The organism is Flavobacterium rarum (SeqCode) (assembly GCF_965234445.1).
GTDB classification, from domain to species: Bacteria; Bacteroidota; Bacteroidia; order Flavobacteriales; family Flavobacteriaceae; genus Flavobacterium; species Flavobacterium rarum.
In genome coordinates this window covers 115,343-173,013 of record NZ_OZ248479.1, presented here as the reverse complement: position 1 = coordinate 173,013, position 57,671 = coordinate 115,343, and the positions used below count along the sequence as shown (strand labels likewise).

The window sequence follows — 57,671 nt, the reverse complement described above, 5'->3', positions numbered from 1 at the left end:
CCAGCATTTTCATCGCAAAGGAGTTCAGCACCCCTAAATGTCCTGATTGATGAATAATTAAAACCGGTTCGGTAGTACTCACTTTGTCCAAATCAGTAGCTTTTGGATGATCTCCTTCTTTTAGTTGAGAATCATCGTAGCCATTGCCTAAAATCCAACCAAATTTTTTAATCATCGTTTTTCCATCAGCTGTATTTTTATATTGGTTCAAGGTATTGACAATGGAATTGAAATCCGCCCCAGGACCATCAGGTGGTGGAAGAATATTGGCAACTGCTGCGGTAAAACCCACATTGATAAAATGACTATGAGCATCTAAAAATGCAGGCAACATAGTTTTTCCTTTCAGGTCAATCATAGCGTGACCAACTCCTGCTTGCTTCATGGCTTCGTCTTCCTTGCCTACAAACAGTATTTTTCCGTCTTTAACGACAACCGCCTCGGCATAAGTAGGCGTTTTCCCCTCCATGGTGATGATGTCTCCGTTATAATAAACGGTAGCAGCCGCTGAAGCAGTTGAAGCAGCTTCACTTTTCTCTTCTTTTTTGCACCCTAGCATAAGCATCGCTATGGCAAAAACACTTACAATTGACTTTTTCATAGATTAAAATATTTATTTGTTTTCCGTTTTTTGTTTTCAATTTCGAAATGATTATTTTACTTGTTTCAAACTTAGAATGCCATTTTATTTATTGATTTTTTATTGGAAATGATTTACCTTCAAAGACCGTTTCAAGAATTTTAATATCCTTTATTTTCATTGGGTCTATCTTTAAAGGATTCTCGGCAAGGATTACGAAATCCGCTTTTTTACCCACTTTTATAGATCCCGTAATTTTATCCAATTGCATTAAATCAGCGGCATTGATAGTTATACCTTTTAATGCATCATAAGCCGATACTCTTTCTTGTGGTGCCATCAAAGTACCATCGGCCGTTACACGATTGGTGGCAATCCAAGCCAATAAAAGAGGTTGAATAGGAGCCATCGTAAAATCGGAATGTAGCGCAAACTTCACTTTGTTTTTAACCAATGAACCCAAACGAACCATTTCCGAACCTCTTTCTTGACCAAGAACGGTTTCGGCTACATATTTATCGCCCATAGAATAGAGATAATAGGGATTAGCTGACACAACCGCTCCTAATTTTGCAATACGAGCAGATTGCTCTGGTTTAGATTCCCCAAAATGCTCGATGGTGAGTCTTTGTTTTAATTTTGGCAATTCTTTTTGCAATTTTTCTAATTCATCTAAGATGGTTTCTAATCCCAAACTACCATTGCAATGAATATGAATAGGATAACCTTTGTTCCACCAAAATCTCATGGCTTCATTCAAATTTTTAGGGGTCATAATCCATTCACCACTGTGTCCGTCCAAATATCCTGGTGCTAAAACTTGAAAATTTTGACCAAAAAATGCCCCATCGGCATAAAGTTTTATGGCATGGTCTATTATAATATGTGGTGAATATTTCTTGCCAAATTCTTTTACGTCGGCAAACGTTTTTTCAAAATTACCGCCATTTACTAAGTTCAAAGTGTTTACATCGGGGGTAAATTGCATACGGAAAGGTGTTTTATCGTTTTCCAAATTATTCTTCATGTATTTAAGATCGCCCCAAAGTTCTCCCGATGAACCAGTACCCATATCGCCAATGGTAGTAAGTCCACCCATATGTACAAGGTCACGAAGTTTTAACATATTGGTTTTCATTACTTCATCATTTCTGATGGTAGGAGCCCATTTCGGAACTACAACATTGAAAAATCCTGCTTCCACAAATTTTCCGGCGGCATAATCTATCTGACTGTTTCCTTTGGTTTCTTTCTCGGTTATTTTCAAATATTTCAAACCAGCTGTATTTAACCACATAACATGTGCTGAATATTGCCATATCATAATAGGTCTAGTAGATGAAATTCCGTCAAGCTCTTTACGAGAGATATCGCCATGAAAAGGCTCCATAAATCCCCAAACCACAAGGGGTTCTATAGGGTCTTTTAATTCCGCTTCATACTCTTTTACTTTGGCTATAAATGCTTCATGTCCTCTCACGGCTTTTACATTTCCCCATGGAAAACTCCAATCAAAAGGTGTAGCAAACTTGGTATTCAAAATCATTGCCCCAAGATTGGGATGCAAATGCGGATCAATTAAACCAGGCATCAAAGTTTTGCCTTCTAAATCAACCATATTGTGACCTTCACCCGCTTGTTGCATCGCTTCGTCTTCCTTACCTACAAATAGTATTTTGCCATTTTTAACTACTACTGCATCTGCATAAGCGGGTTCGTTACCTTCCATAGTAATAATGTCTCCGTTATAATAAACGGTAGCAGCACCTGAATCAGTTGGAGCAGCTTCACTTTTCCCTTCTTTTTTGCACCCTAGCAAAAGCAGTGCTATGGCAAAAAAACTTACAATTGATTTTTTCATAAACTAATTAATGTTACACTTAAAATTATTTTTTAACTTCTACCAATTCTGGGCATTTCCAAGTGCCATTCAAAATTTCTTTGTGTGTCTCTATTATAGAATCATGTAATTTTAATTTTCAAAAAAAATTTAGAGATCGTATTTCAATACGGTACTTATAAACTCGTTTAAAAATTTCATGAAAACGAACCTTTTACTTTGTAATTATTTACCCGCATTGGTTTGTTCATTTATTTCTTCTTGAATAGCGGATATTTTATTTTTTAATTCGGAAGATATTTTATCTGGAAAATCTTTTATTTTTTTTAAATTAAAAGATAATATGACAGAAGAAATACCTACAGAAAGGAAGGTTAATGCAGTTACAATTACGATAGAAAAGCCTGCAAACAGTGGGTTAGATATTAAAATAAATGCAAATATTATCCCTAATACACTTATTATGGCTAGATTTCCCCATTTCAATATTTTTAGATTTCTTAAATCAAACGAATAGCCTAATAATTGAAATGACCTGAAAAGCATTGTAAACCCTACAAAGAAAGGAAGCACTGTAAGTGAAGTCAAGGGATTACTTATTAAATAAACACCTATCACTAAAGTTAATAGGCCGCTTACAAGATACCAACCCCAACCGGGTAAAGAATCTTTGTTCTGTATAGAAAAATAAATATCAAAAATGCCAGAAACAATAAAAGAAAAACTGAAAAATACGGAAAGCGTAACGTAAGTTTCTAATGGTGTGGTAAATATGTATATACCAAATAAAACAAATAAAATACCAATAATCATTGGGATATACCAATGTTTGATGGTTTTTGATAGCTGATTAATAAGTGTTGTCATTGTTTAAGTTTTTTAAAATTGCCTACTTTGTAATTCGTTGCTCGACTTGTCCGTTTGTTTTAATTTAAAAAAATTCGTTTAAACCCAAATAAATACCGGATGAATTATATTTCCCAACGGAATAATCCAAGCACAGAGTGGTTCTGGATTTAGGGTTTACCATAAATCGAATGCCTGCGCCACCAGCTGGGTCAATATTTTCAAATAATGTTATACCGGCATCCTTGTTGGTTGCCGTAGTTAGGTTTCCAAAAATTGCTATTCCCCATTGATCGGGATTTTTTTCGGTACCGAATAATTTTCTACGATACTCCAATTCGGTATAAAACAACTCTTGCCCTCTTATTTTCCCTTGTGTATATCCTCTACCGGAACTGCTATATTGATCGTAACCGATACCCGGTAAATTCATATAGGGCAGACTCCCTGAAGTTTGAAAGCTACCATATGCCCAAAAAGCCAACATGTTTTTATGGTTTTTCGTTAAGTCAAAGTAATCTCTATATTCTGCCCATAAGGAAGTGGAATTTTTATCGCTCCCCAAAAAAGTAGGATTCACTCTAAAAGTTAATTGAGCATATTTCCCTTTATAAGTCGAATTTATATTGTCTCGGGTATCATAAATTCCATTTAAAGAAATTCCAGAAAGGGTGTTTTTATCATTTGAAAAGCCATATTTGGAATTGTAAGCGTAAAAACTAGTAATAACAGGCGGTGTAGCTGATAAATCTAAAAGATTGTCTTTAAAATTACTTAAAATATCTAAATGATAGCCTAGTCCAACATACGTTCCTTTAGCAATTTTTTTGGTTAGGGTTTGATAAAATCGAATCCATTGAAATTCCAGCATTTGAACTTCGTCTATTGGTGCTGAAAATGCCCCCAAATCATCATACTCAAATCCGGTAGATGTCAATTTATTGGAAGAAGGGCCAGAGCCTAAGCCATAAGAACCTTGGGAACTATTTAAAAAACGCCAATCCAAATCCAATTTAAAGTCATTGTCTTCCGAGAAAGCAGTGGCTTTTGCGGTTATCAGGGTTTGCCCTTTGGTGGTTAATGTGACTCCGGCAAATAAAGAAGAAATGTTGGTTGTCTTTGGGTCTCCCATAAACCAGCTTGTAGAGGAAGCAACGCCATACATAAACCCAAAAGAAGGGTTTGAACTAAGTACAGGAAGCGGCGTGAAATAAACAGAACCTTTTTGTGGTGGTGCTTCTTTTTTGGCTTTCCTTTTTTCTTTTTTGGTTAGTTCTTGGGCACTGCCAATAGAAAAAAACAATAAAAAAAACAATAAAATACTAAAATTGATTTTCATAGTTAAAATATTAGTTAATTAATTACTCTTTGGGTTGGTATTCAGTTTTCAACTACTGTACCGATGTTACATTCATTTTTTTTACTTTACGAGCTTCAAACTTACATTGCCATCAAACTTTTTGTCAACGACCACCAGTAAAAAAGGTCGGCTGGTGTAGGATTGTTTGTCTCCCAATTCTATTTTGTATTGAAACACTACTGAATCATCGCTTCCTTTTTTTAGGGAAACCGGTACGATGGTAGTGGCAACGTCAGTTTTGGGAAGCACTAGGGCAATAGCAAATTCTTTTGCAAAATCTACAGCAGTGGGTTTCCCGTTTTTGCCCATTGTGGTGGCGAAACCAAAATAGGTTTTGAATGCTTCTTCGGTTTCAATTTTTGGATTTGCAATGGAATCGACCGTATTTTTCACAAAATAATTTTGGGCTACAGTGTACGGAATCATATCTTGTATCGCAGCTGTTTTTATGTCGGCAATTGGAGTTTTTTTATCTTCGGATTTTTTACTCTGGCAGGCTATGAAAAAGGCCGGAAAAAGTATTGAAATTACAATCAATTTTAGCTTCATTATTCTACTATTTTAACATTAGAATTCAAATTTTTGACTCTTTTGGAATTAAATAAAAATAAACTTGGGCAAAGTTACATTTGCCCAAGCTTTAGTATAGTTCCTAATTTATTGTTTAGGATTATCAAATCGTTTGCCGTGAAAAACGGTTGCAAGGACTTTAATGTCTTTGATTTTTAAAGGATCAATTTTCAAAGGATTTTCGGCAAGAATCGTGAAATCGGCAGTTTTTCCCGTTTTTATGGAACCTATTTCATTTTCTAAATTCAAGGTTCTAGCTGCGGTAATCGTAATTCCTTTCAAAGCCAGGTACGCATCAATCCGTTGGTCTTGCGAAAATTTACTGTTTTGTGATGTTACCCTGTTGATGGCGGTCCAAGCCAGTGTTAATGGTTCAATAGGCGCCATCGCAAAATCCGAGTGGAAAGATACCGGAACTCCTCGGCTGGTCAATGATTTGATTCGAACTAAATTTTCGCCTCTCTCTTTACCCAATCCTTTCTCGGAATATTTATCGGCCAAAGCCCACAAATAATAAGGGTTAACAGAAGCTTCAATACCCAAGCCTTGTATTTGCTGTGCTTGTTTATCGGAGAAGTAACCCATGTGATGCAGGGTAAATCGATGGTCTTTTCTAGGATTGGCTTTCTCGTTTTCGACTAAATAATCCAGCACTTGTTGAATGCCTTGGTCGCCATTGGAGTGAACGTGAATTTTATAACCGGCATCCCAGTAAAACTTCACTTGCGCTTTCAACAAATCCAAAGGGGTCATCCATTCGCCTTGGTGTCCATCGGTATAACCGCCTTCCATACGCATCAATTGAGAATAGATTGCCCCGTCCGAAAACAGTTTTACCTGTTTGGGTAAAAACATAATATTCGTTGTATTGTATTTTGCAGGCAATTCTTCCATAAACGCTTCTGCTTTTTCATTGCTATTCCCTTTCATGCCATACAATTGTGTACCGCTAGGAATAAGATAAACCGAGTAGGGAGGGTTTTTATCCATTTCTTTTTTAAGTAAACTATACTCCATATCAAAATCAGAACTTGGAAAACCTGGTTCGGCTACTGTTGTTATTCCATTTTTCTGGATCAGTTGGCTCATTAATTCCAAACCTTTGGAATATCGGGTAGGTACAATAAACCATTGCGCAATTTTTGGAACCAATCCTAACCATCCTCCTTCAAAAAAGTGGCCTCTTTTCCATTCTACCTGTGGATTTCCTTTAAAATCTGCCTCTTTTATTTGCATTAATTCTATGGCTTTGTCGTTCAAAAAGACTTCGTGAAAGGAACGATGCAATACGGCAATGGGTTTGTCGGGAGAAATTTTGTTCAACATGTCTCGATTCAAATCGCCGTGCCATAATTGATGGTATCCCCATACCCAATACACCTCACCTGCTTTGGCATTTTTTTGAACCGATTCTGTCAATGCCTTGATGTATGCATCGTGCCCAATAACCCCTTTTTTGGTTTCTGTCGGCAATACCCAATCGTAAGGGGCAATAATTTCGTTTGGCAAAATAGAAGCCGCAATGGATGGGTGTACATGAGGTTCCACAAATCCCGGCATCATCGTTTTTCCTTCCAGATCAACCATGGAATGTCCTTCTCCGGCTTGTTTCATCGCTTCGTCTTTGCTACCCGTGAAAGTAATTTTTCCGTCTTTTACGACTACCGCTTCGGCATAATTGGCCTTTTCGCCTTCCATCGTAAGTATATCACCATTGTAATATACGGTTGCACCGTTTTCAGTAGTTGTTGTGGTGCTTGCTTCATTTTTTTTACAGGAAACCAACAATAGGGTTGCCGCAAAGAGTGTTAAAAGAACTTTTTTCATAATTAAAAAATTTTGAATTAATTAAAGTTTTTACCGTGATCAAAATTGTATCGAAACCCGAGAGCCAATACATTATAATTGTCCTTGACTTGGGCGTAATCGGAATGGCTATAACGCCCCATTAAGTACAACCGTGTTTTGGGCGTAATAAAATAATTGGTTCCCAAAATATAATGCATTAATTGATACTTGTTGTTGTTTAATATGACATCCTCTTTGGAATCTATAATGTTGAGACCTCCTTCAAAAGACCATTTCGTATTGGGAATATAACCCAAAGAAACTTCATACCCGTTAGTAGGAGCGGAAATCACACTGGTATCCTCTTTTTTTGGCAATGGCATCATCATTAATCGAAAAAGTGGCCGCACCATAATATTTGCCGTTATTGTATTTAATCCCCGCCAAGAAATTACTTGAATTGGATGCGATTCCTTCAACAAATTCCTGTATTTTGGGTGGAATTTTAACCGTGTTGTAAGCTGTTCCGATGGTTAAATTTTTATTGATACCGTATTGTCCCGAAACACCAAAGGATTCCGTGTCTCCAAATAATTGGGTTTGGATACCAACTTGAAAAGCACCCCATCGATTGCGATATTGTATGGCATTATCGGCTCTACCTGTTCCTTTCCAACCACCGTCCGTCCCGCCGGCATAGATACCGTGCGCAGAACCTCCAAAGAGCGAAAAATTATCGGTATAAAAACCAATGTCATAATAAACACCCCACTGCTTTCCGATAGACAAACTTCCCCATTTTTGGTGCTGGACGCCAACATAAGCCAAACGCGAACTTAAAACATCCGCTTTCGAAAAAGGATTTGAAGCAAATTCAACGGTCGAATTGGCGTCGTTATTGAAATCCACACCATCAATAAAATGAAGTCCGATTTCAATTTTCCCATTTACAGACCATTGGTCATCTATTTTTCTGTTTAAGAAAGTACCTATTCTGGGGGAGTTCTCTTGAAGTTGTATTTTATTGTCAAAAAAACCCAGTTGCACGCGAATCATTCCATAAAACGAAATGGAATCTAATATTTTGGTGTTTTGGGCTTTAAGTTGTAAACTTAAAATAACAAGCAGAAATGAAAGCCATTTTTTCATATATGTAAAATTTATTTGTCATAGGTCATATATGGTATCGCCTTTTTATTTATTGGTGTTTATCTCACAATATTTTATTTTCATCGGAATTCGATGATTATTCAATTGCTGCGCAAACTTGTTACTAATGGCGATTTCATAATCGAACATTTTGTTTATACATTTATTTTGGAAACAGAAGCACTACAGATGCTCTTAGTCCAAATTTGCTCTGCGTTGCTTCAGGTGATGCGACATTAATTCTTGGGCCAACGGCGAAACTCACTTTTTGAGTCCCAAATGAAGTAAGTCCAGAAAACATAGGCTCAAAATAAAGTGTGGTACTGTTTTGTACCCAATTTTCGGTCCATTCTAATTGAGCTGTAATTCCTGCACCCGATTTCCAATTGAAACTTACAAATGGATTCATATACATCTGACTAATATCTGGACGTTTTTCATCTCCCGACACACTCCAAATTTGATTGATTAAAGAACCATAAGTCCAGCCTCCTGTTTGTTCAAGTACCACCACTGTTGGGCCAGCCCCGAATTTTTTGGCAGTCAAAAAATCATTGGTTCCTGTTGGCAACAGTAATACAGGTCCAGCTCCCCAAGTAAACCCGTTTTTGGATTCTTTTGGCGATAAAAATGCACTGGCAACGATATCCGACATTCCTGATTGGTGCTCGCCAATTCCCGTAATATTGTATTGGGAAACTATAGGAACGATTATTCTTGTAATTAGATTCAAATCCTTTGAGATACCCATAGGAATTACAGGTTGAATATTCAAAGTATATCGAGAACCTTTCAAAGGGCCAATGCCGTAATCAATATTATTTTGCAAAGGGAGTGAAATTAAGGAAGCTACTGGATTGGCCAGTTTTTTGGCTAAATCTTCAGTATTGGTTTGACCAAAGCTAAATTGAAAGCCTAAAATACATATTAAAAGAATTACGATTTTTTTCATTTTTTAATGTTTTTTAATGTTTTTCGATTGCGGTTGTTTGTCATTCGTCTTACTGTTTTGACTTTAACTGTTAGAAAAAGAATAAATAAGTAATGACCATTATTGGCATGGCTATGTGGTAGGTCAAATGTTAAAAAGTGGGGTCTTTTTAAGTTGTTTTAATAAGATAAAACAGCACTGTCAAATGTAGTATTATTCTACTTAGTTTGCAAATTTAAATTTACAAATAATTAAATTAAAAGTGTTAAATATTTGTTTTTTAATTGTAACTTATTTTATCAGTTAAAGTAATAAAATAAGTTTGTTGCAAAAAAGAGATTAAACAAAATTACCATTAAGTCTATTAATATTAATGCTTTAATGGTAAAAATAACATAGTTTATATCGGTGATTTTAAATGGAACTAATCCGAATCATAACAGACTCTGTGACAATTCCACACCCCGAACAAAACATGTAATACCGGTACTATTTATAAAATAGCCCAATTCATCAGTTCGAGCGGAGTCAAGAACCCATGTTGCATCTTGACTTCGCTCGATGTGACAAAAATATGATTGGACTATATTATGTAACCCGTTGGGTGTAATTCCGTTCAAATAAAAAATAAACCGCATAGATACATAGATTTACAACTCGTAATTAAAGAAAGAATAGAAAATAGCACTATTTTTCACATAGATTGACTATGTGAAAAGTAAAACATCTATCAAACTCTTTTCAAAAGCTATAAATTCTATGCTTCTATGTGGTAAAAAAACAATTACACCCAACGGGTTATTATGTAGGCATTTGGTATAATTTTTATAAAATAAAACACGAATTTCACGAATTTACACGAATTAATAACCGCATTCCAATGGATTCGTGTAATTTTTGTGAAAATCAAATTAAGAATTAATGCTAATTAGTGAAATTCGTGCTGAGATTTCTGATACTGAGCAGTTTCCAGATTTTTTTTAATTATTTCAACTTCAAACTATCCTTGACCACCGTCAAACTATCCTTCAAAATTGATTGTATTAACCTAGGATTCACAACAGCCGCAACGATTTTTGGAGTTGGTTTTATTTTTTGTCGAATGACCACCGCATCGTTCAAAACAAAAGGTGTTGGCATCATCCAGCTTTCTCTTGGGTTCATGGCAAATAGTGGATTGGTCATCAAATCAAAAGAACTTTCCATCACATCCATATTCAGTACAGTGGCTCTGTTTAGTGTAAATTGCAAAACTAGCGGTTCGTTATTAACGACATAATAACTCAAAAGTTTTTTGCCATTTCTTTCTAATTCTGTTCCTTTTTGCCCCAAAGTAGTCACGCCATTGGCTTTGAAATTGAAAAACGTCATAATTTCATCGGCAAAAATATCATAGCGATTGACTTTTCGGTTTGGGGTAATTTTTATCTTCAAAAATCTTTTAAAGCCTACCACACTGTCTTGCAAAAAAGTAATGGTTGGTTTTGCGATCCCTTTGTTTGGCGCTTCGGCAGCATACGTGAATTCGGACTGGTATTTACTAAACAACTTTAGATCATTCCATGTTTTTGCTTGTTTTGGATTTTCGCCCAAATAACCTTTTGTCCAAGAATCCAGATTGGTGTCATAAGTGACCCAATTGGCTTTGTTGGTATCGGCATTATACAGATACACCAAACTGTTTGATTTGGCTTTGCCATGCTCATATCCTGAATTATACTGTGCTTTTACCAAAAAGACTATCGCAATTATAAACAGCATCAAAGACCAAGTTCCTTTTTTTGTGAAAGCCCCAAAAATTGGCAAGAGTAAAGTAAATGCCAAAACAGTCAAAATAGCGCTACCAAACAACACTTTCAATCCTAAACCTACAGGGAACATTTGAATAAACGGAGCAATAATCAACAAGGCGGGAATTGCACAAATGAGGTTTACAATCCAATTGGATCTTTGGCTAAACACAAAAAACGCAAAAGCAACCAGTCCAAAATACACTGGAATAATCAAGAATCCTGCGCCTTGCAAACTGTTGGCAAGAAACCCATTCAGCACAATCCAAAACAATAGCGGAATCACATAATGGTTCATCGTCACTTTTGGCTTGGAGACTATCTGGTAAAAGAAAAAACAAATCGAAAGGCTTAAGAATACAAAGGCAGCAATATAATCGTGTCCATTATAGGTAAACCCATTAAGTAAATCATTGTATTGCGGATTCAATAACAGTAACCCTTTCCAGCCGTAAAAGGTAATCAATCCCGTAAAAATCAAAGCACCCAAAAACGGAAAGAAACCTTTCATAATATCATTGCCTTTGAGCATTCTTTTGGCTTTGCCCAAAAAAACTAAAATGATTAGTAAAGCAGCAGCGATAAGCGTCATCGGTAGCACCCAGTCAAAAGGATAACTGATAAACGTAAACGGAATTGTAAAATACACATCATCGGTTGTCGAAGTTGTAGCATTTAAATCAGCGTTGGAGAAATAATTCAGCAACGGCATCAAATACGAACCTTGGTGTTTCAAGGTGCTTTTGTCCAAATGTGCCACATCATCTTGAGCAGTATGATAATTAAAATGGTCGTCGATAAAAGCAAAATTAAATCCTTGAATGTCACCTTGCTCTCTAAAAACCGTTAAATCGGTATCATTTGGTAACATTTTGTAAATGCTGTACATCAATGAATTAGAAACCGGATAGGTAGCACCTGCTTTGGCAAATTCTTTGACCAAACCAGCATTTCCTTTGTTGGTTTCCATCAGCATATAACTCGGTCCTGAAGAACCGCGGGCTTCAAAATTCAATACCAATCCGACTTCTTTGGCCCATTGATGTTCAGTAACAAAAAGCGCGGCGCCATTCAATCCCAATTCTTCTGCATCGGTAAAAAGTATAATGATGTCGTTTTGGTGCTTGGTTTTGGCATTCAAAAAGGCACGTACCCCTTCCAGAATAGTCGCCACTCCCGACGCATCGTCACTCGCTCCGTGCGAAACCGAATGTGGTGCACTGTCATAATGCGAGAGCAGGAGCAATGCTTTGGTGTTTTTAGTCCCTTCGATGCGGCACATTATGTTTTTGGATTTTACTAAATTCCCCCAATCACTCAGCGTAAAGCCTTCTTGAATTGTAGTTTCCAGCCCCAGTTTTTGCAATTCTTTGATGATATAATTGGCCACAACCTCGTGGTTTTTGGTGCCTACATAATGTGGTTGTTTGGCAATTGCGTTGATGTGTTCCAAGGCTCTGCTAGTTGAAAACTCCGTAACTTTTTTGTCCTCATTTGGTGACCACGAAGGCATTAAGGTTGCAAATAAAAACCCCAGAATCCCAAGGATGATGACAACAGTTATAATTGAGGAATAATTCTTTTTCATTATTTGTAGGTATTAAATATCTTTTTTAACGAGCATATAATAATCATTGTCCAAAACCATATAGCCTTGGTCATACAGGAAATAGTAGGTATTCCCCGTTTTGGTATTCAGAATATTGGTGAAAAACTCAAAATCAAAACCCTTACTCATTAGCTTGGTACGAGTTGTTTTTGATTTTCCCTCCACATTCAGTTCCGACAAAATTCGGTAATTTTTACGCAATTTGTTGTTGATATTGCGCATATAATTCGTACTATCCTTATTTATTTTGTTATTGTAAGCATTTCGGCAACCATCGCTGCAAAATTTTTTGTCTTCACGACCTACAATTGCATCTCCACATTCAAGGCAGGTTTTCATAATATTATCGTTTTATATTCAACGTTATTTCATTTTTTTGGAGTCAAAATAGTAGGTACTAATAGTTAATTTGGCTTCCTGTTGTCTATCCACACTTTTAAAAAGGTCACGGATGAAATGGGTTTAACAGTTTAGTACTGATTCCTTCTAATTTTAGTAGAATCTTTGCGAATCTTTTTAATCTGTGGCTAATTTATCCGTTTAGAATCCGTTCTATCAGTTTAATCCGTGGCTAATATTAAGTCATTCCCCTCAATTCTCAATCTTTTTTATTTCATACAAATCCGTTCTTCGGTCTTTCAGGATTCGTACGCTTCCATGTTCGTGCAATTCTTTCAACAATCGCAAATCGACATCTACAATCAAAGTCATTTCGGTATTCGGTGTGGCTTCGGCTTTGATACCATTACTCGGAAACGCAAAATCCGAAGGTGTAAAAACCGCTGCTTGCGCATATTGAATGTCCATATTGTTTACTTTGGGCAAATTCCCCACACAACCAGCAATGGCTACATAACACTCGTTTTCTATCGCTCGGGCTTGTGCACAGTGCTTCACCCGAATGTAGGCGTTTTGAGTATCGGTCAAGAAAGGCACAAATAGAATATTCATTCCTTCGTCGGCCATTATTCTCGCAACTTCAGGGAACTCGACATCATAACAAATCATAATACCTATTTTGCCACAATCGGTGTCAAAAGTTTTGATTTCCGACCCGCCTTTCATTCCCCAATGTTGTGCTTCGTTTGGAGTAATGTGGATTTTGGTATACATTTCCGAAGTTCCATCTCTTTTGCACAAAAATCCAACATTGTATAAATTTCCATTTTCCAGATACGGCATGCTTCCTGAAATGATATTGATATTATACGAAATTGCCAATTCCTGAAACCGTTTCCGAATAGGTTCAGAGTGTTTGGCCAATTCCCGAATCGCCTCGGCTTCGGTCAAATGATTGTAATCAGCCATTAATGGAGCAATGAATAATTCGGGAAATACTGCAAAATCACAAGTGTATCCAGAAACTACATCAATAAAAAATTCCGATTGTTCAAATAATGCTTCCAGATTGCCCAGTGAGCGCATTTGCCACTGAATCAACCCAAGCCGAATTACATTTTTCTCGGTGTTTATCAACCTCGGACTTTCGTCAAAATAGATGTTGTTCCACTCTAGTAAGACCGCAAATTCTTTAGAATCTTCATCGCCAGCCAAATAATTTTTCATGATTCGCAACACATGAAATTCATTACTCAATTGAAACGAAAGCACTGGATCATGCAATTGTTTGCTTTTTACTTTCTCTATGTATTTTTTGGGTGTCATTTTATCGGCGTATTGGCCGTAACTTGGAATACGCCCAGCAAAAACAATCGCTTTCAGATTCAACTGTTCGCACAATTCTTTTCGGGCATCATACAAACGCCTGCCCAAACGTAATCCACGATACTGAGGATGAATGAAAACATCGATCCCATATAATATTTCTCCTTGAGAATTATGCGTCGAAAACGAATAATCACCTATAACTTGTAAATAATTGTGTTTTTTATCAATCAGTTTTTCGTCGACAATCAGAGATAGGGCAGAGCCTACAACTTTTCCATCGACCAAAATTACCAATTGTCCTTCGGGAAAGACACTCAATAGTTTTTCAATATCATTGGCACGCCAATAGGAATCTGCCATTTCTGGATACGATTCCACCATAGAATTTTTGAGCTGTCTGTAATCCTCAAAAGCTAAATTTCGCAATTCTACTTTTTTTATTTTGGTTTGCATAGTGGGAAATTTTAGGTGAATAATTGATTTAAATCAGCATTGTTTTTAAGAGCGAATTATTGGGCTTTATTTGTCGGTATGGGTTCCTGCTTTCACCTTTATCTCTTCACTGCGTTACGAGGATATCGGCTCTGTCAGGGCTAATTAGGGTTTATGGTTTTATGTTTTTTGAATTAAAAAATTAACTTCATAAATTAATATTTCTACTTTTTTAGTGTCACAATCGGTTACAATTATATCTTTAAAACCATTTTCAAATCGAATTCTTACTCTTTCAGATTTTGATGGAACAAGATTCAATTGCCTCCTGCTTTAGCTGGAGGAATATGAATATTTGTTTCTTAATAGCTATAGCCAAAATGTATAATAATTTGGATATAGCCAATACTTTCATTATTATTTTTTCCTTCAATTAAAGCAGGAGACAATTCAACTTTCGTAAATCATAATTTTGTAAGTAACTCCCAAATATAATCAAAATTTCCCATTTACAAACGGTTACAAATAATTACAACCGAAAGTAAGTAGTTAGCAACCGAATAACTTTTGGATGTCATCGCATCTTTGCCAAGTAGAAATGAAACAGAGCAGTTACAATAGCAATGTCAATTTCAATTTCAATAAAAATCATATACACACTAACATTTAAATTTTACACGCCATGAAAAACAAAGTACAATTAATCGGAAACGTAGGGAATGATCCAATCATCAAATCTTTTGAGGGAGGAAAAAAATTAGCCAATTTGACTATCGCTACCAACGACAGTTACAAAAATGACAAAGGGGAACGAGTAGACCAAACCGAATGGCATACAGTTGTTGCTTGGGGTAAAACGGCTGAGATTATTGAAAAATTCGTGACCAAAGGCAAACAAATCGCTATAGATGGCAAACTAACCCACAGAAGCTACGAGGACAAAAATGGTGAAAAACGCTATATCACAGAAGTAGTTGTTAATGAAATCATGTTATTAGGGAAGTAGGTTTGCAATTTTAAGATCAAAAAAAAAGAGTCCACATGAGACTCTTTTTTTAGTATTGTCCGTATTTTAACTATAGCCCAAGCTTTCAACCGCGGGAATCATTATGCTGATCAAATTTTAAAATCAGGTTTTCTATTGTCTATCTCCAACGGTTGAAACCGTTAGCTATGGTTTTGTATTATTCACAAAAAAAAAGAGTCCATATGAGACTCTTTTTTTCATTACTATAAATTAACTATTGCAGGGGTATTTTTTTAAATAAATAAAAAACATTAAAAATGGTCAACTTTTAGCATTACAAATACAAAAAGTGCAAACTAAAAACTAAGCTGTTTTTTTAAACAAATCAAACATCGGACAACGACCACAACGTTTGTTTTCACCTTTTTTAAATTTGTCACAGCACTTTGACTTGCAGTTTTCTGCGACTTTTATTTTTTTAAGGATTTCTTTTTTATCCTTTTTCTTACTCTTTTCTTTTTCTTTCTTGCTCAATGTGTAAAGAATTAATAACCAACGCAAATGTATATTATTTTTATCTATTCTAAATAAACTTTAACATTTTTTGAGCTAAAAAAAACCCAAAATGCAATTCAAACATTTTAGGTTTTATATTTAAGAAGGTTTCTCTTAATTATTTGGCTGGTTTAGCAGCACTAGCTATTGCCACTTGCTGAATGTCACGATCAAAAAGATACAATCCACCTTTGTCATCACCAATCAAGTTAATTTTGTCTAGAATGGATTTGGCAGTTGCTTCTTCTTCAATTTGCTCGGCTACATACCATTGCAAGAAATTATGAGTTGCATAATCTTTCTCTTCAAAAGTAATATGAACCAATTCATTTATCGATTCCGAAACAAAAATTTCGTGTTGGTATAATGCTTCAAACATTCCTTTGAAGGTTTCGTAAGTTGTTTTTGGAGCTTTCAAATCGGTAACTTGTGCATGACCACCACGTTCATTTACATATTTGATCAACTTAAGCATATGCATACGTTCTTCATCAGATTGTGCATACATAAACTGTGCAATACCTTCAAGCCCGCTTACTTCAGCCCAACATGCCATGGATAAATAGGTTTGAGAAGATTCTGCTTCGATACGGATTTGTTTGTTCAGCGCGGTTTCGATATTTTTTGATAACATGATTTCTAGTTTTTAGTAAAATTAGAAAAAATTTTGTTCAATGTTGTTCTTTTTAGACCAAAAAAGAAATAATCCAATACGATTTTGAATCTTTAATAGGATACTAATGCCAAACACATATATAAATTAGTCCAATTATTTATCCTCAACCCAAACTCTCTCCCCAAGACAAACGTATGAGTTGTTATGCCGCAGATTCGCAGATTTTAAATATAAGTTAATCTATAAATTAGCCGCTTACAGCGGAATTAGCGCAAATTAATTTCTTTAAAATTTTATTTTTTAAGAAATAATCTGCGTCCCGATAAATATCGGGAGCGGTTGCTTTTTTTACTATTGCTCTCCAAATTAGAGTGGGCCTTTGGACTATATAGTATTTGTGTATGGTATAAAATGGAGAAAAGGAGCAATGCCAATGTCATTAAATTAAGGATTTCTTGCAAGCCGTTTCTAAATCTAGCTCTCGCAAAGGCTTGAAAACGTAGAGAAATCAGTTCAAGACTTTGCGTTTTTGCGTCTTTACTTAAAATAAAAAAGCTAAATTTAATGACATTGTATGCGCAAGAAAACAATTTCATTAAGGTTAAGGATTTTTAGCTAGTTTTTTTTAATTTAACTTTCGCAGAGAAGCAGTGAAATCGGTTCAAGACTTTGCGTTTTTGCGCCTTTGCGAGAAAAAAAAAGCTAAATTTAATGACATTGGGAGCGACGCTTTTGAAAATATTTCGCGACAGAAACTAAAATGCAACCACAAAACAAACTTTGTCTCGTTGTTATCAAACATTTCCTTAAATTTGCTTCATTATTTAGGTATAAAAATCAAACTATGTTACAAATCGCATTTATTAGAGAGAATCAAGAGAAAGTAATCAACGCTTTGGCCAAAAGAAATATGGATGCCAAACAAGTTGTTGAAGAAGTAGTACAATTGGATGAAAAACGTCGCGCTACACAGGTAGAGTTAGACACTGTTTTATCCGAATCTAATAAATTGTCCAAAGATATTGGAGATTTGATGAAAGCAGGAGAGAAGTCGAAAGCTGCAATTCTTAAAGAAAAAACAGTTCTGTTAAAAGAAAAAAGCAAAGTTCTAGCCGAAAACGCAGTTGCATTAGCTAATGAATTAACGGAAAAATTATATACTTTACCCAATCTTCCTGCTGATATTGTACCTTTTGGAAAAACACCTGAAGAGAATTTAAACGTTTTTGAAGAAGGAGAAATTCCAGTTTTGCATGATGGAGCACAACCGCATTGGGAGCTAGTAAAAAAATATGACATCATTGATTTTGAATTGGGTGTGAAAATTACAGGTGCAGGTTTTCCAGTTTATAAAGGGAAAGGAGCTAAATTACAACGTGCTTTAATCAATTATTTTTTAGACAAAAACACAGCAGCGGGCTACAATGAAGTTCAGGTACCACACCTGGTAAACGAAGCTTCTGCATACGGAACAGGACAATTACCAGACAAAGAAGGACAAATGTATCACGATGCAACGGATGATTTGTACTTAATACCTACGGCAGAGGTCCCAGTAACGAATTTGTTTCGAGATGTAATTTTATCCGAAAATGAATTACCAGTTTTAACTACAGCGTACACTCCTTGTTTTCGTCGTGAAGCAGGTTCGTATGGTGCGCATGTACGTGGATTGAATCGTTTACACCAATTTGATAAAGTAGAAATTGTTCGTGTGGAGCATCCCGATAATTCATATGCAGCACTCGACGGAATGGTGGAACATGTAAAAAGCATATTGAATGAATTGAAATTACCTTACAGAATTTTAAGACTTTGTGGTGGCGATATGGGTTTCACATCGTCTTTGACGTATGATTTTGAAGTTTTTTCTACAGCACAGGATCGTTGGTTGGAAATTTCATCTGTATCTAACTTTGAGACTTTCCAAGCCAATCGTTTGAAATTGCGTTTCAAAGACAAAGATGGAAAAAACCAGTTGGCACATACACTTAACGGAAGTTCATTGGCTTTGCCAAGAGTTCTTGCTGGAATTTTAGAAAATTACCAAACACCGGAAGGAATCATGATCCCAGAAGTTTTGAGACCGTACTGCGGGTTTGATATTATAGATTAATTTAGGTTTCTCCATAAAGCAGAAATTTTTAAACCATTAAGAAATTTAGAGGCATTATGCTTCATCAACTTAATTTCTTAATGGTTTTAGAATTTTAATAATATATTATTCATTATCAACTGATTAAATACGATCAATTTTTCAAATGATTACATTATGAATAAATGGTTCCTATATATCTCACTTTTATTCTCTCTAATTGCGTTTTCCCAAAACGAGCAATTGGCACAGTATTATTATGACAAAGGGGATTTTGATAAAGCATTGGTTAGTTACCAAGAATTATCAGATGTATTGCCTTCAAATCCATTTTATTTTCAGAGAAAAATAGATTGCATGCAACAATTGCTTCAGTTTGACATGGTAGAAAAAGTGATTCAAGAACGGTTTGCAAAATACAAACAAGCAACCCTTTTGGTTGAATTAGGCTATAATTTTCAATTGCAGAAAAATGAAGCAAAGGCTAAGAAATATTACGATGACGCTATAGACAAAATTCGCAAAAACCCAAATGAAGTATATGGTGTTGCCAACACTTTTGAAAAGAAAGTATTACTTGAATATGCCTTAAAATCATATTTGGTGGCTAGTGAATTAGTGCCAACATTTAATTTTAAATTTCAAACGGCAATGCTTTATGGACAATTGGGGAGAACTGACGAAATGATTGTCAATTTTCTTGAAGAAGCCTACAAAAACCCACAATCAGTCATGACTATTCAAAATCAAATGACGCGCTATATGTCATCTGATGGTGATTCCAAATTTAATGAAAGCCTTCGGAAAGCTTTAATTATCCGTGTTCAAAAAAATCAGGATATATTTTGGAATCAGTTTTTGAGTTGGTTTTATATGCAACAAAAAGAATTCGGAAAAGCCTTTATTCAAGAAAAAGCGATTTACAAGCGTAATCCTGAATCACTTAACAGTATTCTTAGTTTAGGACAAATTGCTATTGAAGAAGGAGACAAAGAGGTAGCTATTGAAGTTATGAATTATGTATTGGAGAATACTACAGATGTAGATTTAATAGTTCAAGCCAATACCTATTTGTTGGATATAAAAATGGAAAAAGCGCTAGACAAAGATTTGGTAACAATAAACGGCCAGTTTGATCTTTTGTTAAAACAATACGGAATTACTCCAGTTACTTTACCTTTGCAATTAAAACAGGCCCATTTTGTTAGCTTTATAATGAAAAACCCTGAAGCAGGTAAAGCGATAGTAAAAAGAGCTATGGAAATGCAACTTACTATTTATGAGCAAGCGGCATGCAAAATGGAATTGGCAGATATTTTGCTTTCTGAAGAAAAATTCAATCAAGCCTTACTCTACTATTCACAGATAGAAGAGAATTTACAAAATAACGTACTCTCTCACGAAGCAAGTTTGAAATCAGCCAAAACAAGTTATTTTAAAACTGATTTTGAGTGGGCTCTGAAACAATTCAAAGAGTTAAAATCAGCGAGTACCCAATTGATTGCCAATGATGCTTTGGAATATTTTCTGTTAATCAACGACAATACAGTTGCCGATTCTACTCAGACAGCATTGAAGCAATTTGCCAAAGGAGATTATCTTTTGTACCAAAATAGGAATCAGGAAGCGATAGCGCAATTTCAGTCTATTCTGAAAAATTTTAAAGGTCAAGAAATTGAAGCTGTTACTTTGTTGAGATTGGGAAGAGTATATGAAAAGTTAGGAGATTTTACTCTAGCTTTGGCAGAATATCAAAATATAATTGACCATCATAACGATGGTATTTACATAGATGAAGCGCTTTATTTTTCGGCAGATATTTATAACAAACAATTGCAGCAACCCGATAAAGCGAAAGCATTATACGAAAAAATAATTTTCACCCATCAGGACAGTATTTATTTTGTTGATGCCAGAAAGAAATTCAGGGAATTACGAGGAGATACGAATCTGTAAATGGCAATATCAATATCAATTGCAAATAGAAAAGAAAAAAAACAGAATATAAATTAGAATAAAGAGAATAGAACAAAAATAGCATTATTTAAACTTTGCCCTTGCCATTGAGATCGCATTTTAAATCTTACTACTTAATTCTTCAATCTTAATACTTTTAAAAAAATGATAATATACAACGTTACCACAAACATACACGAAAGTGTTCACGATCAATGGATGATTTGGATGCAACACAAACACATTCCTGAAATGTTGGCATTAGGAAAATTTTCGGCTGCCAAATTTGTTCGGGTTTTAATTGAAGAAGAAATGGGTGGTGTCACTTATTCGGTTCAATATTCAACGGATAGTAAGGAAACTTTAGAAAAATATTATACAGAAGATGCTCCTAGATTAAGGGAGGAAGGTTTGAAATTGTTTGGCGACAGAATGCTAGCTTTCAGAACCGAATTGGAAGTGATAAGTGAGCATTAATGATTCAAAAATTGCTTTACGCCTTAGCGTCTTTGCGATATAATAACCTTAAATAGCGAAAAGGCTTCGTGCCTCGCAATGATAATATGGAAAAAGTAAAAGCCAAAAAACACCTCGGTCAACATTTTTTAAATGATGAAAGCATTGCAAAAGATATTGCAGATACTTTAAATTTAGTAGGGTATGATGATGTTTTAGAAATTGGACCAGGAATGGGCGTTTTAACAAAGTATTTATTGGACAAACCCATAAATACTTATGTAATTGAAATTGATGAAGAATCGGTTACTTATTTGGATGCCAATTACGATAAATTGAAAGACCGAATTATTTCAAAAGATTTTTTGAAATATGATATTAATGAAGTTTTTGGTGGGAAACAATTTGCCATAATTGGTAATTTTCCGTATAATATCTCAACTCAAATTGTATTTAAAGCCTTAGAATTGCGAAGTCAAATACCTGAATTTGCAGGTATGTTTCAAAAAGAAGTAGCACAAAGGATATGTGAAAAAAAAGGTACCAAAGCCTATGGAATTCTTTCTGTTTTGGTACAAGCATTTTACGATGCAGAATACCTATTTACGGTTGATGAAAACGTGTTCATTCCACCGCCTAAAGTAAAATCGGGAGTTCTGCGGTTGCGAAGAAAAGAAAATTTTAGTTTGCCTTGCGGAGAGAAATTGTTTTTTACAGTAGTGAAAACGGCTTTCCAACAACGCAGAAAGACTTTGCGTAACAGTTTAAAAACTTTAAATTTGTCCGATAGTTTAAGAGAAGATGAAGTTTTTAATCTTCGACCTGAACAATTAGATTATTTACAATTTATAGCATTGACCCAAAAAATAGAAGCCGATGGAGTTTAAAATCAGCAAAGAATTAATTCAAGAATTAGAGCTACTTATTCAAAACAAAAACGACCGTCAATTGGAAGTTTTATTGAATGATTTGCACCATGCTGATATTGCCGAAATCCTAGATGAACTGGATTTTGATGAAGCCTCTTATATTTTTAAAGTATTAGATAGCGAAAAAACCGCAGAAATCCTTCTGGAATTAGAAGACGATTTAAGGGAGAATATATTAAGCAGGCTTTCGCCAAAAGAAATTGCGGAAGAGCTTGACGAATTGGAAACCAATGATGCAGCCGATATTATTGGTGAACTTTCTAAAGAGAAAAAAGCAGAAGTAATATCTGAATTACAAGACGTTGAGCATGCCAAAGATATTGTAGAATTGTTGCGTTATGATGAAGATACTGCAGGAGGAATAATGCATAAAGAATTGGTTAAAGTCAATGAAAATTGGAACGTACTTACTTGTGTTAAAGAAATGCGTATTCAAGCCGAAAATATTTCAAGGGTTCATTCTATTTATGTAGTAGATGATGAAGAACGATTGAAAGGAAGGTTGTCTCTCAAAGACTTATTAACCACTTCTACTAGAACTGCTATCAGTGATGTTTACATCAGAAAACTGAATTCTGTAAATGTAGATACCGAAGATGTTGAGGTTGCCCGAATTATGCAAAAATACGATTTGGAAGCCATTCCAGTGGTAGATGAATTGGGGCGTTTGGTAGGTCGAATCACAATTGATGATATCATTGATGTAATCAAAGATGAGGCCGATCAAGATTATCAATTAGCAGCGGGTATCTCCCAAGACGTAGAAGCAGATGATAGTATTTTAGACTTGACAAAAGCACGTTTGCCTTGGTTAGTCTTGGCTCTTTTAGGTGGGTTTGTTACCGTAAAAGTTCTTGGTTTATTTGAAGGTGCAATGTTAGAACACGGAAAATTGTTTTTCTTTACCCCGCTTATTGCCGCAATGGCTGGAAATGTTGGCGTACAATCATCTGCTATTATTGTTCAAGGTTTGGCAAACAACACTTTGAGTGGTTCTCTTTTTAATCGGTTAATAAAAGAGGTTTCGTTAAGCTTATTAAACGGACTTATATTAGCCATTATTCTATTTCTAGGAGCCCATTTTTTACTCGATGTAGAAATTGTAATTGGAGTGATTGTGACCATTGCTTTGGTTTCTGTGATTATCATAGCCTCGCTTATTGGTACCTTTGTACCTTTATTATTAGAAAAATTTGGTATTGACCCTGCACTTGCTACCGGTCCCTTTATCACAACAAGTAACGATATTTGTGGAATTCTTATTTATTTTTCAATTGCTAAATTAATTTTAGGCTTCTAGTGTTGTCAGCTGTTGTTATTTAACAATTTATTACTGTTTATTTATATTAAAAAGCAGTAATTTCAGGATAAATCAAGTACTTTGTACCACATGAATGTCGGCTTATTCAAGTGAATTGCCATCTATAATACTATTAACCAACCACGATTAAAATAAACCAAATGAAAGTACACATCATAGGTGGTGGAAACTTAGGTGTTTCTATAGCATTGGGAATCGCAAAATTCTCTCCAAACAATCAAGTTACAGTAACAAGAAGAAATACTGCTAGTATCTTATATCTAGAAGAATTGGGAATTACTGTTTCAACAGATAATAAGCATCAGATACAAGAGGCCGATTTGATAATCTTAACCATAAAGCCCTATCAAGTAGATACCGTTTTGTCCGAAATTCTTCCCGTAATCACCAACAAAATAATTGCATCGGCTGTAAGTGGTTTGGCAATAGATGTGCTTCAAGATAAAACAAAATCACTTCATCATGCAGTTCGAATCATGCCCAATATTGCAGCACAATTTGGTGAATCGGCAACCTGTATTTCTTTTAATGAAAAAGACAAAGTCGAAGGTCAAAGTGTTGTTTCCCTTTTTCATGATTTAGGAACAGCAGTTGTCATTGATGAAAAATTGATGGATGCTGCCACTGTGCTTGGAGCATGTGGAACCGCTTATGCTTTACGTTACATACGTGCGTCTATGCAAGCTGGAATTGAAATTGGTTTCGATTCGCAAACAGCTTTAGCAATAGCGGCGCAAACTGTAAAAGGGGCTGCTCAAATGCTCGTGGAAGAAAAAGTACATCCAGAACAACTTATAGATAGAGTTACGACACCACAAGGTTGTACCATTGTCGGTCTAAATGAAATGGAACATAACGGTTTTAGTTCTTCCTTAATTAAAGGTATCAAAACGTCTTTAAAACAAATTAAAGGGTAAAAAACATTTTGGGTGTGCCTCCGTTTAGAAAAGGAGACAAATTTAGTTACTGCTTTTACAGCTCCTTTTCTATACAGGATAAAGCTTCCCGTTAACTATCGGGCAATTTGATTATGTTAAGAAAATAGTGCTGATTTTACTAAGATTGTCGAGTCCCTTGTGTGATCTCTCCTTTGCTGAGATTACAAACTTAAGCGATTTTGGATTTCAAAATCATCCCTTTTAGTCATTCCGAGACATGAGGAATCACTTAATAATACCAAACACATATATAAATTAGTCCAATTGTTTATCCTCAACCCAAACTCTCTGCCCAAGACAAACGTATGAGTTGTTTTGCCGCAGATTCGCAGATTTAAAATATAAGTTAATCTATAAATTAGCCGCTTACAGCGGAATTTACGCGAATTAATTTCTTTAAAATTTTATTTTTTTAAGGAATAATCTGCGTCCCGATAAATATCGGGAGCGGTTGCTTTTTTTACTATTGCTCTCCAAATTAAAATGGGCCTTTGGACTATATAGTATTTGTGTTTGGTATAAGAGAACTCTAGTAGCTCTCAAGTCCTGAAAAAACTCATTAAATCAAGCTTTTTTTTTCTCGCCAAGACGCAAAGGCGCAAAGTTTAGAACTTATTTCTTCGCGTCTTCGCGTCTTCACGAGAGTTATATTTTGAAAAAGCGTAGTGAGAAATCTTTAACTTAAAGACATTGAACGATCAGGAGCAGCTATTTCGGTAGCTTATACCATCCTTCATCTGGTAAATCACATATTTACGGATTATGAGATGTTTTTGTCTTTTATGTGAACAAAGCTTTCAATTCAGTTGCTTCATGAGGATTCATTTTACCAGCTAAAACTAAACTTAATTGTTTTCTTCTCAAAGCGGCATCATAGCGTTGTATTTCCAATTCGGTTACCGGTTCTATTTGTGGTACTTCTACAGGTCTTCCTGTGTCGTCTACTGCTACAAAAGTATAAATTGCTTCATTGGCTTTAGTTCTGTTTCCAGATTGACGATCTTCTACCCAAACATCCAAGTAAATTTCCATTGAACTTTTAAAAGCTCTAGATACTTTAGCTTCAATAATTACAACACTTCCCAGTGGAATGGATTTATTAAAGGCCACGTGATTAACAGATGCCGTAACACCGATACGTCTCGAATGTCTTCCGGCTGCAATACTTGCAGCACGATCCATTCTAGCTAATAATTCTCCTCCAAATAAATTGTTTAAAGGATTGGTTTCGCTTGGTAAAACCAAATCGGTTAATATTGTCAATGATTCTGAAGGATGTTTTGGTGTCATATTTTTTTAAAAGATAATTTCTACGTTTTTTTAAATTAAAATTGCTTTTGGATTTGCCATTACTATTTAATTAAGCCAATATACAGCCATAACTGCAGGAATAAAATAGAGTACAATAGTTCTGGCACCGTCGTAATCTTTGGCCAATCGTTGTCCAAACAATAACATTATAAGAGTGATACATGAAAAAATAGCTCCGTATAATCCGTAAAGTCTTCCACTATTCAACGCTATTTCTATTGCGCCAACTACACATAATATTCCAGAAATCAATTCTAAAATTAAGACATTTAGCAATGCTAACGGTACTTGATTTTTTAATGGCGTTTCTGCAAAATGTTCTTTCAGCCAATCAACATTATCTTTCCAGTTAAATAATTTATCTTGAGACGATTGTAAAAAAGTGATAGCTAAAAAAACTAAAATTAAAATGGAGGCAATATTATTCATAGGTATTTATTTTTTATGGATTAATCGGGTTAATTTTATGGATAAATCAGTTAAAATTATTTTAGCATTTCCATTTCGTTCTATATGATACATCGCATCTGATAATTCCTTGAAAATATCATTAATGTTGTTACCATTTACAAATGGCGCAAAGTTTTCCAGCTTAAATTTTTCTACTTTTGGTTCTATGTAAACCAAAGTTTTAGTTTCATAATTTAGTAGTAAAGCTTGACGAAACATTTCAATACAAAACTGAAGAAATTTTTTCTGAGTTTCTCTTCCCAAAGTTGCTATTTTTTCACTCCATTCTATTAAGTCTTGAATAGCGGCGGCATTTCCTTTTGCTTTAAATGCGGCTCGAACCCAAGTAACAAACCACTGTTCAAAAGGGAATGCTTCTTCGTCTTCGTTTATTAAATTCAATGCTTTATTATAATTACCTTGAGATTGATGTGCAATTTTTAAGGCTTTCTTTTCGTCTATTTTTGCTTTTTCTATTAAAGCATTAGTTATAGTTTGTTCGCTTAAACTATTAAAATGAGTGATTTGGCATCGAGATCGAATCGTTTGTATAATATCCTCTTCGTTTTCAGTGATTAGTAAAAATACCGTTTTTTCAGGAGGCTCTTCCAGTAACTTCAGTAATTTATTGGAAGCTGCTATATTCATTTTATCTGCCATCCAGATAATCATTATTTTATAGCCTCCTTCGTAAGATTTTAAGGAGAATGACTTTAATATTTCTTGAGCGTCATCGACACGTATTTCCCCTTGTTTGTTTTGAACTCCTAATGCGGCATACCATTCAAATAGTCCACCATACGGTTTTTCTAATACAAATTGCCTCCAGTCTGAAATAAAATCAATACTTTTTGGTTTTGCTTTGACTTCTTCAGTTGTTACTGTAGGGAATATAAAATGCAAATCAGGGTGAGATAATTTCTGGAATTTTAAACTAAAGGATTCGTTTAACGTGATGTTAGAATTACATAAGACATATTTTGCATAAGCTATTGCCATTGGTAAGGTACCACATCCTTCGGGCCCTACAAATAATTGTGCATGCGGAATCCTACCTAAATCAGCACTTTTAACCAAATGGTTTTTAATGTATTCTTGGCCTAATATATTTGAAAATTCCATGAAGCAAAGATAAAAGAAAATGGACGTTTCAAAAATATTCTATAATAAAGTTTGTTTTGTCTATAAATAGTAATAAAATCAAAATTTTAGAACTAAAAAACAATAATTAATCATCATATATTTACAATTCAATTATTGTTGATAACTTTTGTATTATTTAATGCCTTCAACCTATATTTAGATTATTCTTACCTTATAAATGGGATTATTGCTTACAAAAATTTCATTTATTGATTTTATTTCTTATTGTTTTAAATTCGTCTAAGTGCTATATTTACTTGATATAAAGTAATTTTTCACTTGATTTAACTTTAAATAAAACTTTAATTTTTTCTTTAGAACTTGCAAATTCAATTTATTTGTATATTTTTGTTTTATTAATTAACAAATCTACAATATGAAAGGGAAAATTATTTTTTTCAGCATTATAATGCTAGCATTATGCTCAAGAGGGTTCGCTCAAGTAAAATCATTACCAAAAAGTATTATTAGCTCTAACGCTTCTGTAAGAACTTACTATGATGATAAGACACTGAAAAATTTAACAAAAGGTGAATTAGTGGAGCTTTATATAGAGCGTATGAAAGTAATTGTAAAAATATTACCAAATATTGCTTTAGCTACAAAGCCAGGTGTAACGTTGTCTGATCTTGGAATTCCAGATGATGCAGAAAACAAAAAAGCTTTAGAATTAGAAACAGAAGCTACAAGTGTTTACTTAGAAGTAACTGTAAATTTTTTAAGAAAAATGTTGCCTTATACTGACAAAGGGCAAATTGTAACAATGATTTTGTTTTACGAACAAACATTGAAAGATTTGCACGGTTTGGAAGTACAGTAATCTTAATTGTTTAAAACAATTAAGCATTTTTTAAATTTGAACTATAACTCGAAAGAGTTTAACTCTATCCTACAGAGGTTGAATAATTTTTATATTAAATCCCCCAAACCTATGAAAAATACTACTATAATTGTATGGGTTTTTCTTTTAGCTATGTTCAATGCAAATGCACAGCAAGAGAAAGGAATATATGGATCAAGCAATTGGTTAAGTAACTGGGCAGAATTCAAACCAGGAAAAGCAGATTATGGTGATGCTACTCAGATATTAGCTGGTAATATTACTGTTAATACCAAATTGGAAAAAAAAGAAGTATACATCATTCAAGGTAATGTATACGTTACAAATAATGCTGTACTTACTATTGAACCAGGTACTGTAATTATAGGAGATGTAGAGACAAAAGGGACTTTAATTATTACAAAAGGTGCTCAACTTGTTGCTCAAGGTTTAGAAACAGATCCTATCGTTTTTACTTCAAACAAAAGTGTCAAAAAAGCAGGTGACTGGGGTGGTATAGTTATGCTTGGTGACGCTCCCTTAAACAAATTTGGAAATAATTCTTCTATCAATTTAGATTTGGATCCAACTTTAACAACTTTTGGCGGATTAAATCCTTCTTCTTCATCAGGTGTATTAAAATACGTTAGAATTGAATATGCTGGTAGAAAAGTAAGAGGAGCAGACAATTTTGATGCTCTTTTACTTGGAGGTATTGGAAATAAAACTATTCTAGAAAATATAATGATAAGTTATGCTGCTGGTAATTCTTGCGAAATTCTAGGTGGTGAGCCTGTAATGAACAAAATTGTATCCTATCGTTCTAGTGGAATAGATTTTAAATTCACTTTAGGTACTCAAGCAAAAATAGACAATTCTTTGGTTGTAAGGACGTCTTATTTAACTAGTAGTAGTGGATCACGTTGTCTAGATGTTTCTTCTTATACCAAAAAAGATGAGGTTGATTTTACTAAAAAGCAAACATTAGTAACTGCAACAAATTTGACTCTTGCAAATGATAGTGATAATATCGAAATGGATATTAAAGCTGGTTTAGTAAAAGAAGCTGTTTATGTAGCCGAAAATTCTTCAATTGTTTTAAGAAAAACGGTTGTTTCTGGATTCAGTCCTGCGGTATTGTTTGATACCAATATTGAAATAAACGACAAAAATCTTAAAAGAATTAGAATTGAAGAAATGTATTTAAATTTCTGTAATGGTAATATATATACAGAAGGGGCTTTAAACAATGAAGATTTAGAAAGTTATTATGGTGATGCAGCTTTTTTTAATTTGTATTCTAAAACTTCTAATATCGAAACATTTATTGATTTCGCAAATCCTAGAAGACCAGATTTTAGGTTAGCACTTTCAAAATTTACAGCTGCTACAAAATAATAATATAAAATTTAATTAAATCGCCATGAGACCAGTAGTTGGAAACACCAATAATGATCTCGTGATATCAAATAGATTTAAAACAAATAGTAACTAAATATGAAATGAAAGTTGGACCTGAACGTTGAGGTTTGACTTTCATTTTATTACTTAAAATTGATTGTAAAATATTTTAATTATTTAAAACTATTTGTAACATAATTGAAATTGAGTCAAATATATCATTAATGTTTCATATAATAAAAGTGTTTAATTATTGTTATAAATGGTTCTCAATTACTCCGAAAACTATCGGTTGCTTGTAATAAAAAAAGAACTACACATGAAAAGCTCTCCTACATCTTTTTGTATCTCTAAGACATTTATCTTTATATTAATGTTGAATGTGCTAGTTTCAACAAACAGTATATTCGGACAACAAATAACTCCACAAATTTTAGAATTTGATAAAATTTGTGCTGGAGGTCCACATCCAACCAAGCCAGGAGATGTTTTCAATGAGTTTCGTGCCTCTTTTTCTATATCTGGTTTTGCTACAGATATAGTTTTTAAAGTAGAGCTCTCAGATGCTTCAGGGTCTTTTGCAACACCAACTACAACTACGCTTTTACCTAGTCTACCGGGTACTCCCGCTGATACACCTACAGATAAAACCTTAGCTTTTGCTGTGCCTACAAATTTAGTAGGTTCGAATACTTACAAATTAAGAGTTACAAGTTCAAACGGTATTTCTAGTCAGCCTTTTACTATAAAAGGAACTACAAGTACTAAAACTTTTTCTGCATATTATAAGGCATTTAGTGGACCTTTTGCAATTAATAATAATCAACCAACTGTTAGTTTCTGCAACGGTGGTAGTGTTACCCTTACTGTTTACAATCCTACTCCTACTATTCCAAATTCTTCTCCCGCCAATTATCCTCAATTAAAATATTTTTGGTACAAAGATGATGTATTAATTTCAGGCCAGCATTCTAATTCATTGAATGTTAATACTGTTGGTGTTTATTATGCTAAACTTGATTATGGTCTCTGTACAGATGATAATTTTAGATCTCAAGGGGTAACTGTTTCAGGCGCAACTGGTGCTGGAGCTGTAATAGTTTCGAGTTCTGGAAACCCTTTTTGTTCTAGTTCAGGAAATACTACTTTATCTGTAACAGCTGGTAATTCTTATACTTGGAAAAAAGATAATGTCATTATAAATGGAGCCAATACGAATTCCTATTCTACAAATGAAAAAGGGATTTACACTTGTGATGTTGATTTTGGAGGATGTAAATCTACAGGTACTTTAGATCTTAAAGTATTTGAAAATAATAGTTCAATATCAGGAGTTGTAGTTGATAAAGTAAATAATATTACTGAAGGTGAAACGCTAAATGTAACATTGACAACTGATGCCTCTGTACCAACCTATCAATGGTTATTGAATGAAGTAGCTATAGTTGGTGCCAATCAAAGTTTTTTGGATATTACTGCCCAAGGGAAATATAAAGCTATTATTACTCAAACCTCAGGGTGTATAATTACTAAAGAATTTCTTTTTGAAGTTTCTTTTAAAGTAAATCTTAATGTTCCAAAAATATCAAATATTGTCACGCCAAATGGTGATGGTGTTAATGATACTTGGATTATTCCTGATCAATATATAAGTGGTACAAATACTCATATAATGATTTTAAGTTCTTTGGGAGAAATTGTTTTTGAAAGTGACGATTATGATAACTATAGCGGTTGGCCTCAAACCGCAATTGAATTCAATAATTTTAATCCGGTTTACTATTATATAATTACTCCAAATGGCGGTTCTGCCAAAAAGGGTTCGATAACTCTTGTTAAATAATATGAAAAATTTTTTATTAAGCGTTTTATTTTTCGCCTGTATTTTTCAAAATTTCTATGCTCAAGATAGAGAAGATGGTGTACTATCTTTTGTTATTCCACCGGGAAATTCTTTAAAATTTAATTCTTTTGTAATCAATCCAACTTTTAGTTTTGTTAGACAACAAAGTGCCTATGTGACATTATTTAATAAAACGCAATGGGCAGGTTTCGAAAATGCTCCAAAAACGTATATGCTAAGTTATTCGGGTCGTTTTAAAGAAAATGAGGGTGTAGGTTTAAGTGTTTTTCAACAAAATCAGGGTTTGCTAACCACTTTTGGAGTAGTAGCCAATTTTGCTCATAATATTTTATTGCAAGAAGATAGTAATTTGACTTTTGGTATCAATTTAAGTGCTTACAAAAGTGGTTTAAATAGTGGTAAGGTGATATCAAATTATCCAGATCCTTCTTTAGATAATATCCCTTCCAATACTGTTTTAACGATAAATCCAGGAATTAATTATGGTACTGGTTTTTTTGATTTTGGACTGGGTTTTAATAATTTAATAACTTATAATTTTAATACCGGTATCTTAAAAGACGATCCCAACAAAGGGATTGAAGGTCATGTAATGTATACAGGTTTTATGGATTCTTATGGTTTTTTTGACAAAAGTAAATTTTCAGGTATTGTTAAAGCGGAATTAAACAAAGAACAAACTGTCATTTCCGGTTCTGCAGTATTTACAATACCAAAAGGAATTTGGGCACAAGCAGGTTACAATTCTGTACTTGGTATGACTGCTGGGGTAGGAATGAATATAACTCCAAAAATAGCATTCGAATATTCTTATGGAATGGGGTTAGGGGATATTTCAAATCTAGGAGCTTCACATATAATTGTATTAACTTATAAATTCAAAAATAATAATTTTGATTACGGTGATGATGAAGAGGAAGGTGCCTTAATTGAACCCGCTCCAATACAAAGAGCTGCAGTTACAAAACCAAAATCTGATACAAAAGCGGTTGCAGATGCCAAAATTGCACAACAAGTAAAAGCGGCCGAATTGAATAAAGCCAAATTGGTTGCTGCTAATAAGGCAAAAGCTGATGCAGCAATTGCTGCTTCAAAAGCCAAATTGGCAGCAGATGCCAAAGCGAAATCCGATGCTGAAGCAATGCTACAAAAAAATAAACTTGCAGCTGATGCAAAAGCCAAAGCAGATGCAGATGCAATTGCTGTTAAGAATGCCGAACCTGCAAATAAAGCTAAATTGGCTGCTGATGCAAAAACAAAAGCCGATGCCGACGCTTCTTCTAAACTAATTGCCGATGCAAAAGCTAAAGCTGCCGCTGCCGCTGCCAAAGAAAAATTAGTTGCTGATGCAAAAATTAAGGCAGATGCTGATGCAGCCTCTAAGTTAGCTGCTGAAAATAAAGTAAAAGAAGATGCAATTTTAAAAGCTAAATTGGCTGCAGATACCAAAGCCAAAGCAGATGCTGATGCCGCTGCAAAATTAGCTGCTGATGCCAAATCCAAAGCAGATGCTGATGCCGCTGCAAAATTGGCTGCTGATAACAAAGCCAAATCCGACGCTGCTATAGCTGCAAAATTAGCTGCTGATGCTAAAACCAAATCCGATGCTGATTCCGCTGCGAAATTAGCTGCTGATGCCAAATCCAAAGCAGATGCTGATGCCGCTGCAAAATTGGCTGCTGATAACAAAGCCAAATCCGATGCTGATGCTGCTGCAAAATTGGCTGCTGATAACAAAGCCAAATCCGACGCTGCTATAGCTGCAAAATTAGCTGCTGATGCCAAATCCAAAGCAGATGCTGATGCCGCTGTAAAATTAGCTGCAGATACCAAAGCCAAAGCAGATGCCGATGCTGCTGCCGCAAAATTAGCCGCTGATGCTAAAGCCAAAGCAGATGCTGATGCCGCTGCAAAATTAGCTGCTGATGCTAAAACCAAAGCAGATGCTGATGCCGCTGCAAAATTAGCTGCTGATGCTAAAACCAAAGCAGATGCTGATGCCGCTGCAAAATTGGCTGCAGATACCAAAGCCAAATCCGACGCTGCTATAGCTGCAAAATTAGCTGCAGATACCAAAGCCAAAGCAGATGCTGATGCCGCTGCAAAATTGGCTGCAGATACCAAAGCCAAAGCAGATGCTGATGCCGCTGCAAAATTAGCTGCAGATACCAAAGCCAAATCCGACGCTGCTATAGCAGCAAAATTAGTTGCTGATAACAAAGCCAAATCCGATGCTGCTGCCGCAAAATTGGCTGCAGATAACAAAGCGAAAGCAGACGCTGTTATAGCAGCAAAATTAGCTGAAGATGCCAAAGTGAAAGCAGATGCTGATGCCGCTGCAAAATTAGCTGCTGACGCCAAAGCCAAAGCAGATGCCGATGCCGCTGCTGCAAAATTAGCTGCTGATAACAAAGCCAAAGCTGATGCTGCAATTGCTGCAAAATTAGCTGCTGATGCCAAAGCAAAAGCGGATGCAGATGCTGCTGCTAAACTTGCTGAAGAAGCCAAAGCGAAAGCCAAAGCGGATGCTGACGCCGCTGTAAAATTGGCTGCTGATAACAAAGCCAAAGCCGACGCTGCTGTAGCTTCAAAACTTGCTGCTGATGCCAAAGCAAAAGCGGATGCAGTTGCTGCTGCTAAACTTGCCGAAGAAGCCAAAGCGAAAGCCAAAGCGGATGCTGACGCCGCTGCAAAATTGGCTACTGATAACAAAGCCAAAGCCGATGCTGCTGTAGCTTCAAAACTTGCTGCTGATGCCAAAGCAAAAGCGGATGCAGTTGCTGCTGCTAAACTTGCCGAAGAAGCCAAAGCGAAATCCAAAGCGGATGCAGATGCCGCTGCAAAATTGGCTGCTGATAACAAAGCCAAAGCTGATGCTGCAGCCGAACAAGATAGAATTGAAGCTGCAGCCGCTGCAAAATTGGCTATTGAAGCATTAGCAAAAGCCAAAGCCGATGCTATGCCAAAAGATGATATAGGCAAATCAATGGATAATCTTTCAAAAACGATAGAAGATTCTAAACGTAAACAACAACAATTATTGTCTCGTTTAGATGCTTCTGTAGCGAATAAAGAAAAAGCATTGAAAGACCTAAAAGAAGAAAATGATTTAAGTGATAAAGGCATTGTGAAAACTACTGTAGAATTTAAAAGCACAGCTGGTGAAAATGCCGAACTAGAGGCAATAAAAGCCCAAATTGCTCAAGTTAATAAGGATCAAGCCGCAACCCTAGAGCAGTTCAATAGTTTGTATAATGAACGACTTAAAAAAGCACCTAAAAATGATTTAATTAATCAAAATTATTTAAAAACAATAGACGCTTTAAAAGCCGATCAATTAAAAGCAGAACAAACCAATGCTGCTTTAATTACTACTTTAGAAAAAATTAAAGTTGAGACCGAAATCGAGAAAAAACGTAGAATTAAACGTGCCGCTTCTCTTAATGACCAAGATCGTTTTACACAAGATGCCGCTACTTTAAAAAGAATTAAGGAAACTACTAAGGTGAGCGCTGTACCGCTAACAACTTCTGATTTTGATTTTGGAGACAACCAAGCCAATATGCAGATTATTAAAAATGTTAAAAATGTTCAAACTGGATATTATTTAATTTTAGCTGTTCATGGTGAAGCTCAAAAAAGAGATGCTTTTGTGACCAAAACTGTTGCTTCTGGACAAAAGGAAGTCAACTTTTTCTATGATTCCAATTCTAGTAAATATTATATTTATGATGCAACTTTTGATAATTTGGAGGAAGCAACACAAGCGCTACAAGCAAAAGGAAGTAAAGCCTATAATAGTAAGATGGTAATTGTTAAAATTGATAAATAAATTTGTAAGAAAAAAGAGTTTTTAAAATAATTTTGGCATCGTATTGGTTATTCCTATAAAATGTTTATTTTTAAACTCTTAAGCGATGATTTGAGCTCTTTATCGTATGTTTTTAAAGCTACTCGTAATACTTATAATTGTCTTAAAATAATAAATAATTAACACAATAGGGCTGTTTTTTTGGGTTTCGAAAAAAACATTTAGCATTACTTTTGTTAATTTATAGAATTTAATTAAAAATAAGATTTTCTTAAAAAGCACTTTTTTGCCTCAAATTGTACTTTTTTAAGAGATTCTCTAAAATATATACATCATGAAAAAACCTACTTTTTCTAAATTTATTTTTTCTGTTTTCTGTTTGTTTAAAAACTTTATAAGCAATAAAGATTTTTATTCAGTTTCATTTATAATGAAAATTAGAGGTTTCTTAAAGCTTGTTTTTTCCTTTTCAAGTGTAAAAAAGCAGTATGCCTTTCATTACTTTGTTATTGCATTATTTTTATTGAATAGCGGTCTTGGATATTCTCAAGTTGGTAAGGTCTTTGTTCCACGATTACCCGGTGGGAATATGCGAATCAAAGGAGATGTTATTTTTGTAGGTAATAGTATGGTGAGTGCAACCACTTATCCAAATATCAGTAAGAATACACCAGATCCAAGAAATGTACTTCCCGTTTTCAGTGCTGCAGATCCAAATGGAACTCCAACCAATCTAGCTGCATTAACAGCAGAGGCCAACAAAAATTATGATATTTTAATTAACAATAATGGATTGAATCAAGAGTATGTAGATATTGATTCAGATGCAACCACTTTTGCCTCTAGTAGTGCTGAGTTAAATATTAATAATACCTGTAAACGAATTGTTTATGCTGGTTTGTATTGGACTGCCATTTATCCTTATGAAAGAAGTACCAATTCTGGTTCAAATACTGTAGGCACACCCCGATTAAATGACTGGAATCAGATTAAATTTAAAGTTCCTGGGGCAGCCAATTATGTTGATTTAGTGGCAGATAATGCTGCTGACCCAGTTGGTGATGAAGATGAGATTATTTTTGATGGTTATAAAGCTCCTCCTGCAAGTTCATTCACAAACTCACCTTATGTTTGTTATAAAAATGTAACAAGCATGTTGCAACTATTGGCAGATCCAAACGGAAATTATTTTGCAGCAAATATTAGAGCGGCAAAAGGTAAAAAGAGCTCTGGTTCAATGGCAGGTTGGACTTTGGTTATTGTCTATGAAAGCCCAACTTTACCAAGTAGATTTATATCAACCTTTGATGGTTATGCCAGTATCACTAGTACATTGGGAAATCTTGATTTTGCAGTTAACGGTTTTAAAACATTACCCTCGCCACTTCCTGTAAGAGCCACAATTGGTGTAGCCGCTCAAGAAGGGGAATCAAAACTTTTTGGAGATGATTTGCTTATTAAAGCCAATTCAGTTGCAGGGTTTACTTATGTCAATAATTCTTTAAATCCATTAAACAATGTATTTAATTCGAGTATAACGGTACCTACTGTGTTAACCCCCTTTTCAACAAATGTCAGTACTAGGGTGCCTAATAGTTTGAACACTCTTGGATTTGACATGGATTTAATAAATGTTAATAATCCAAATAATGGTGTAATTCCAAATAACGAAACTGGGGCAACCTATCGATTGACTTCCACTTCGGATACCTATGCGGTATATGTTACCACTTTTGCTGTTGATGTTATTGAGCCAGAAATTGTTTTAACTAAAGTTGTAAAAAATGCTGCAGGTGTAAATATTGGAAATACAAATGTTACATTAGGCGATTTTTTAAATTATGAAATTGGTTTTAAAAATGTGGGTAATGATGATGCAGATTCTTTTACTATAAAAGATATTTTGCCTGTCAATATTCTATTTGACCCAAATAATGTTGTTGTTCCAAATGGTTCAGGAATAACATTTACTTATACTCCAGCTACACGAACTATTATATTTAATATCCCTAATAATCTAGTTACAATAAACGGGAATCAATGGATTATTAAATTTGGAGTTCAAGTTGTGCCCAACTGTAATGATTTAAGTGATGCGTGTGCGGATCAAGTAAAAAATCAAGCTTTCGGAACTTATAAAGGTGTTACTAATCCAACTGTGATTACAGATGACCCTAGTATTTCTGTTTTTGGAAGTTGTAATCTAGCAACGCCATCTGCGACCAATTTCTTAGTAGGTTTAAATGGATGTAAGTATACCAAGAAATATCAATTGTGTGGTGCTAATGTAAATATAACGGCTGCAAATGGATACAATCTGTATGCTTGGTCGTTGAGTCCTTTTGTTAATGGAGTGCCTACGGGTCCTATTATTGGTACAACACAAACCATAAATGTGTCTAATGTAGGAACTTATTATGTTCATAATACAGCCATTGCTCCCTGTGTTTCTATAGATGAAACTGTTACAGTAGAGCCTTTTGGAACTACTGTTGCTAATCCAATTACTCCTTTTGCTGAAGAAACAGTAACTTGCCCAAATGATGGTAAATTGCTTCCAAATATTTATTTATGTGGGGATAATGCCAAACGTTTTATTCGAACAGGGATAACGGATGCCAATTCAATTATTTGGGAAAAAAGCAGTTGTGGATTAACAAGTGGTACTCTCTGTGCTGATGAAACCAACGGGTGTACTTGGACACAAATAGCCACAGGACCGGATTATAATCTTGGTGGGCAAGGACAATATCGAATTACATTAAATTATACCAACGGATGTTTTAGTCGTTATTTCTTTAATGTGTATGAAAATACATTAAACCCAACAGCAACTTCAAGAGATATTATTTGTAATACAACTGGTCAAATTGTTGTGGGCACACCTGCTGCGGCTAGTGGTTATGAATACAGTTTGGATGGAGTTACCTATCAGCCAAGTAATATCTTTTCAATTAATACACCAAACATTTATACTGTTTACATTCGCTCTATAATTAATCTTCCAAATCGTTGTGTATTTACGGTGCCTGGAATCCAAATTAGAAGACGCGATTTCACGGTTACAACTACAGTTACCAATCCATTATGTTATGGAGGAAAAGGTTCGATTAAATTGGCAGCGAACGATGTTCGTGCACAATATTTCTATAGTATTTCAAAAGGTGGAATCCCAATTAATAGTGTAGGTCCTATTAATCCTAACGATTATACTTTTAGTAATTTAGATCCTGGAATTTATGATGTAGTTGTTTCAACAGAAGATGGTTGTCTTTACAACGGAACAGCAACTCTTATTGAACCTGCCATTTTAACAGCAACAGCAGCTATTACTAAACCATTAACTTGTGAGAGTGGTGAAATTACCGTTACTCCAGTTGGCGGAACGGGTCCGTTTACCTATTTTGTAAATAGCCCAACTGTCTTTGGTGGTTCTCCAGTAATTGCTATAGCAACTCCAGGAGCTTATACCATTCGGGTAGTCGATTTTAACAACTGCGAATATACTATTGCTCCTATTACAGTTACGGATAATCCTAAACCAATATACACGGTAACTTCCACTAATGTTAAATGTTACGGATCTAGTACTGCAGAAATAAAATTTAATGTAACCAATGCCAACGGATATACTTTGGCTTATAGTATAGACGATGGCACTACTTATGTAAACAATGACACTTTTTCTAATTTACCAATTGGGACTTATAAGGCAATATTGAAGTATTCTTTGAATGGGGTAGATTGTTTTGATGCACCGCAAACAATTGTTATTACTGAGCCTGCAGCAGCCTTGACCGCATCAGCGGGTATTTCTGAATTGGCAGGATGTGGAAATGTGCTTCTTGGAATTCCTAAAAATTACGGTAAATTACGTATCACAAATCCTCAAGGAGGTGTAGCGCCTTACGAATACAGTTTCGATAATCAAGCTACGTGGACTACTGTAAATGATGCTTTCAAAGCACCTGGGACGTATACGCTCTATGTAAGAGATTTCAATAAGTGTATTTTTAGCGCTTCTGTAACTCTAGATCCAGAACCAGTAGAACCTCAAATTGATATAAATACCCCAGTCGATTTCAACTGTGATGGTACCGCAACCAGTACCGTAACTGTTGCCAATCCGGGAGGGATTACCTATACCTATGATTATTATTTGGATGGTACAAAAAACACCAATACTCCTAATAATGTCTTTTTAAATGTACTTCCTGGTTCACACGGTATCAAAGTAGAGTACAAATTGAATGCAGTACCCACCTTTAGTAATTTATTGTTTGAAGATTTTGGGAAAGGTACTTTTACCACTTCACCAGGTATAAATCCTGCTTACTGTTTTGAAGATGAATCTACCACACATTTGCAACCCGGTTACAAATGCAATAAGGATCAGTGGATTAATGACGGAGAATATGCAGTTGCAAGTTCAATTATAACTAATTTTGGAGGAGCTTGGATCTTAAATCCAAAAGATCATACAACTCCACAAGATCCATTAGGTCGTTTTCTTTGTGTGAATGTAGGTGGAACTGCAGGTGTAGGAGGGGTTTTATATAGTAAACCAATTACAAATGTAATTCCAAATCAAGATGTAAAAGTGTCTATTTGGGCTTTAAACTTAATAGTTGCAGGAAGACCAACTCTTGGTGATCCCGATTTAACCATAGAATTATGGAAAGATTATGGTTTGCCAACAGCTCAAAAACAAGGGTTGTCTGTAAATACTGGAAGCATTCCTAAAAGCCAAAAATGGGAAAATTATAACTTAACGATTAATCCAGGGAATAATACCGATTTAACTTTTTTGGTTCGTTCTAATAGTACAGTTATAAATGGGAATGATGTTTTAATTGATGATATAAATGTCTTTCAACTCCCAAAATCATGTATTACTACCAAAGATTTTACCATTGTAGTACCAACCGGAAAAGCATTTACCGCACAAATTTCTGGACAGAAAAATGTAACCTGTAATGGGTTGACCAATGGTGAAATTACCATTGCGGCTCAAAATTTTGATGCTATAAAAGGGTTTGAATATTCTAAAGATAACGGAGTTACTTGGACCACTTCTACAACTTCTCCAGTAAAGTTTACTAATTTGGGTGCAGCTTTGTATAAGGTAGTTGTACGTCCTGTAGGTTCTGCTATAGCGGCTTGTTCTAAACCGTTTGATGTAACGATTAGTGCACCTGCTGTTGTAACATTAAGTGCTTCGGTTACCAAACAAGCTACTTGTACCACCGGAGCTACCATTACGGCCATTGGTGGCGGTGGTACCCCAGCCTATCAATACGAATTGCGTCAGTCAGATGGAACAACAGTAGTCACAGCTTACAGCAATAATGGAGGAATTTTTACAAATGTTCCTTCAGGAAGTTATACTGTTTTTGTTCGTGATGCTAATAGTTGCCAAATTCCTGTTGGAGTGGCTGTGCCTGTTGATGCACCACCAACGATATCTGCTGCAGTAGTACCTAGCACAGCAATGTGTTTTGATCCGACTACTGGAGCACAAATTAATGTGTCTATTTCAGGAGGTGTAGCACCTTACAGCTATCAAACAAAATTAAACAGTGGAACTTTTAGTGCTTCTAGCGCGACGTTTACTACAACATCATTTACGCATACGGCTGCTGTAACGGGCAATTATGTTTTTAGAGTAACTGATGGTAATGGTTGTTATTTTGATACTGCTCAACAAGTAATTAATACTAAGTTAACCGCCAATTCTCCTGTAACTACTGATTTGGATTGTGATGTTGCACCAGCTTCTCCAGATGCTGTGATTACAGGAACCATTTCTGGCGGAACGGCACCATTTACGGTGATACTAACATCGGGACAAACAACAGGAACACTTGTTGGTCCTGTAGGGACTGCTACTACTTTTACCTATACTACAGGGGCTTCAGGTACTTATCAATTTGAAATTACGGATGCTATTGGTTGTAAAACCACTACTTCTGCCACTATCAATGCAAAAGTTGCTGTGACGGGTAATGCAGTAGTAACTAACGAAACTTGTGAGACATTAAACAACGGAAGTGTGACTTTGCAAGCACTTACTGGAGTAGCTCCTTTTACTTATAGTTTTAATAATTTAGGATTTTCTGGTACAGTAACCTATGGTTCATTGTCTGGATCTGTGGCTGGAACTTCATACCCATATCAAATCAGAGACAACAAGGGATGTATTTATGATGGTACAGCTGTAGTTTTTGAACCTACTCTAATAACCCTTACAGCTAGTATAACAACTCCTTATACTTGTACTACTAACGCTACCATTACAGCTTTGGCGACGAATGGAAATGGAGGATTTACTTATGTGTTGAAAAGAACCGTTTTGGCGGTTGAAACAACAGTAGCCACCAATACCACAGGACTTTTCCCTAATTTGACAGTAGCAGGAAGCTATACCGTAACGACTACCGATGCCAAAGGATGTTCACTTACTTCTTCTCCAGCCATGGTAATTGATGCTTTGACGCCACCAACGGCAATGACGTTTACTAATTCTCTGGTTGCTTGTCCTGCAAATAAAACGGACATCACAATTGATACATATACAGGTGGTTTTGGAGCTGTAGAATATAGAATTAGTGCTCCAGCTGCTGCAGTAACACCGTTTCAATCTAGTGCTACTTTTACCAATCTAGATCCAGGAGTTACCTATCGTTTTGAAATCAGAGATGCTAAAAATTGTCTTTTCTCTACTACCTATTCAGTACCAGTATTACCAACACTTTCTGCTAGTGGAGTAGTGGTGAGTAATGTAGTATGCGTTGGTGAGAGCAACGGATCTATTAGATATACTGTTGGCGGATTTGGTAACAATACGTCTTATTCTTATACTATAGATGGTGTTTTACCTGCAAGTACAGGTACTTCTCCAGCAACAGGAACTACATTTGATATTTTAGTTCCTAGTTTAGCTGCTGGACCTCATATCTTAGCAATTACCAATACTACAACCAATTGTAGCATAACGGCTTCTGCAACAGTTGCGGCGCCAAGTGCCCCTTTGGCTATTACGGCTCCAACTATTTCACCGATTACTTGTAATGCATTAACAGCAAGTATCACTATTAATACGACTGGTGGGTGGGGATCTAATACTTATACCGTGACAGGACCATCTCCTGCAACAACTGTTGTTACACAAAGTACTAGAACCTTCAACAATCTGACGGCTGGTGATTATACCGCTACCGTTACCGATGCTAATGGTTGTATCGTTTCTACTTCATTTACTATTGCGGCTTACTCAAATCCTGTAGTTAGTACAACTGTAAATGGACAATGTACTGCAACAGGAAGTTCTTTCCAAATCGTGGCTACTACAACGGGAGGTTCAGGTACCTATACCTATTCTATCAATACAGGTGTCGCTCCAACTGGTGCTTTACTAGATACGTTTACCGTTGCGCCTGGAACGTACACCATTACTGTAAGAGATGCTTTTGGTTGTACAGATACTGAAGTTGTTATAGTAAACCAAGTATTAACTGCGGCGGCTGTTAGAACGAAAGAATTAGATTGTACAGCTACACCAAACGCCACAATTAGAATTGATGCATTTGGAGGAAAACCAGCTTATAATTACGAAGTATCATTTAATGGAGGGCTATATGGAGCACCAGTAGCTCCTGCAACTATAGTTGGAAATGTATTTACAACAAGTGTAGCTGGTACTTATAAATTTAGAATTACAGATTCTAATTTACCTGCAGCTTGTACTGTTGAAACTAATAATGTAGTGATCAGTCCAATTGTATATCCCGAAATTGTTACTTTAGTAGAAAAACAGTCTATAAAATGTCATGGTGACGCCACAGGTATCATAGAAGTAACCATTGATCCAAGCAAGGGAGTGGGACCATTTACATACAGTATAAACGGTTCTCCATATCAAAGTTCAAATTTATTTACTGGACTTATAGCTGGTACATATACAATCACAGTAAAAGATAGTAAAGAATGTACTTTTACTTATCCAACATCTATTGTTATTTCTCAACCTGATCCTATAACATTTGTTTTAGGTAAAGAAGATATAACATGTAATAACCCAGGAGGGACAAGTCTAGGAGAAATTAAGGTATTAAATGTACTTGGAGGAACAGCGACTGTAGCAACTCCTTTTAGATATTTTATTACAAATAATTTTGGGGATATAATTGCTGGTAATCCTTATACTGCCTCGACAACAGGTAGAGAAAATTACACTTTTACAGTAATCAATTTTGGAGTATATACTGTAAATGTTGTTGATGCAAATGGTTGTTCTTTAAGTAAACAAATTACAATCGCTTCACCACCATCTGATTTATCTATTGATGTAACTACTTTGAGTTCAAATTGTACTACAGGAGGAACTGCAATTGTAAAAGCTATATCAACTGTTGGAAGTGGTAATTATGAATTCGGTATTTTAGAAACTAATACGTCTCCATACACTACTACTTGGTATACTCCAGATGTTCCTGGAGTAGATACAAGAACTTTTACAAATCTTACACCAGGAGTAACTTACACTTTTGTAGTACATGATTTAACTACACTTTGTTATTATGTAAAAAGTGCGGATCAACCAATTGCACCAGCATCAACGCTTACTTCAACTGTAACTCCTAAAAATGTTACTTGTAAAGGTAATAAAGATGGAAAAGTTACCTTTACTATTGATGATTTTGATGCTACAACAACATCTATAGATTATCAGTTGTTTTATGCTTATTCTAATGCACCTGTAGGACCATTCTTTAATGTATCAGTTACATTTGGTACTCCAGTTACTATAACTGATTTTTCACCGATGGCTGCAACATTAGAACCTGGAAGCTACTACATAAGGTTTATAGAAAATGGCACGGGTGCTTTTAATCTATGTAAGTCAGCTTCAGCAATTTTTGAAATAAAAGAATCCTCAGTTGATTTATCTATATCAGCTTCAGTTATTAAAAATGACAATTGTAATATTGACGCAGGTCAAATAGTTGCTGTAGCACGAGGGGGTACAGTTATTGCTGAAGATTTAGCGGCCTTACCTCCAATAACTGCTGTCCCTTATTTGTATCAAGTTTTAGTTGATAATGGACCTATTGGCCAAGATGGCTCTGATACAGCACCAACAGCAGCCTCTTTTAATATTGCTTCACATTCTGCAAATACATTTTATAAAGAAGCAGATAATTATTTGGTTTATGTTAGAGATGCGTATGGTTGTATTAAAGTAGCTCCTGTAACAGTTTTACTTGATCCAATTCCTGTTATTGATTTATCAAATGTGGCTAATTGTGCTGTAGAAGGTGCTTTCTCATTAGATGTGGATTTGACATCTCCAGGAATTGGGCCTTATACTATTTCAGTAAATGGAGGTACATTTCAAAATGTAGCTAGTTTCCCTTATACTGTTACTGGCTTGAGTTCAGGACCTCAAAGCATTATAGTGAGAGACACCAATGGTTGTCCTTCTAATACTTCAGCTGTAACATTACATAAAAAATTATCTGTATTAGCAGAGGTAACTAAAGAGTTAGATTGTACCACTTCGCCAGATGGATTAATTACAGTGACGGTATCTGATGGATTATTTACTTCATCGGATCTTACACCTGATTTTAGATATGAAGTATCTATTAATGGTGCGCCATATTTAGCTTCGGTTAATTTTGGCAACGATACCAGAATTTTTACATACCCTGTCAGTACATCAGGTACTTATCAATTTAGAATTACAGATTTAAATAATTGTACAGTTGAAAGCACGGTTGTAGATATTGCAGCTAAAGTTAATCCAACTGCTACTGCTGCCGTAACGCAACCTACTTGTGTTGGTTTAGCGGATGGTTCTATCAAAATTACGGCTACTGGAGGGGTTCTGCCTTATGAATATAGTACAGATGGAGGAACGACTTGGCAAGATTCTAATGAATTTACTGGACTTCCTGCAGGACCAGGCAATTATATTGTAAGAGATGCTAAAAAGTGTCTGTTTAATGGTTCTGAGCCTATTATAAACCCAACACCAGTTGTGGCTGCTTTAGATTCTGTATCTGCTTTTACTTGTTCTCCAACGAATACACCAAACATAACGGTGGTAACTGTTAGTGCAGCAGGCGGAAGTGGAACCTATACCTTTAGTTCTGACGGAATCAATTATTTCCCAAGCAATAGCATTCCAATTGATAATAAGTATGCCTTTGATGTCATAGACACAAGTGTTTCAAGTGTAACGTTTTATACTAAAGATGTGAATGGTTGTATTGACGATATCGTAGTTCCAATCGCTGCATTCCCTAAATTGGTTTCAGCTGTTGCGAGTTTAGGTACTCCAATTGACTGTTTAAACAATAAACAAGAAATGAATGTGGTAATTAATGGTGGAACAAATACTCCAAATCCATTTACCTACAATGTATACCAAGATGGTTTATTAATTCAAGGGCCAACGCCTGTAGTCGGAACTACATTTACCTACGACGCTCTTGTAGTTGGTAGTTTCTATGAATTTGAAATCATTGATAACAACACTACTTGTCGTATTAAATCAAATGCGTTGACCGTTCCAAATTACAATACCATGACCCTAACGGCTAGTGCTGCTGCGAATGTAGATTGTGCTACTAATGCAACGGGTGCTATTGAAATTAATATTGGCAACTATACCGGTGCTTATACTTATGAAGTTTTCAATGGTGCGACTTCGGTATATACGAACTCACATAACACGACAGCTTCTAATCCGTTTGTCATTCCATTTGGTTTAGTTGCAGGAAATGATTACACCGTAGTGGTTACACAAACAGCTTATCCAAGTTGTCCAGGTACTTCTAATGTGGTTATCATTACTGAGCCAGCTGCTTTAGATTTGACTGGTTTAATGGTGAACGTTAAAAATCAAAATTGTAACACTTTAGGAGCAGTACTTACTGTTGATGATACAACTATTGTGGGCGGAACGCGGGGCTTTGAATTTGCTTTTGTGCCTACTACAACAAGTCCAATAGGATTCTACTCTCCTTCAAAAACCAAAACAATTGCAACATCAGCAACAGCTGTATCACCTGATTTAATCGACGTATATGTAAAAGATGCTAACGGATGTTTCCGTTTTGTAACAGTGCCGATTTCATTAGATCCAGTGCCAACTGTAACAGCAAGTGCTGCTAGTCAATGTCCGTCTCCAACGGGTTATGCAATCATTGCAGCGGGTGCAGGCGGTGTTGGTGCTTTAGAATATAGTTTGGATGGCAATAGTTTTCAATCTTCGAATTCATTAACTGTTACTGCGCCTGGTAATTATACTATTTGGGTAAGAGATGCTAATGGTTGTATTAATCAAACGCTTGTACCAGTAACGATTTTTGAACCAATACAATTACAAGCCGATGTAACCACTTTATCTACTTGCTTAAATGCAGACGGTGTAGTGACCCTAACAGCTAGTGGAGGATCTGCTATTCCAGCGAATTATGAATATAGTAATGATAGTATTACCTATGTCTCTTCAAATGTATTTGGTGGCTTAGCAGCTAGTGCAACTCCTTATACATTCTTTGTAAGAGATATTGCAACAGTACCAGCTTGTGTTAAACCGGTTTCTGTAACCATGTTATTGCCTAATACTGCCATTGATTTTGTATTAGATACAACGCCAGTGACTTGTGAAGGAGGATCAGATGGCACGATTACTGCTAACATGACTCCTTCAACATTGACTGTAAATAATAATCCTATTTACTCATATGCTTTAACAGGAACTACTGTTGGTGGAGTATCAGTTGCCATACCTTTAACAGGAACACAACCATCTCCATTATTCAGTGGTTTGGAAGCGGGTAGTTATACCGTAACTGTTACTTCTGGAAGATTGTGTTCGGTTTCACAAACAATAGATGTTTCTCAACCAGCACAAATTATAGTTCCGGCTCCAACAGTTCTTGAATTCGGTTGTACATCAGGTAACGCAGGAAACTTAGCGACGATTACGGTAGATCCAACTTTAGTTACAGGTGGTTCAGGTACCTACTTGAATTATGAATTCATCAAAGTAGGTACTCCAAATACGGTAGTTCAATTTGGTAACAGCAATGTATACACCGAAGCGAATCTTTCAGGAGGTTCTTATGTGGTGAATGTTTATGACAGCAAAGGATGTATCGGTACCACAACGGCTCCAATTATTATTGCTCCTTATATCCAATTGGATAAAGTAAATGTGAACGTTACTAATGCGATAACGTGTACTAACCTTGAAACTATTGAAGTTTCGGTAACTTCAATTGGAGGTGCGCCTTCCAACTTAGCGTTTGCGGTTCAGGATGTAACTTATGACAATAGTGTGCCACCGATTGCAACAAAAGGAACTGCATATAATTTGCCTCCAGTTTCAGTTGTGGGTGGTGTAGCTACATTCACCAATTTGCCAGTAGGAAACTACGAAATCACGGTGAGAAACTTAGATACGAATTGTGAAATCATTGGCGTACACTATGTAAACGAACCGAACACTTTTGACTTAACCATTGACAATGTGGTTGATGTAACGTGTTTTACCGATGCCAACGGAAGTGCAAGAGTTACTTTAATCGATAGAGTACCTACGCCAATGGATAATGCTGGGCCGTTTGATTATACGGTTTTTGATATTGCGAATCCATTAGCACCAGTAGTGGTGGTACCAACAACTAATAGTCCAACACCTGGGCCAATTACGCTTACGGGTTTACGTGCGGGTACCTTTATGATTACCGCTTCTTTGTCCGGCACGCCTTTCTGTACAGTAAGTAAAAACTTTACCATTACAGGACCAACAGCCGCATTGACTGCCCTTGAAACCCATTCTGTGATTACTTGTGTTGCTGTCGATAGCGGGTCTATTTCAGCTTCTGCAACAGGTGGATGGCCAGGTGGTTATGAATTTGAATTGGTGGGTCCTGTTGCGGTTGCTTATTCAACTGTTTCAAACTTTACGAATCTAACCGCTGGAACTTATACAGTAAATGTTAGAGATACAAAAGGTTGTGTAGCAAGTGTTGTAGTACCGCTTAACAATCCAACGCCAATTGCCTTTACCGCTACTCCAAGTACGCTGCTCTTGACTTGTAATGGAGACACTAGTGCAAGCATTACTGTGGGTGTACCTACTGGAGGTCAAGGATCCAATTATTTATACACATTAAATAGAACTTCTTTGGTACCTGTTGTCTCTTCTGGACCACAAATTTCAAACATATTCACAAATTTAGAAGCAGGAGCTTATACAGTAACGGTTACTGACGGCTGGGGTTGCGGAACTACTTCTGCTGTAATGACTATAGCACAACCAAATGTTGTAGTGGCTAGTTTAGTCAAAGCAAGTACAAATACCTGTAATGTTCAAGCTACCGTAACTCTTTCTGCAACTGGTGGAACAGGTTTGTACACTTATAGTACAACTCCAAATTTTGCTGTAATTGCAGGTAGTTTTGCTACTTCAATTACTTTCCCAATCGCTGTTGGTGTTTATCGTTACTATGTTCGAGATGCCAATGGTTGTAGAAGTGTTGTTTCAAATGACATACAAATTGATGCTTTACCTACTTTAAATGTTGCTGTTGATATCGTTAATTCAAAAATTAACTGTAAAGGTGACTTTACTGGTGTTATTATAGCCACCGCTACTGGAGGTTTAGGAAATTATGTTTATACTTTATTAAATGGAAGTGGATTGCCTCTCGCATTCACACCTACTCAAGTAACCCCTGGTAATTTTACACAATTGCCAGCTGGAACTTATGTTGTACGAGTAAACAGTGGAGATTGCGTTGCAAATTCTATTGTGATTACTATTGCGGAGCCTGCGGTTGCCTTAAACTACACCTTTTCTAAAACGGATGTAAAATGTGCCGGAAATGGTGACGGTACAATAACAGTAAATGGTTTTGATGGTACAGGTATAATTAAATATGCTATTACGCCACGATCTGATAAGTTTTTGGATACCGGTTTGTTTACCAACTTAAAACCTGGTCTTTATACAGTAATTATTCAAGATCAAAACGGTTGTTACTTACTTCAAGATGTTACTATTACGGAACCCCTTCCAATTGATGCCAAAGTAGACCCGCTTTCTATCAAACAAGAATTATGTGCTGGTGAAAAAACCGGTGAATTTGCTGTCTTGATCACTGCTGGTTCTGGAACTGCACCATACAGTACTAGCATAGATAATCCTAATGGAACCTATGTGCTTAATCAAGTTCTTTTCACAGGATTGTCAGGAGGAAATCATACCGTTTATATCAAAGATGCTAATTCATGTACATTTGAATTGCCTGTAGCTCTAGACCCATCGGTAACCCTTAATCCAGTAGCTACTATTTCTACTGAATGTGTTAATGATTTACCTGCCAACAAGGTTACTGTAACAGTCGATTCAAGTAATAATTTAGCCGATGTTAAGTATTATTTAGATGCCAGTACTACCGAAAACGGAAGCAATGTATTTAATAATCTTACTCCTGGTGATCATTATATAATGGTGCATCATAAAAATGGTTGTATCGATGCTACTCCTGTTTTTCCAATTGAAAAAATAGATCCTTTAGCGATTACTCTTGATCTTGGAGGATTGAATGAAATTGTTGCCACTGTAACAGGTGGTTCTAAGGTGTATCAATTTACTGTAAATGGGGTATCTAATGGTTCCAATACAAAATATATTTATTTTAAATCGGGCAATTATACGGTTACGGTAACCGACACTAATGGTTGTGTTGCAGCTGCTACCAAGTATTTTGAATTTATAGATATTGTAATACCTCCAATATTTACTCCGACTGGAGACGGTACAAATGAGACATGGAAACCTACTAACACAGAAAATTATCCTGATATTAAGTTTATAGTCTATGATCGTTATGGTCGAGTTGTCGGTACGTTTGGTGCAGGACAATCTTGGGACGGTAATTACAACGGTACCGAATTGCCAATGGGTGACTATTGGTATGTATTGAAATTACGACACAATCAAGATGATCGTGAGTTTATGGGTCATTTTACCCTATACAGATAAATGAAGTGTGAGGAGTTTTCCTAAAATGAAAAAAAAACAATGAAAAAGATCTTAATCAGTATTTTCCTTTTGACTGTAACAGCCAGTTACAGTCAAGAGTTGAATGTTCCTGTAGCTACACAATATTTGGCCGATAATCCCTTTGTGGTCTCGCCTACATATGCTGGAATTGGTGATAATTTTAGAATAAATCTTAATGGTTACCAACAATGGGTTGGTGTTGAAGACGCACCTCGTAGTCAAGCACTTTATGCCGATTTTAGAGTTTTGGATCAATCTGGAGTGGGGTTTACTTTGTATAATGATTCCAATGGAAATACCAAACAAGCTGGGGGTAAACTAACTTTTGCACATCATATTATTTTGGATTATTATTCCAAACAATATCTTTCTTTTGGACTTTCGTATATTTATAATTCATTTCGTATTGATGTTCCAGATTTAAGTAATAGTCCAAATGATCCTGGAATCACTGATAATCGTTCTACAACCAACAATAACTTTGAAATTGGACTTTTGTACCGAAACAAAGGATTTTATGTTAATGCAACGGCTACCAATATCTTGCAAAAAAACACTGATTTTACAACCACTAAGTTAGAGCCCAATTTGCTTACCAATTATCAATTGTACACTGGATATGTACTTGATATGGGAAATAGAGATGAATTGGAACCGTCTGCTTTTTATCAATTATTTCAAAGTGATGGACGTTCTATCACGGATTTAAACATCAAATACAGAAAATTCAACAGGTATGAAGATTACTATTGGGTAGGAGCTACCTATCGTTTTCTGAATGATCAGATAGGTCAACCGCTTGGTGTAGGGCCAATGATTGGGTTTACAAAAGGATACATATCCATGGGTTATTCTTATCAATTAACATTAAGTGAAGATTTGGTGTCTCGTAATTCGGGTACTCATTCTTTGACTATCGGTTTTCGATTCTTGCAAGGTGTTAGTAATTGCCCTTGTACACAAAGTCCTGTACATGATTAGAAGTCGGTTATTGGTTATGAGTTATCGGTTATGTATTGCTTTTATAATAATGTGAAATAAATTACAAACAGAAAACAGTATTTATACTAAACACCTATATAAATTAGTCCAATTATTTATCCTCAACCCAAACTCTCTCCCCAAGACAAACGTATGAGTTGTTTTGCCGAAGATTCGTAGATTTCAAATATAAGTTAATCTATAAATTAGCCGCTTACAGCGGAATTAGCGCGAATTAATTTCTTTAAAATTTTATTTTTTTAAGGAATAATCTGCGTCCCGATAAATATCGGGAGCGGTTGCTTTTTTTACTATTGCTCTCCAAATTAGAATGGGCCTTTGGACTATATAGTATTTGTGTTTGGTATTACATCGATTTCGTTAGTAAATTCACATTTTTTTTTAGAATTTTCAAATTTAATACTTATTCAAAAGTTATATCTTTGTTATTCTTTCAAAAACAACTAAAAAAAAGAACCATGAAGACTTTGAATAATTTTGATTTTAAAAATAAAAAAGCATTAATAAGAGTAGATTTTAATGTTCCATTGGACGAAAATTTTAATGTAACTGATGTAAATCGTATAGAAGGAGCAAAACCTACAATTGACGCTATTTTGGCCCAAGGAGGAAGCGCGATTTTAATGTCTCACTTAGGTAGACCAAAAGGAGTTCAAGATCAGTATTCTTTGAGACACATTCTAAAAGCAACTTCAGAAGTATTAGGTGTTTCTGTAAAATTTGTAAACGATTGTATTGGGGCCGAAGCACAACAAGCTGCAAAAGATTTGAAACCTGGAGAAGTGTTACTATTAGAAAATTTACGTTTTCATGATGAAGAAGAAGCAGGTGATGTAGCTTTCGCTAAAGAATTAGCTTCACTTGGTGATATTTATGTAAATGATGCTTTTGGAACAGCTCACAGAGCGCATGCTTCAACTACTATTATTGCTCAATTTTTTCCTTCAACTAAATGCTTTGGAACTTTATTAGCCAAAGAAATTGAAAGTTTAAACAAAGTTTTAAAAAATAGTGAAAAACCCGTAACAGCGGTACTTGGAGGATCAAAAGTATCTTCAAAAATTACTGTTATCGAAAATATTTTGGACAAAGTAGACCACATGATTATTGGTGGTGGAATGACCTTTACGTTTGTAAAAGCTTTAGGTGGAAAAGTAGGAGATTCTATTTGTGAAGATGACAAACAAGAGTTGGCATTAGAAATTTTAAGACTAGCCAAAGAAAAAGGAGTTCAAATTCACATACCTGTTGATGTAGTGGCTGCGAATGCTTTTTCAAATACTGCCGATACACAAATTGTTGACGTTAGAGAAATTCCTGACGGATGGCAAGGTCTAGATGCAGGACCGAAATCATTGGAAAATTTTGAAAAAGTGATTATGGAGTCCAAAACAATTCTTTGGAATGGACCATTGGGCGTTTTTGAGATGGAAAGTTTTGCTAAAGGAACCATTGCTCTTGGAAATTATATTGCAGCATCAACTGCAAACGGTGCTTTCTCTCTAGTAGGTGGTGGAGATTCAGTAGCGGCTGTAAAACAATTCGGTTTTGAAGACAAAATGAGTTATGTTTCTACTGGCGGTGGTGCTATGTTAGAAATGTTAGAAGGTAGAACATTACCTGGAATTGCTGCAATATTAGACTAATTTTCTATTATTTGATTCAATTTAAATACCATTGAATTTTTAAATTGTTAGTTATATTTTAAAAATCCATTAAACCTTTAGTTGTTGTACCTGCAACTAAAGGTTTTTTTTGTGCTTAATTGTTATTGTGGTAATAACGACTGTACTATCATTTAACCCAGATTCCGCATTAGAAATCTACTGCAAATAAATTCTTCTTCAAAACCAAGAACTTGCTCCCATTTTTAATTACAAAATACAAAAGTATTACATCTTCAAAAATAGTCCGTGAGCTCTTGCTTTTATTGAATAATTCAGTTTCGCTATGAAGTCTAAGGCGGATTCTGGGTTTAACCTTTTATTTTGCTGCAATAAACACGTAGCATCTCTTCGAATGATTTAGAATAGTAATGCAATAGCTTTACTATTCTAAATTGTAACGAAAACCTTCAAGGTGATGATTCTCGATACATTTCATTAAAAAAAGCTATCTCATTTTTTGGCGAAACACTCGAACAGACGTAGAACTAGATTGTTTAAAAAGGAAAATATAAAGTCTAAATTATATAAATCAACTGTTAAGGTGTCAAATTTCCAGATTTTTAATACTCCCTCTTTATATAAATAAAAATCAATAATTCAGGTTTTTGAAACTTCCAAAATTATTTAAAATATAATTAATTGAAAATATATACTCACAGAATACAATTAATAACGTTAAATATCGATTATTTTTGTATTTTTAACATTATTTATGGCTTATTTTAGAAAATAGATTTTAATTTTGCATAGAATGTTTTGTAAACGTTTGAATAATAGGGAATTATAATTACAAATATGACTACGAAAAATATCACCGTATCGTTTCTTCTTTTGCTATCTTTTACCATGTTTTCTCAAATTAATCTTGAAAACACTTTTGTAGTTAAGACCGAAAAGCCTGTTTCCTTTTTAGACTCTATCAAAAATTCATTTGTTTCATACGATCGTACCGTAAAATCGGATAGTTTATGGATGAATCAAATTGGAAATACACTTGATATATATAATAATTTAGATAACGAAATCAATACCTTAAATATTGATAAAGATATCGACAAAGAATTACCTACCGCATTGTTGAAAGAGCGATTGGCGGCTATGGATGCAAAATCCCCTTTTAATATTGAATACAATCAAGGTCTTGAGAATTTAATAAAATCTTTTCTCAAAAACAGACGAAAAGCATTTTCCAATCAAATGGCTGTAGCCGAATATTATTTTCCAATTTTTGAAGATGAATTAGCTAAGAAAAATGTGCCTTTGGAAATAAAATATTTGGCAGTTGTAGAATCGGCATTAAATCCACGAGCGGTTTCTAAAGTTGGAGCTACTGGTTTGTGGCAATTTATGTATCAAACTGGAAAACAATACAAATTAGATATTAATACCTACGTTGATGAGCGTTCTGACCCAATCAAGTCTTCCGAAGCAGCAGCTCAATATATGACCAATATGTATGCCATTTTTAATGATTGGGATTTGGTTTTGGCCTCTTATAATTCTGGCCCAGGTAATGTAACCAAAGCCATTAGGCGTTCGGGTGGCCAACAAAACTTCTGGAATATTAAAGATAAATTACCTAAAGAAACACAAGGGTATGTTCCTGCTTTTTTAGCTACCATGTATATTTATGAATACCATAAAGAACATGGAATTGTTCCCAAAAAAGCGTTGGTTCGGCATTTTGCCACCGATACAGTAATGGTAAAAAAAGAAATGTCTTTTGCTCAAATTTCTGATTTATTAGACATTTCTGTTGAGCAACTACAAGCTTTAAATCCTTCTTACAAACGCAATGTAGTACCCAATTATGCAGGGAAAAATCATTATTTAACGTTGCCTTCCTCTAAAGTGGCTATTTTCACCTCCAATGAAGAACGTATTTACGCTTATGTTCAATATGAAATGGACAAAAGAGAAAAAGTAAATCAAAATTGGAAATCAAATTATATAAAGGATTCATTAGCTTATGTAGCTGCTTCCAATACAAAAGTGAAATATTATAAAGTGAAGCGAGGTGACAATCTTGGAGATGTTGCTAAAATGAATGATGTTGCCGTCTCCGATTTAAAAAAATGGAATCACATCAAAGGAAATTCAATTGCTTCAGGAAAAACTTTGAAAATTATAATTGAAAAAGACTCCAATTCAAACTCTCAATTGACTTCTGCTATTGACAAAAACAAAGCAATTGCAGCCAAAGAAAATTCCAATGTGGCTACCACAGATTCTAAAACGACTACAGCAAAAATTGATACATTAGTAACTACGGAACCGAATTACTATATTGTGCAAAAAGGAGATAATCTTAATACGATTGCCAAAAAATACAATACAACAGTAGCCGAGATCAAAGAGTGGAATCATCTTTCTTCTCCAAATATAAAATTAGGAGCTTCAATTCAAGTGGCAAATGCTTCAATAGAAACTAAAGAAGGCGTTGCAGTAGTTGTTCCTGAACTTAAAGATATAAAATACGAAGTGCAAAAAGGAGACAATCTTGGTAGTATTGCAAAAAAATTCGGTGCTACTTTGACAGACTTAAGACATTGGAATAATATTCAAAATAATACTTTGACTATAGGTAATTCATTAATCGTAGCCAAAAATGAAGTGGCAATTATTACCAATAATGCAACAGTATCATCGTTTAAGAAAAAAGATATTTCAACTTCTTCAAAAATGGATGATATAGATTATTTAGTAAAAAAAGGAGACTCATTGTTTAGTATTTCTCAAAAATACCCAGGTGTTACTGTATCTGATTTAAAAAAATGGAATAACATTTCAGGAGATGATTTGAAACCAGGTATGGGTTTAAAAATAAAAGGATAAGTTATCGATTAATAAGTTATTTTAAATTTTTATTAAAGTAATTGCATAAGTGTATTTTGCGCTTTATTTTTTTAATATTAAACATCGTTTTGTGCAATTTTTCAAATCATTACTCTCAAATCACTCACTGATTCAATAAATTTTTATTTAAAACTTAGAATGAATACGATAGGACTATTTCATTAAACTGCTGTATATTTGAGGTCTATTCTTTCTTATTATTATGAATAAATCTGCTTATGTATTTTTGTTTTTAAGTGTCATTTTTTTTTCTTGTTCTAAGGAAAATTCAAGTAACTCGACACCATCTACAGGTAAAATAAATTCCGTTTCGGTTGTTATTGATGATATATTGTGGAATGGAGTAGTTGGAGACAGTATCAGAAACAAGTTTGCTAGTCCTGTTGAAGGTTTGCCCAAAGAAGAGCCCCAATTTGATATCAATCAGTTTTCAATTCGTGTAATGGAAGGATTTGAAACCAAAAGCAGAATGATAATCGTTTTCAAAATTGGAACTAAAAACTCTTTTGTTATAATCAAAAATCAACATGCTACACCTCAAAACGTAGTCCATATTACGGGTAAATCACTTTCAGACCTTATCCAGTTAATTGAGAAAAAATCACCCCAAGTCATCCAAATTATACAGGAAGGAGAACTTAAAGCACATCAGTTGATGTTAAATGATTCTTTGATGCCTTCAAATGCACTTCAAAAACAGTTTCAGCTTACTTTAAAAATTCCAAACAATTATAAATACATTATTAAAAAAGAAGATTTTGTTTGGCTTAAAAATGAATTTGTAAGCGGTAGTTTGAGTTTGATAATTACAGAATTACCCTCTGATTGCATAGATATTAAAGGTGATTTTCAAAAGCAATTTATTAAAATTCACGATTCAATTGGTGCATTATACATTAAAAGCAAAAAATCTGCCTCTAGTATGTATATTGACGAATCCTTTCCTCTTTATGTTTCAAAAATAATGCTTAATGGCAAAGTAACTTATGAAGTTAAAGGGACTTGGCGATTGAAAGACAGTTTTATGTTTGGTTCTTTTTTGAATTATTTCGTTTTGGATCCTCAAAACAATAGAATCGTTTTTTTGGAAGGGTTTTGTTATGTGCCTTCAAAAGATAAACGGGATTTTATGCATGAGTTGGAATCTATTCTAAAAAGGGTTCAAATAAATTGATACCATTTTTGAAAAGAATCACTACTTTTGGAACCTTTTGCCAGAAGAATTCATTGAGATATTAATTAAGCTTGTATTCATGACTATAGAATGGAAAATAAAGCCTTTTGAGGCATTAACTGTGAATGAATTGTACGATATACTCCAATTGCGAAGCAGGATCTTTGTGGTGGAGCAAAACTGTGTCTACCTTGATTTGGATGGTAAGGACAAAGTGGCTTTGCATCTTTACGGTACTTTTGATGGAAAAATTGTGGCTCACTCCCGACTTTTTAAAGCAGGGATTTCTTTTGAAAACTCATCCATAGGCAGAGTAACAGTGGATCCAGACTATAGAGACAGAAAATGGGGACATGATTTAATGAAAGAATCAATTGCGGGTATTTTGGAACATTTTAGCGAAAGCCAAATTACTATAGGAGCTCAATTGTATCTTAAAAAATTCTATGAAAGCCATGGTTTTGTACAAACGAGCGAAATGTATCTCGAAGACGATATCCCGCATATCGAAATGGTGAGAGGTTGATTTGTCAAGAAAAAAAATAGTTTACCAATCAATAGAAAATTACTGTAAATTTGTAAGTATGAATTAATTTAAAAGTTTATGACAGTCATTATAACTAAAAAGCAGTCAAAAAAAGAAATTCAAGAAACACTTGAAAAAATAATTCAGAAGAAAGAATCAAAA

The 57,671-nt window shown here is 35.1% G+C and carries 35 protein-coding genes (2 of these 35 running past the window's edge); 18 read left to right on the top strand and 17 right to left on the bottom strand.

The window, feature by feature from the left end; translation table 11 throughout:
- The 12 genes from AC8GF4_RS00675 to AC8GF4_RS00620 all read right to left on the bottom strand — a co-directional run.
- A protein-coding gene (locus AC8GF4_RS00675) for an amidohydrolase (RefSeq protein ID WP_506591773.1) crosses the window boundary here: on the bottom strand, positions 1–601 show its 5' end (the start). The gene continues 1,142 nt to the left of window position 1, outside the view; 601 of the gene's 1,743 nt are visible here — the first part of the coding sequence; the start codon lies at positions 599–601; its stop codon lies beyond the left edge, outside the window.
- An 88-nt stretch (positions 602–689) separates the two neighbouring features.
- A complete protein-coding gene (locus tag AC8GF4_RS00670; protein WP_506591772.1) occupies positions 690–2,441 on the bottom strand; it encodes an amidohydrolase in 1,752 nt (583 codons plus the stop codon).
- 204 nt (positions 2,442–2,645) lie between these two features.
- Complete coding sequence (locus AC8GF4_RS00665) at positions 2,646–3,287, bottom strand: HdeD family acid-resistance protein (RefSeq protein ID WP_506591770.1); 642 nt, start codon at positions 3,285–3,287, stop codon at positions 2,646–2,648.
- Between the two features lie 64 nt (positions 3,288–3,351).
- Positions 3,352–4,605, bottom strand: coding sequence for a BamA/TamA family outer membrane protein (locus AC8GF4_RS00660; protein WP_506591768.1), 1,254 nt, complete (start codon positions 4,603–4,605; stop codon positions 3,352–3,354).
- An 81-nt stretch (positions 4,606–4,686) separates the two neighbouring features.
- Positions 4,687–5,175 (bottom strand): hypothetical protein, encoded by a 489-nt coding sequence (locus tag AC8GF4_RS00655; protein ID WP_506591766.1) that lies wholly within the window; start codon positions 5,173–5,175, stop codon positions 4,687–4,689.
- A 108-nt stretch (positions 5,176–5,283) separates the two neighbouring features.
- Positions 5,284–7,023, bottom strand: a complete 1,740-nt coding sequence (locus AC8GF4_RS00650; RefSeq protein WP_506591764.1) for an amidohydrolase — start codon at positions 7,021–7,023, stop codon at positions 5,284–5,286.
- A 17-nt stretch (positions 7,024–7,040) separates the two neighbouring features.
- The gene (locus AC8GF4_RS00645; protein WP_506591762.1) at positions 7,041–7,361 is read right to left on the bottom strand and encodes a hypothetical protein; all 321 of its coding nucleotides are present in this window, start codon (positions 7,359–7,361) and stop codon (positions 7,041–7,043) included.
- On the bottom strand, positions 7,318–8,133 hold the full coding sequence (locus tag AC8GF4_RS00640) for a porin (protein ID WP_506591760.1): 816 nt from the start codon (positions 8,131–8,133) through the stop codon (positions 7,318–7,320). The genes AC8GF4_RS00645 and AC8GF4_RS00640 overlap by 44 nt, the downstream gene beginning before the upstream one ends.
- A gap of 163 nt (positions 8,134–8,296) precedes the next feature.
- On the bottom strand, positions 8,297–9,085 hold the full coding sequence (locus AC8GF4_RS00635; RefSeq protein WP_506591758.1) for a transporter: 789 nt from the start codon (positions 9,083–9,085) through the stop codon (positions 8,297–8,299).
- Between the two features lie 963 nt (positions 9,086–10,048).
- Positions 10,049–12,442 (bottom strand): M20/M25/M40 family metallo-hydrolase, encoded by a 2,394-nt coding sequence (locus AC8GF4_RS00630; protein WP_506591756.1) that lies wholly within the window; start codon positions 12,440–12,442, stop codon positions 10,049–10,051.
- 12 nt (positions 12,443–12,454) lie between these two features.
- Positions 12,455–12,802 (bottom strand): hypothetical protein, encoded by a 348-nt coding sequence (locus AC8GF4_RS00625; protein WP_506591754.1) that lies wholly within the window; start codon positions 12,800–12,802, stop codon positions 12,455–12,457.
- A gap of 252 nt (positions 12,803–13,054) precedes the next feature.
- Positions 13,055–14,584 carry a GNAT family N-acetyltransferase gene (locus tag AC8GF4_RS00620; protein ID WP_506591752.1) on the bottom strand — a complete coding sequence of 510 codons (1,530 nt, stop codon included), beginning with the start codon at positions 14,582–14,584 and terminating at the stop codon, positions 13,055–13,057.
- Positions 14,585–15,245: 661 nt separating this feature from the next.
- Between AC8GF4_RS00620 and AC8GF4_RS00615 the strand changes: the two genes are divergently transcribed.
- Complete coding sequence (locus AC8GF4_RS00615; RefSeq protein WP_506591750.1) at positions 15,246–15,569, top strand: single-stranded DNA-binding protein; 324 nt, start codon at positions 15,246–15,248, stop codon at positions 15,567–15,569.
- A gap of 324 nt (positions 15,570–15,893) precedes the next feature.
- Here the strand turns inward: AC8GF4_RS00615 and AC8GF4_RS00610 are convergent, their stop codons facing one another.
- Both AC8GF4_RS00610 and AC8GF4_RS00605 read right to left on the bottom strand, forming a co-directional pair.
- Positions 15,894–16,064, bottom strand: coding sequence for a hypothetical protein (locus AC8GF4_RS00610; protein WP_506591748.1), 171 nt, complete (start codon positions 16,062–16,064; stop codon positions 15,894–15,896).
- Between the two features lie 139 nt (positions 16,065–16,203).
- Positions 16,204–16,719: a ferritin gene (locus AC8GF4_RS00605; protein WP_506591746.1), complete on the bottom strand. Its 516-nt coding sequence runs from the start codon at positions 16,717–16,719 to the stop codon at positions 16,204–16,206.
- An 826-nt stretch (positions 16,720–17,545) separates the two neighbouring features.
- Here AC8GF4_RS00605 and serS point away from each other — a divergent pair.
- The 6 genes from serS to proC all read left to right on the top strand — a co-directional run bounded on the left by serS (position 17,546) and on the right by proC (position 24,375).
- Positions 17,546–18,817, top strand: coding sequence for a serine--tRNA ligase (serS, locus tag AC8GF4_RS00600; RefSeq protein ID WP_506591744.1), 1,272 nt, complete (start codon positions 17,546–17,548; stop codon positions 18,815–18,817).
- A 156-nt stretch (positions 18,818–18,973) separates the two neighbouring features.
- Positions 18,974–20,752: a tetratricopeptide repeat protein gene (locus AC8GF4_RS00595; protein WP_506591742.1), complete on the top strand. Its 1,779-nt coding sequence runs from the start codon at positions 18,974–18,976 to the stop codon at positions 20,750–20,752.
- A gap of 165 nt (positions 20,753–20,917) precedes the next feature.
- On the top strand, positions 20,918–21,229 hold the full coding sequence (locus tag AC8GF4_RS00590) for a DUF4286 family protein (RefSeq protein WP_506591740.1): 312 nt from the start codon (positions 20,918–20,920) through the stop codon (positions 21,227–21,229).
- Between the two features lie 86 nt (positions 21,230–21,315).
- Positions 21,316–22,095, top strand: coding sequence for a 16S rRNA (adenine(1518)-N(6)/adenine(1519)-N(6))-dimethyltransferase RsmA (rsmA, locus tag AC8GF4_RS00585; protein WP_506591738.1), 780 nt, complete (start codon positions 21,316–21,318; stop codon positions 22,093–22,095).
- Positions 22,085–23,437, top strand: coding sequence for a magnesium transporter (mgtE, locus tag AC8GF4_RS00580; RefSeq protein WP_506591736.1), 1,353 nt, complete (start codon positions 22,085–22,087; stop codon positions 23,435–23,437). The genes rsmA and mgtE overlap by 11 nt, the downstream gene beginning before the upstream one ends.
- A gap of 161 nt (positions 23,438–23,598) precedes the next feature.
- Positions 23,599–24,375: a pyrroline-5-carboxylate reductase gene (proC, locus tag AC8GF4_RS00575; protein WP_506591734.1), complete on the top strand. Its 777-nt coding sequence runs from the start codon at positions 23,599–23,601 to the stop codon at positions 24,373–24,375.
- A gap of 801 nt (positions 24,376–25,176) precedes the next feature.
- On the opposite strand, the gene AC8GF4_RS00570 is transcribed toward proC, so the two are convergent.
- The 3 genes from AC8GF4_RS00570 to AC8GF4_RS00560 all read right to left on the bottom strand — a co-directional run bounded on the left by AC8GF4_RS00570 (position 25,177) and on the right by AC8GF4_RS00560 (position 27,279).
- Positions 25,177–25,686, bottom strand: a complete 510-nt coding sequence (locus tag AC8GF4_RS00570; protein ID WP_506591732.1) for an acyl-CoA thioesterase — start codon at positions 25,684–25,686, stop codon at positions 25,177–25,179.
- Between the two features lie 66 nt (positions 25,687–25,752).
- The gene (locus tag AC8GF4_RS00565; protein ID WP_506591730.1) at positions 25,753–26,136 is read right to left on the bottom strand and encodes a DoxX family protein; all 384 of its coding nucleotides are present in this window, start codon (positions 26,134–26,136) and stop codon (positions 25,753–25,755) included.
- Between the two features lie 6 nt (positions 26,137–26,142).
- Positions 26,143–27,279 (bottom strand): DNA polymerase III subunit, encoded by a 1,137-nt coding sequence (locus AC8GF4_RS00560; protein ID WP_506591728.1) that lies wholly within the window; start codon positions 27,277–27,279, stop codon positions 26,143–26,145.
- Positions 27,280–27,676: 397 nt separating this feature from the next.
- Here AC8GF4_RS00560 and AC8GF4_RS00555 point away from each other — a divergent pair, with 397 nt between their 5' ends.
- From AC8GF4_RS00555 to AC8GF4_RS00505, 11 genes are all read left to right on the top strand, one after another.
- Entirely contained in the window at positions 27,677–28,120 is a 444-nt protein-coding gene (locus tag AC8GF4_RS00555) for a hypothetical protein (protein WP_506591726.1), read from the top strand.
- Between the two features lie 111 nt (positions 28,121–28,231).
- Positions 28,232–29,518 (top strand): beta-helix domain-containing protein, encoded by a 1,287-nt coding sequence (locus AC8GF4_RS00550; RefSeq protein WP_506591724.1) that lies wholly within the window; start codon positions 28,232–28,234, stop codon positions 29,516–29,518.
- Positions 29,519–29,840: 322 nt separating this feature from the next.
- Positions 29,841–31,364, top strand: a complete 1,524-nt coding sequence (locus tag AC8GF4_RS00545; RefSeq protein ID WP_506591722.1) for a T9SS type B sorting domain-containing protein — start codon at positions 29,841–29,843, stop codon at positions 31,362–31,364.
- A 1-nt stretch (position 31,365) separates the two neighbouring features.
- A complete protein-coding gene (locus tag AC8GF4_RS00540) occupies positions 31,366–35,217 on the top strand; it encodes a PorP/SprF family type IX secretion system membrane protein (RefSeq protein ID WP_506591720.1) in 3,852 nt (1,283 codons plus the stop codon).
- 313 nt (positions 35,218–35,530) lie between these two features.
- Positions 35,531–50,263, top strand: a complete 14,733-nt coding sequence (locus AC8GF4_RS00535; protein ID WP_506591718.1) for a T9SS type B sorting domain-containing protein — start codon at positions 35,531–35,533, stop codon at positions 50,261–50,263.
- 39 nt (positions 50,264–50,302) lie between these two features.
- A complete protein-coding gene (locus tag AC8GF4_RS00530; protein ID WP_506591716.1) occupies positions 50,303–51,265 on the top strand; it encodes a PorP/SprF family type IX secretion system membrane protein in 963 nt (320 codons plus the stop codon).
- 479 nt (positions 51,266–51,744) lie between these two features.
- The gene (locus AC8GF4_RS00525; protein WP_506591714.1) at positions 51,745–52,932 is read left to right on the top strand and encodes a phosphoglycerate kinase; all 1,188 of its coding nucleotides are present in this window, start codon (positions 51,745–51,747) and stop codon (positions 52,930–52,932) included.
- A gap of 816 nt (positions 52,933–53,748) precedes the next feature.
- Positions 53,749–55,788 (top strand): LysM peptidoglycan-binding domain-containing protein, encoded by a 2,040-nt coding sequence (locus AC8GF4_RS00520; protein WP_506591712.1) that lies wholly within the window; start codon positions 53,749–53,751, stop codon positions 55,786–55,788.
- Positions 55,789–56,011: 223 nt separating this feature from the next.
- A complete protein-coding gene (locus AC8GF4_RS00515) occupies positions 56,012–56,983 on the top strand; it encodes a DUF4837 family protein (protein ID WP_506591710.1) in 972 nt (323 codons plus the stop codon).
- 79 nt (positions 56,984–57,062) lie between these two features.
- Positions 57,063–57,509, top strand: coding sequence for a GNAT family N-acetyltransferase (locus tag AC8GF4_RS00510; RefSeq protein ID WP_506591708.1), 447 nt, complete (start codon positions 57,063–57,065; stop codon positions 57,507–57,509).
- A 78-nt stretch (positions 57,510–57,587) separates the two neighbouring features.
- Positions 57,588–57,671, top strand: partial view of a hypothetical protein gene (locus AC8GF4_RS00505; RefSeq protein ID WP_506591706.1) — the 5' portion only. It continues 84 nt past the right edge of the window; 84 of the gene's 168 nt are visible here — the first part of the coding sequence; its start codon is at positions 57,588–57,590; its stop codon lies off the right edge, out of view.

Coding starts and splice junctions, on each gene's coding strand:
- AC8GF4_RS00670 (WP_506591772.1), bottom strand. CDS start 2,441: ATGAAAAAATCAATTGTAAGTTTTTTTGCCATAGCACTGCTTTTGCTA.
- AC8GF4_RS00665 (WP_506591770.1), bottom strand. CDS start 3,287: ATGACAACACTTATTAATCAGCTATCAAAAACCATCAAACATTGGTAT.
- AC8GF4_RS00660 (WP_506591768.1), bottom strand. CDS start 4,605: ATGAAAATCAATTTTAGTATTTTATTGTTTTTTTTATTGTTTTTTTCT.
- AC8GF4_RS00655 (WP_506591766.1), bottom strand. CDS start 5,175: ATGAAGCTAAAATTGATTGTAATTTCAATACTTTTTCCGGCCTTTTTC.
- AC8GF4_RS00650 (WP_506591764.1), bottom strand. CDS start 7,023: ATGAAAAAAGTTCTTTTAACACTCTTTGCGGCAACCCTATTGTTGGTT.
- AC8GF4_RS00640 (WP_506591760.1), bottom strand. CDS start 8,133: ATGAAAAAATGGCTTTCATTTCTGCTTGTTATTTTAAGTTTACAACTT.
- AC8GF4_RS00635 (WP_506591758.1), bottom strand. CDS start 9,085: ATGAAAAAAATCGTAATTCTTTTAATATGTATTTTAGGCTTTCAATTT.
- AC8GF4_RS00630 (WP_506591756.1), bottom strand. CDS start 12,442: ATGAAAAAGAATTATTCCTCAATTATAACTGTTGTCATCATCCTTGGG.
- AC8GF4_RS00625 (WP_506591754.1), bottom strand. CDS start 12,802: ATGAAAACCTGCCTTGAATGTGGAGATGCAATTGTAGGTCGTGAAGAC.
- AC8GF4_RS00620 (WP_506591752.1), bottom strand. CDS start 14,584: ATGCAAACCAAAATAAAAAAAGTAGAATTGCGAAATTTAGCTTTTGAG.
- AC8GF4_RS00615 (WP_506591750.1), top strand. CDS start 15,246: ATGAAAAACAAAGTACAATTAATCGGAAACGTAGGGAATGATCCAATC.
- AC8GF4_RS00605 (WP_506591746.1), bottom strand. CDS start 16,719: ATGTTATCAAAAAATATCGAAACCGCGCTGAACAAACAAATCCGTATC.
- serS (WP_506591744.1), top strand. CDS start 17,546: ATGTTACAAATCGCATTTATTAGAGAGAATCAAGAGAAAGTAATCAAC.
- AC8GF4_RS00595 (WP_506591742.1), top strand. CDS start 18,974: ATGAATAAATGGTTCCTATATATCTCACTTTTATTCTCTCTAATTGCG.
- AC8GF4_RS00590 (WP_506591740.1), top strand. CDS start 20,918: ATGATAATATACAACGTTACCACAAACATACACGAAAGTGTTCACGAT.
- rsmA (WP_506591738.1), top strand. CDS start 21,316: ATGGAAAAAGTAAAAGCCAAAAAACACCTCGGTCAACATTTTTTAAAT.
- mgtE (WP_506591736.1), top strand. CDS start 22,085: ATGGAGTTTAAAATCAGCAAAGAATTAATTCAAGAATTAGAGCTACTT.
- proC (WP_506591734.1), top strand. CDS start 23,599: ATGAAAGTACACATCATAGGTGGTGGAAACTTAGGTGTTTCTATAGCA.
- AC8GF4_RS00570 (WP_506591732.1), bottom strand. CDS start 25,686: ATGACACCAAAACATCCTTCAGAATCATTGACAATATTAACCGATTTG.
- AC8GF4_RS00565 (WP_506591730.1), bottom strand. CDS start 26,136: ATGAATAATATTGCCTCCATTTTAATTTTAGTTTTTTTAGCTATCACT.
- AC8GF4_RS00560 (WP_506591728.1), bottom strand. CDS start 27,279: ATGGAATTTTCAAATATATTAGGCCAAGAATACATTAAAAACCATTTG.
- AC8GF4_RS00555 (WP_506591726.1), top strand. CDS start 27,677: ATGAAAGGGAAAATTATTTTTTTCAGCATTATAATGCTAGCATTATGC.
- AC8GF4_RS00550 (WP_506591724.1), top strand. CDS start 28,232: ATGAAAAATACTACTATAATTGTATGGGTTTTTCTTTTAGCTATGTTC.
- AC8GF4_RS00545 (WP_506591722.1), top strand. CDS start 29,841: ATGAAAAGCTCTCCTACATCTTTTTGTATCTCTAAGACATTTATCTTT.
- AC8GF4_RS00540 (WP_506591720.1), top strand. CDS start 31,366: ATGAAAAATTTTTTATTAAGCGTTTTATTTTTCGCCTGTATTTTTCAA.
- AC8GF4_RS00535 (WP_506591718.1), top strand. CDS start 35,531: ATGAAAAAACCTACTTTTTCTAAATTTATTTTTTCTGTTTTCTGTTTG.
- AC8GF4_RS00530 (WP_506591716.1), top strand. CDS start 50,303: ATGAAAAAGATCTTAATCAGTATTTTCCTTTTGACTGTAACAGCCAGT.
- AC8GF4_RS00525 (WP_506591714.1), top strand. CDS start 51,745: ATGAAGACTTTGAATAATTTTGATTTTAAAAATAAAAAAGCATTAATA.
- AC8GF4_RS00520 (WP_506591712.1), top strand. CDS start 53,749: ATGACTACGAAAAATATCACCGTATCGTTTCTTCTTTTGCTATCTTTT.
- AC8GF4_RS00515 (WP_506591710.1), top strand. CDS start 56,012: ATGAATAAATCTGCTTATGTATTTTTGTTTTTAAGTGTCATTTTTTTT.
- AC8GF4_RS00510 (WP_506591708.1), top strand. CDS start 57,063: ATGACTATAGAATGGAAAATAAAGCCTTTTGAGGCATTAACTGTGAAT.